At 65.5% G+C, this 51587-nt stretch carries 39 protein-coding genes; 21 read left to right on the top strand and 18 right to left on the bottom strand.

Translation table 11 applies throughout. The features are described 5' to 3' along the window. The 3 genes from FFS37_RS36065 to FFS37_RS32575 all read left to right on the top strand — a co-directional run. On the top strand, positions 1–927 hold a 927-nt coding region (locus FFS37_RS36065; RefSeq protein WP_210240505.1), incomplete at its 5' end, for a hypothetical protein. Beyond that, a complete protein-coding gene (locus tag FFS37_RS32570; RefSeq protein WP_137935033.1) occupies positions 928–3012 on the top strand; it encodes an ORC-CDC6 family AAA ATPase in 2085 nt (694 codons plus the stop codon). Further along, the gene (locus tag FFS37_RS32575) at positions 3002–4045 is read left to right on the top strand and encodes a hypothetical protein (protein WP_137935034.1); all 1044 of its coding nucleotides are present in this window, start codon (positions 3002–3004) and stop codon (positions 4043–4045) included. The genes FFS37_RS32570 and FFS37_RS32575 overlap by 11 nt, the downstream gene beginning before the upstream one ends. A 107-nt stretch (positions 4046–4152) precedes the next feature. Here the strand turns inward: FFS37_RS32575 and FFS37_RS32580 are convergent, their stop codons facing one another. After that, complete coding sequence (locus FFS37_RS32580) at positions 4153–4998, bottom strand: helix-turn-helix domain-containing protein (RefSeq protein WP_232375862.1); 846 nt, start codon at positions 4996–4998, stop codon at positions 4153–4155. A 178-nt stretch (positions 4999–5176) separates the two neighbouring features. Between FFS37_RS32580 and FFS37_RS32585 the strand changes: the two genes are divergently transcribed. From FFS37_RS32585 to FFS37_RS32615, 7 genes are all read left to right on the top strand, one after another. After that, a complete protein-coding gene (locus FFS37_RS32585; protein WP_137935036.1) occupies positions 5177–5941 on the top strand; it encodes a phytanoyl-CoA dioxygenase family protein in 765 nt (254 codons plus the stop codon). Between the two features lie 211 nt (positions 5942–6152). Next, positions 6153–7175: an ABC transporter permease gene (locus FFS37_RS32590; protein ID WP_137935037.1), complete on the top strand. Its 1023-nt coding sequence runs from the start codon at positions 6153–6155 to the stop codon at positions 7173–7175. Between the two features lie 58 nt (positions 7176–7233). Beyond that, the gene (locus FFS37_RS32595) at positions 7234–8205 is read left to right on the top strand and encodes a sugar ABC transporter substrate-binding protein (protein WP_137935038.1); all 972 of its coding nucleotides are present in this window, start codon (positions 7234–7236) and stop codon (positions 8203–8205) included. An 80-nt stretch (positions 8206–8285) separates the two neighbouring features. After that, entirely contained in the window at positions 8286–9803 is a 1518-nt protein-coding gene (locus FFS37_RS32600; RefSeq protein WP_137935039.1) for a sugar ABC transporter ATP-binding protein, read from the top strand. A 12-nt stretch (positions 9804–9815) separates the two neighbouring features. Beyond that, the gene (locus FFS37_RS32605) at positions 9816–10772 is read left to right on the top strand and encodes a ribokinase (RefSeq protein WP_232375863.1); all 957 of its coding nucleotides are present in this window, start codon (positions 9816–9818) and stop codon (positions 10770–10772) included. A gap of 15 nt (positions 10773–10787) precedes the next feature. Further along, on the top strand, positions 10788–11249 hold the full coding sequence (rbsD, locus tag FFS37_RS32610; protein ID WP_137935041.1) for a D-ribose pyranase: 462 nt from the start codon (positions 10788–10790) through the stop codon (positions 11247–11249). 1 nt (position 11250) lies between these two features. Next, complete coding sequence (locus FFS37_RS32615; protein WP_137935042.1) at positions 11251–12081, top strand: 3-methyl-2-oxobutanoate hydroxymethyltransferase; 831 nt, start codon at positions 11251–11253, stop codon at positions 12079–12081. Positions 12082–12104: 23 nt separating this feature from the next. On the opposite strand, the gene FFS37_RS32620 is transcribed toward FFS37_RS32615, so the two are convergent. The 3 genes from FFS37_RS32620 to FFS37_RS32630 form a co-directional block, all read right to left on the bottom strand. Next, positions 12105–14780: a T6SS phospholipase effector Tle1-like catalytic domain-containing protein gene (locus FFS37_RS32620; protein WP_137935043.1), complete on the bottom strand. Its 2676-nt coding sequence runs from the start codon at positions 14778–14780 to the stop codon at positions 12105–12107. A gap of 23 nt (positions 14781–14803) precedes the next feature. After that, positions 14804–17083 carry a glycosyl hydrolase 108 family protein gene (locus FFS37_RS32625; RefSeq protein ID WP_137935044.1) on the bottom strand — a complete coding sequence of 760 codons (2280 nt, stop codon included), beginning with the start codon at positions 17081–17083 and terminating at the stop codon, positions 14804–14806. A 217-nt stretch (positions 17084–17300) separates the two neighbouring features. After that, a complete protein-coding gene (locus tag FFS37_RS32630) occupies positions 17301–22670 on the bottom strand; it encodes an autotransporter domain-containing protein (RefSeq protein WP_171026512.1) in 5370 nt (1789 codons plus the stop codon). A gap of 326 nt (positions 22671–22996) precedes the next feature. Here FFS37_RS32630 and FFS37_RS32635 point away from each other — a divergent pair, with 326 nt between their 5' ends. After that, on the top strand, positions 22997–23689 hold the full coding sequence (locus FFS37_RS32635) for a DUF2270 domain-containing protein (RefSeq protein WP_137935046.1): 693 nt from the start codon (positions 22997–22999) through the stop codon (positions 23687–23689). A 251-nt stretch (positions 23690–23940) separates the two neighbouring features. After that, positions 23941–26154, top strand: coding sequence for a cation:proton antiporter domain-containing protein (locus FFS37_RS32640; protein WP_137935069.1), 2214 nt, complete (start codon positions 23941–23943; stop codon positions 26152–26154). An 11-nt stretch (positions 26155–26165) separates the two neighbouring features. Here the strand turns inward: FFS37_RS32640 and FFS37_RS32645 are convergent, their stop codons facing one another. Next, the gene (locus FFS37_RS32645) at positions 26166–26309 is read right to left on the bottom strand and encodes a hypothetical protein (protein WP_137935047.1); all 144 of its coding nucleotides are present in this window, start codon (positions 26307–26309) and stop codon (positions 26166–26168) included. A gap of 358 nt (positions 26310–26667) precedes the next feature. Between FFS37_RS32645 and FFS37_RS32650 the strand changes: the two genes are divergently transcribed. Then, complete coding sequence (locus FFS37_RS32650; RefSeq protein WP_171026513.1) at positions 26668–28560, top strand: PAS domain-containing sensor histidine kinase; 1893 nt, start codon at positions 26668–26670, stop codon at positions 28558–28560. A 16-nt stretch (positions 28561–28576) separates the two neighbouring features. After that, positions 28577–28945, top strand: a complete 369-nt coding sequence (locus FFS37_RS32655) for a response regulator (RefSeq protein WP_137935049.1) — start codon at positions 28577–28579, stop codon at positions 28943–28945. A 37-nt stretch (positions 28946–28982) separates the two neighbouring features. On the opposite strand, the gene FFS37_RS32660 is transcribed toward FFS37_RS32655, so the two are convergent. Continuing rightward, positions 28983–29966 (bottom strand): hypothetical protein, encoded by a 984-nt coding sequence (locus FFS37_RS32660; protein ID WP_137935050.1) that lies wholly within the window; start codon positions 29964–29966, stop codon positions 28983–28985. A gap of 101 nt (positions 29967–30067) precedes the next feature. On the opposite strand from FFS37_RS32660, the gene FFS37_RS32665 reads away from it, so the two are divergent. Together FFS37_RS32665 and FFS37_RS32670 are read left to right on the top strand one after the other, a co-directional pair. Next, positions 30068–30736, top strand: coding sequence for an N-acetyltransferase (locus FFS37_RS32665; protein WP_137935051.1), 669 nt, complete (start codon positions 30068–30070; stop codon positions 30734–30736). A 19-nt stretch (positions 30737–30755) separates the two neighbouring features. After that, entirely contained in the window at positions 30756–31988 is a 1233-nt protein-coding gene (locus FFS37_RS32670) for a cytochrome P450 (protein ID WP_137935052.1), read from the top strand. Here FFS37_RS32670 and FFS37_RS32675 read toward each other — a convergent pair. Genes FFS37_RS32675 through FFS37_RS32700 form a run of 6 tightly spaced genes read right to left on the bottom strand, consistent with a single transcriptional unit; the run spans position 31951 to position 38641 of the window. Next, complete coding sequence (locus FFS37_RS32675) at positions 31951–33060, bottom strand: glycosyltransferase family protein (RefSeq protein WP_137935053.1); 1110 nt, start codon at positions 33058–33060, stop codon at positions 31951–31953. The two genes, FFS37_RS32670 and FFS37_RS32675, sit on opposite strands and share 38 nt — an antisense overlap. Then, complete coding sequence (locus FFS37_RS32680) at positions 32958–33839, bottom strand: ABC transporter permease (protein ID WP_137935054.1); 882 nt, start codon at positions 33837–33839, stop codon at positions 32958–32960. The genes FFS37_RS32675 and FFS37_RS32680 overlap by 103 nt, the downstream gene beginning before the upstream one ends. Next, positions 33836–34813, bottom strand: a complete 978-nt coding sequence (locus FFS37_RS32685) for an ABC transporter permease (protein ID WP_232375864.1) — start codon at positions 34811–34813, stop codon at positions 33836–33838. Before FFS37_RS32685 ends, FFS37_RS32680 begins: the two co-directional genes overlap by 4 nt. Continuing rightward, positions 34810–36465: an ABC transporter substrate-binding protein gene (locus tag FFS37_RS32690; protein WP_137935055.1), complete on the bottom strand. Its 1656-nt coding sequence runs from the start codon at positions 36463–36465 to the stop codon at positions 34810–34812. The genes FFS37_RS32685 and FFS37_RS32690 overlap by 4 nt, the downstream gene beginning before the upstream one ends. Before the next feature lie 39 nt (positions 36466–36504). Then, positions 36505–37278, bottom strand: coding sequence for a DUF427 domain-containing protein (locus FFS37_RS32695; protein ID WP_137935056.1), 774 nt, complete (start codon positions 37276–37278; stop codon positions 36505–36507). Between the two features lie 10 nt (positions 37279–37288). Then, positions 37289–38641: an LLM class flavin-dependent oxidoreductase gene (locus FFS37_RS32700; RefSeq protein WP_171026514.1), complete on the bottom strand. Its 1353-nt coding sequence runs from the start codon at positions 38639–38641 to the stop codon at positions 37289–37291. A gap of 194 nt (positions 38642–38835) precedes the next feature. Between FFS37_RS32700 and FFS37_RS32705 the strand changes: the two genes are divergently transcribed. Beyond that, positions 38836–40665 (top strand): dipeptide ABC transporter ATP-binding protein, encoded by a 1830-nt coding sequence (locus FFS37_RS32705; protein WP_137935058.1) that lies wholly within the window; start codon positions 38836–38838, stop codon positions 40663–40665. 5 nt (positions 40666–40670) lie between these two features. Here the strand turns inward: FFS37_RS32705 and FFS37_RS32710 are convergent, their stop codons facing one another. The 6 genes from FFS37_RS32710 to FFS37_RS32735 all read right to left on the bottom strand — a co-directional run bounded on the left by FFS37_RS32710 (position 40671) and on the right by FFS37_RS32735 (position 48048). Further along, positions 40671–41363 carry an ABC transporter ATP-binding protein gene (locus FFS37_RS32710; RefSeq protein WP_137935059.1) on the bottom strand — a complete coding sequence of 231 codons (693 nt, stop codon included), beginning with the start codon at positions 41361–41363 and terminating at the stop codon, positions 40671–40673. Then, the gene (locus FFS37_RS32715) at positions 41360–43078 is read right to left on the bottom strand and encodes a branched-chain amino acid ABC transporter ATP-binding protein/permease (RefSeq protein WP_137935060.1); all 1719 of its coding nucleotides are present in this window, start codon (positions 43076–43078) and stop codon (positions 41360–41362) included. Before FFS37_RS32715 ends, FFS37_RS32710 begins: the two co-directional genes overlap by 4 nt. After that, positions 43065–43934 (bottom strand): branched-chain amino acid ABC transporter permease, encoded by an 870-nt coding sequence (locus FFS37_RS32720; protein WP_137935061.1) that lies wholly within the window; start codon positions 43932–43934, stop codon positions 43065–43067. Before FFS37_RS32720 ends, FFS37_RS32715 begins: the two co-directional genes overlap by 14 nt. Before the next feature lie 148 nt (positions 43935–44082). Beyond that, complete coding sequence (locus FFS37_RS32725; protein ID WP_137935062.1) at positions 44083–45267, bottom strand: ABC transporter substrate-binding protein; 1185 nt, start codon at positions 45265–45267, stop codon at positions 44083–44085. Between the two features lie 38 nt (positions 45268–45305). Continuing rightward, the gene (locus FFS37_RS32730; RefSeq protein WP_137935063.1) at positions 45306–46397 is read right to left on the bottom strand and encodes a CobW family GTP-binding protein; all 1092 of its coding nucleotides are present in this window, start codon (positions 46395–46397) and stop codon (positions 45306–45308) included. After that, a complete protein-coding gene (locus FFS37_RS32735) occupies positions 46384–48048 on the bottom strand; it encodes an amidohydrolase (RefSeq protein WP_137935064.1) in 1665 nt (554 codons plus the stop codon). Before FFS37_RS32735 ends, FFS37_RS32730 begins: the two co-directional genes overlap by 14 nt. A gap of 225 nt (positions 48049–48273) precedes the next feature. Between FFS37_RS32735 and FFS37_RS32740 the strand changes: the two genes are divergently transcribed. The 4 genes from FFS37_RS32740 to FFS37_RS32755 all read left to right on the top strand — a co-directional run. Next, the gene (locus FFS37_RS32740; protein ID WP_137935065.1) at positions 48274–49050 is read left to right on the top strand and encodes an IclR family transcriptional regulator; all 777 of its coding nucleotides are present in this window, start codon (positions 48274–48276) and stop codon (positions 49048–49050) included. Positions 49051–49175: 125 nt separating this feature from the next. Then, positions 49176–50129, top strand: a complete 954-nt coding sequence (locus FFS37_RS32745) for a helix-turn-helix domain-containing protein (protein ID WP_137935066.1) — start codon at positions 49176–49178, stop codon at positions 50127–50129. Positions 50130–50148: 19 nt separating this feature from the next. Beyond that, on the top strand, positions 50149–50592 hold the full coding sequence (locus FFS37_RS32750; protein WP_137935067.1) for a DOPA 4,5-dioxygenase family protein: 444 nt from the start codon (positions 50149–50151) through the stop codon (positions 50590–50592). Between the two features lie 91 nt (positions 50593–50683). Next, on the top strand, positions 50684–51587 hold a 904-nt coding region (locus tag FFS37_RS32755; protein WP_137935068.1), incomplete at its 3' end, for an ornithine cyclodeaminase family protein.

Below are 51587 nucleotides of genomic sequence, written 5' to 3' on the forward strand. Positions count from 1 at the left end.
GGGAGAAATCCATCGCTTCTGCAGAAGCCTGGATATACGTCGCCCACATTCGCCTGCTCACACGCAGGCTCGCAAGAGCTTGATATCAAACCATTCTTTTTGATTCAGGCTCTCAGAGACAAGCTGAGGACTGACGATCTCTCGAAGCCTGTCGATCTCGGCAATTCAAAGTCTGTCGAAGACGGGCCTGCAGCGCCAACCGCATCAGCGGAATCAGACACGCCCAAGGATTTGATCGACCAGTACTACGCCCAGCTCGATACGCCATATGTTTCAGCTCCCATGCTCGACAGCATGATGGAGTACATGCACGATGCCGATAAGTTCTATGGCGTGATCGTTGGCCATCATAACCTTCTCCCACAGAAGACGCCGCGTATAGCCCCTTACGCCGAAATGCTGAATGCAGGCTTCGTTCGGTCCCAAATCCTGTCCGCAGACAAGCCGGTTTTGTATCTGCACGGCCACATCCATCAAGATCCAATCGAGGTGGTCAGTGATCCCCGTAAGCCGCGAAGTCAGCTGATCTCGATTTCAGCTCCGGAGATCAGTGCGGGCTTCAACGAGATTGTCCTTTTCGTTTCGGAAGAAAACGATCTTATAGGTGTGCGGGTTATTCCGCACCGTACCCGGCAGGCCGATGGCACGATCGTAGAAGAAGAAAATTGCTTCATACCGTGTCCGTCGATTACGCGCAGTTCGCTGGACGATGATACTTGGGGGCTTCTCAAGCGTCTCGAGACGTATCGTGCTGAAAGGGGAACTGACTTGCTTTGGTGGAATCAGGTCGCAGATCTGGTGCGCTCTACCCCAGTGGCAGAGAAGCTCGAAGATGCTCTGATCATGCTGCACGCATCAGGACGTATCGACGTACAGGATCTTGCGAAGTCGAATAGGGATTGGCGTATCCAGGTGAAGGGTAAGTAGATGCAAAATCCTTTCGGACCCAACCGGATCGAATATGAGAGCCGACCTGTCCTTTGGTTCAGCCAGAAAGCAGGCAACATCGCAAAGGCTGCGAAACCTGTGTTCGTCGCTGGAACTCGAGGTAGCGGGAAGACAAGTATTCTCCGCTCGATATCCACGGTGCACATTCTCGAAGACCAGAATCTAAATGCGCAAACCGGAACCCTCGACTGGTACGGAGTCTTCTTTCAGCTCAACGAGACCTTCTCACCGCTAATCGACAACGCTGTCCTCTCTCTCGTTCCTGAGCCCATCCGACTGGACCCGATGGCCGTAAGTCAGCGGCAGTTCGTGATCTTCTCTCACTATCTCGAACTCAAGATCGTGGAGCGCCTCTTGGAGACACTGAGTTCGCTTCGTCGCGAGGGGCACCTGCGGTACTCCGCGAGTTCTGACCGAGACACTGCATTGAACATACACGTAAATGCCCTGCATTTTCTTCAGATCGAAGGAAAGCGTGAATTCTTCGGACTAGGCGAACTAAGATCGCTGGTATCGCGGCATATTGAGCGCTGCTTTAACGCTCTCTTCTCAGGCGGTGGGCTTAGCAACTCGCCGTTCTTTGCTACTGACCCAGGCACGGTACTCAGCAAGGTCGTTACAGCGGTATCACCACTAATCAAGGGGCCTGCCTTTGCAGATGATGGGCCACTTAAGTTTAAAATAATGATTGACGACTGTGAGGTGTTAACACCTTTACAGCAGCAATTTTTGAACACCCTCGTACGCAAAACTCGCGGTGAGGTGAAATGGGTCCTAGCCTACATCGGAGGGCTATACGACACGATTAGGACGGTCCTGCCCGGCCAGTCGCTATCAAGTGCTGACCGTGACGTCGAGAATCTGGATCTTACCTCTGACAACAGTTTTGCCCAGCTTTGCCAAAACGTGGCTTCGTTGCGTCTCTTCTATGCACTGCCGGACAGCGCGCGCGGTAAGCTGAAGAACGGAGATCCACTCACTGCGTTCTCCCTAAAAAAACGACTCGGCATCTTGTCTGTAAACCAGATTATCGATCGCGTTATCGAGAGTGCCAGCCCCGAAAGCAGTGAGGGCCGCCTGAAGCTGATCCACGTCGCCGAAGAGGCGCGGGAGTTTCTCTCACTTAAGCTGACTAGGTCCGAGCGTGGGCAACTGGCACTAAACTTCAAGGCGCGGCCGTATGTGGAAGGGCTCGTGCTCAATCAAATGTCCGGGAAGTATCGCGATCTTCTCGGAGACGCTGTCGATGTACGCGCAGTTCAAAGACGGATAGCTCGGAAACAAGGTTGGGCTTTTCTCGAGGCCTGCAAGATCCTGCGACTGCACGAATATCCCTACGTCGGTCACCAGATCATCATGCAGCTCAGCGACCACTGTATTCGCGATTTCCTCGACATCATGGGCGAAATCTACCTCCGCGTCATGAGCAGCGGCCCGAGCCTCAGCCGCATGATTGAGTTCATCAATACCGACACCGAAATCCCGATCGAACAACAGCGCCAAGCTGTAATTGCTGCGTCCGAGAAAAAAGTGCAGGGGCTGCGATCCCTGGCGCAGCCATTTGAGGAAGAAAGCGTCAGGATGGTGCGGGCATTCGGTCGACTAACCGCCAAGCTCCAAACAGAACTCGGAGACGACGAGCCAAATGGCACGACTGAGCGGGGACTTTTCAAAATCAATCGAGAGGAGTTGCGTGCGGTCGCAGACAAAATGAACCTCTCGGACGGCAAGATCGACGAGGTTCTGAAGCGTGCTGAAAAGGACGGCTTCATCCGCGAAGTCTCCGATCGGGGTAAGTTGGAAAGCCCTGATTACCATCCGGACGCCAAAGAGGTCACCATAAGGCTTCACCACCGATTTGCCCCCCACTTCAGGTTCTCCTACCGCGGGCCATATGAGGTGAACACCCTCCCAGCGGGGCGCGTGGTCGAACTGTTGATGACGCGGACACATACACCTGAAGACTGGGCGGACTCCGTATTCAGGGACCTCTACCCCTCTGCGGAAGAATGGAAGCATCTCCAAGGTTCGCTGTTTGACGATGGCAAGTCCAATGTTCAGTAACAGTTACAGAGTCTACGGGAATATCGCCGTTTCCGAGCACGTCACTGAGACGACCGTGCCTATCAAGGCCGACATAGCAATCGTTGCATTGGGGTGGGAAAGCAGATGCACCGCGCTCGAAAAACATTGCGAACTTGATGTCAGACAGCTGCTGGTACTCGACTTCGCACTTAAGGGCAGTGGTAGTGCCGCTGTGGAAAAGAGCCGACAGGCATTAAGCGAATTCGCATCGCGGCGGGGAGTGGAGTTCAGTGAATTGTCGCTGAATCCGTCGATCGACTATCAGAGAAACATGCACACTCTTCAGGTCTCCCTCACGGAAATCGGACGAAAATTGGGAACCTACCATGGTACTTTGCGTCGCGTGTTCGTCGATTGCTCCACAATGCCTCGCATCTACATGCAATGGCTGATCGCCTACGGCTTGGGTGGCGGATCGATACATGCCATCGATTTCGGATACGCTGAAGGCACTTACAAGTCGGATGGCGATGCCACCGCATTTTCCAGTCAGGTCGATAGGTACGAAACGGTTCCACTGCTGGAAGGAAGTGGTGGCATGGGAGACGAGAAACTGCTGCTAGTCGGGCTGGGTGGCGATGCCGACATGTTTTACGGCCTTGTGCACGAGTTCAGCCCTGAAAGGGTTGCGGTACTCGTTCCGCGGAGCGAACTGCATAGCGAAGTGGACAGCCTGCTCGATCTGCAAATTGCCAAGGTCAAAGAAATGTACCGCTTGGAAGATGACGAGATCTCTGACATTCCTGCGTTCGGGCTCGCATCATGTCTTGATGCGATGAAGGCACATGTCGCGGGGACGGGTAAACGTGCGGTGATCAGCGTTTTCGTTGGCGGCCCGAAGGTTCAGGCCATTGCGACGGCCATCTTTGCCTGCTCAGACAAACGAGTGCAAGTGAAGGCCAGAATTCCGAAAAGTTACCCTCATCGGGAGGTCGGTGCCAATGGACGTTATCACATCTATCGGCTCATCGACCTGACATCTCCCGCTTGCAGTCTGACCGACACTTGGTGACGCACACGCCCTAGCTAGAACTACGCAAGTTGCAACGTTCGCTTTTGGGTAAAGCAAACTCTGCCCGAACGTCCACGAAGAGGCGCAAACCGGCCCCCACGCCCCCCTCACCCCGGCGCGCTCAACTCACTTCGCCGCCAAGCGGCCGGCGAAATCCCCACCGAGCGTTTGAATTCCCGCCCAAAGTGATAGACGTCGCAGAAGCCGCAGGCTTCCGCCACTTCGGCCAGAGGCTGGTCGCCTTGCACCAGCATCGACTGCGCCTGCATCAGCCGTTCGCGCATCAGCCATTGGTGCGGGCTGGTGCGCAGATGTTTCTGGAACAGCCGGCGCACCTGTGAGGCGCCGAGGCCGGTGGCTTCTGCCAGGTCGGCCGCGGTCCAGGCGAAGCCCGGGTCGGCGCGCATGGCTTCCAGCGCCGAGGCCAGCGGCCCCGGCAGATCGTCGTGGCCGGCACCATTCACCGCGCGGTCGACCATCAGCAGGAATTCGGCGACCAGCTGGTTGAGGCGCAGGTCGATGCCGGCGTCGCGCCGGCGCAAGGCGGCGAACAGGCGCTCGAACCAGGGCGCGGGGCTGGCGGCCTCGGCGAAGATGGTGCGCGGCATGCCCTCGCCGAACAGCTTGCGCCGCAGGATCGCCGGGTCCGGTCCGTCGAGCCGGAACCACAGCAGCGTCCAGGGGTCGTCCGGATCGGCGCAATGCACATGCGGCGCCTCGTTGGCCATCCACGCCAGCTGGTTGGCCCGCACCTCCAGCCGCTGCCCCAGCGTCTCCACATGCCCCCTGCCCGAAACGCAGTAGAGGATGTCCTGGCCGGGGTGGAAAGCCCGTTCTATGCGGTAGTCGCGCGCCGCCGCCACCTTGCCGGCGCGCAGCACGCTGAACGCCGTGCGCGTCCATCCGGCGGCCGGCACATAGTGGAAACTTTCGAGAACGGAAGACTTTTCCATGATGCGCGTTTTATACAAAACACAGGCCCGCCTGTCCATTTTGTTCGCCGTCAGCCACCGCTATGGTCGCCTTCAATGAGGCCGGGGTTTCGGCGCGGAGTCGCTGGAAACCTCGGGGTTTAGGGGCTTTCACGGCGCAGGCGCCGCCGGCGGCCCGACAGTCCAGGGAGGCAAGACGATGCTGGCGATGACGAGGAAAGAAGCGGAAGACTACGCCCGTGACGGCTATATCATCCGCAGGGGGCTGCTTGATCTGGCGGAGGTCGAGAACTTCCGCGATCACGCCCGCGCGCAGCTGGAGGCGGAAAACAAGAGCGGCGCCGTGATGGCCAAGGGCGACAAGGAGGGCAAGACCACCCTTCTGAAGATGTGGACCAAGGCCGAGGACGACAAATACGGCCTGCTCGCCCGCGACGAGCGCATGGTCGACCTCGCCGAGGACGCCGTCGGCAAGCCGATCTACCTCTACAGCCACAAGATGACGATGAAGCAGCCCAATGAGGGCGGCGCCTGGGAATGGCACCAGGATTTCGGCTACTGGTACAATTACGGCTGCCTGGCGCCGGAAATGATGAGCATCTATGTCGCGCTCGACAAGGCGACGCGCGAGAATGGTTGCCTGCAGGTGCTGAAGGGCACCCACAAGCTCGGCCGTCTCAACCACATCAGGGAGAACGACCAGACCAATGTCGAGCAGGAGCATCTCGAGGCCGCGCTGAAGCGCTACGAGCACATCTATGTCGAGATGGAAGCCGGCGACGCGCTGATCTTCGACGGCAACTTGCTGCACCGTTCCGACGCCAACCGGTCCGACACCTATCGCTGGGGCTATATCTGCTCCTACAACGCCGTCGAGAACGCGCCCTTCAAGAAGGTGCGCGAATACGGAAACTTCGACGAACTGCGCAAGGTGCCGGCCGGCTCGTTCCGCAAGGCGTCCTGACGCCGCCATGACCGGTGCGGGCGGCAACGCCCGCGCCACGGCCGCATCCTGGAAAGATCGTGGCCGGACAGGGAGATAGACACCGATCCTGAATCATTTCGGGAACGGTTTTTGAGACATCGGCCCGCGCCTGAGCTCGGCCAGGACGATGAAACGGAAGAAGTGGTCGCGCCGGTGAGGACCGGTCGATCACGCGCAGGGAGGATACTGCATGACCCAGGCGGTCAGGACCGGCGCGCGCGCGCCAGCCACGGACCGATTCACGCTGGCACGGCTGTTGCGGGCGCGGGAAGCAGGCGTGTTCATCGCCCTTCTCGTCATGTGCCTGTTCCTGTCCTTCGCCACCGATGGATTCCTGACATCGCTGAACCTGCTCAATGTCGGACGCCAGGTCTCCCTGCTCGGGATCATGGCTGTCGGCATGACGTTCGTTTTGATCGCGGGCGAGGTCGACCTTTCGGTCGGCTCGACCTACGCGTTCTCGGGCCTTGCCACCGGCATGCTGATCATCGCCGGCTGGGCGCTGCTGCCGGCCATCTGCGTCGGCCTCCTGACCGGCGTCGTCATCGGCCTGGTCAACGGCGTGCTCTCCACCTATGGCCGCCTGCCCTCGCTCATCGCCACGCTCGGCATGCTGTCCATCGTGCGCGGCGCGGCCCTCATCCTCACCAATGGCCAGCCGGTCACGGTCAATGCCCGCAACGGCGCCCTGCCCGACGTGCTGCAAAGCTTCGGCTTCATGGGCCAGGGCTACCTGTTCAGCGTCATTCCCATGCAGCTGGTGTTCTTCGTCCTGGTGGCGGGCCTTGCATGGCTGGTGCTGTCCTTCTCCAATTTCGGCTTCCGCGTCTATGCCGTCGGCGGCAGCGCCAAGGCGGCGCGCGTTTCCGGCATTTCCGTCAACAAGGTCAAGATATCGGCCTTCGTGCTGATGGGCGTGCTTGCCGCCTTCGCCGGCATCCTCGGCCTCGCCTTCCTGCCGTCCAGCCAGGCCGGCCGCACCGGCCTCGGCCTCGAGCTCGACGTCATCGCCGCCACCATCGTCGGCGGCGCCTCGCTGTCGGGCGGCGAAGGCACCATCCTCGGCACCATCCTTGGCGTGCTCATCATCGGCGTCATGCGCAACGGCCTGGTGCTGATGGGCGTCTCGCCCTTCGTGCAGGAACTCATGATCGGCCTCGTCATCATCGTCGCCGTCGGCATCGACAAATGGAGCACGCGCCGCACGGGCTGAGCCAACCGGCAGAATTCACAAAACCGAAGCAACCAGAACCAAAAAGGGAGGACTATCCATGAACTTCAGACACGCCATCCTGGCGGCGGCCATCGGCCTGTTTCCGCTTTCGGCGCATGCCGCATCCAAGCTCGCCGATTTCCAGCTCGCGCCGCGCATCAAGGCCAAGATCGATGCCGGCCAGCCGCTCGACCTCTATGTCTCCTACCATGACGTCTCCAACGAATTCGCGCCGTTCATGAAGGCCGGCGTCGAGCGCGCCGCCAAGGAAGACAAGGTCGGCGCGCAGTTCATCGGCCCGGTCGGCGCCGATGCCGACGGCCAGATCTCGGAAATCGAGACACTGATGGGCAAGATGGACGGCCTGGCGATCTCGTCGGTCTCGACCGACGCGCTGGCGCCCGTCATCGACCGCGTCATCGCCGCCGGCATTCCGGTCGTCACCTTCAACACCGACAATCCCGAGAGCAAGCGCCTTGCCTTCGCCGGCCAGGACCTCGTGCAGTCCGGCCGCGAGGCCGGCAAGCTGATGTCGAAGGTGCTGGGCGGCAAGGGCAAGGTGATGATCACCACCATCGACGCCGCCGCGCAGTGGTCGCTCGACCGCGAAAAAGGCGCGCGCGAGGCGCTGAAGGCCGAGCCCGGCATCGAGGTGGTCAACACGCTCAACACCGGCACCGACCCGCAGAAGATCTATTCCGCGATCGAAAACGCCATGCTGGCCAACCCCTCGATCACGGGCGTGCTGTCGCTCGAATGCTGCTCGACGCCGGCCGCCGGCACCTGGGTCGAGCGCAACAAGGCCGCCGACAAGGTCAAGGTGGTCGGCTTCGACCTGCTCGACCAGACGGTCCAGCTCGTCCAGGACGGCAATGTCGACGCCACCATCGACCAGGCGCCGGAAAAGCAGGGCTTCGCCGCCGTCGACCTGCTGGTGAAGTTCCTCAAGGGTGAGACGATCGACAATGTCGACACCGGCGTCGGCATCTACACCAAGGAAAACATCGCCGAAGTCGTCAAGAAGAAGTAATCGACACGCAAGCGGCCGCCGGTCCGCATGGGCCCAGCGGCCGCTTGCACACATTCAGCCAGCTCCCAAGCCAGCAGGTCATGACAGACACCCAGCCCCCTGCCCCGATCGTCGATATCTCCGGACTGACCAAGCGGTTCCCCGGCGTGCTGGCGCTCGACCGCATTTCCGTCGCCTTCCGGCCCGGCGAGGTCCATGCCGTGATCGGCGAGAACGGCGCCGGCAAATCGACGCTGATGAACATTCTCGCCGGCGATCTGCAGCCCGATGGCGGCGAGATCCGCATCGACGGCAGGCTGGCGACCATCGCCTCGCCGCTCGCCAGCCGCGCCGCCGGCATCACCGTCGTCTACCAGGAACTGGCGCTCTGCCCGACGCTGAGCATCGCCGAAAACATCATGATGTCGGACATGGCGGCGCGCTCCGTGGTGTCGCTGGTGCCGCGCGACGAGATGCGGCGCGAGGCGCGCGCAGCACTCACCCGCCTCGGCATGGGCACGCTCGATCCCGACACCAAGGTCTCCCGCCTCTCGGTCGCCGAGATGCAGCTGGTCGAGATCGCCGGCGCCATCCGCCAGCGAGCCCGCGTGCTGGTGCTGGACGAACCCAATTCCGCGCTCTCCAAGCGCGAGAGCGACCGCCTGTTCGAGATCGTCAAGCAGTTGCGCGCCGACGGCGTCACCGTCATCTACGTCTCGCACCATCTGAAGGAAGTGCTCGACCTCGCCGACCGCATCACCGTCATGCGCGACGGCCGCACCATCGAGACCATGGACAATTCAGGCCTGTCGGAAGACCGGCTGATCCGCGCCATGGTCGGCCGCGAGCTCGACACGGCGGCGCAATGGTCGCTGCAGCCGCAGGCCCGCTCGCATGAGGCGCCGGTCGTGCTCTCGGTCGAGAAGCTTGCCGCCCCCGGCCTCGACGCGGTCAGCTTCCACGCGCGGGCCGGCGAAATCCTCGGCATTGGCGGGTTGCCGGATTCCGGCAAGGACATGCTGGGCGAAGCGCTGTTCGGCCTGTGCGGCCGGCAGGGCCGTGTCACAATCGACGGCAAGGAGCTTCGCGGCGGCGACCCGCAGGCCTCGATCCGCAACGGCATGGCACTGGTGCCCGCCGACCGGCGCGGCGCCGGCGCGCTGTTGACCATGAGCGTCGCCAACAATGTCGTGTCGGCCTCGCTGCCGCGCTTCTCCATGGCCGGCTTCATGCGCCGCGCCGCGGTGCGCCGCGAGGCGCGCGCGCAGGTCGCCCGGCTCGATGCGCGCATTTCACATCTCGGCCAGAAGCTCGGCACGCTTTCGGGCGGCAACCAGCAGAAGATCATCCTCGGCCGCAGCCTGGTCACCAACCCGCGCGTGCTTGTGCTGCACGAGCCGACGCGCGGCGTCGATGTCGGCGCCAAGGCCGAGATCTACGCCATTTTGCGCGGCATCGCCGGCGAAGGCGTGGCGGTGGTGATGATCTCGTCGGAGATTCCCGAATTGATCATGAACGCCGAACGCGTTCTGGTGCTGCGCAACGGCCGCATTTCGGGCGAACTGACCGGAGCCGGCATCAACGAGGAAGCGATCCTGGCGCGCGCCATGGCGTCCTGAACGAGGCGATTGATGACTAAACCCGAGACCGCACCAAAGATCACGATCGTCGGCAGCTTCGCCGTCGGCCTGACGATCCGCGCACCGAAGCTGCCGATCTTCGGCGAGACGATGCTTGGCACCGATTTCGACATGGGCGCCGGCGGCAAGGGCTCGAACCAGGCTGTGGCCACATCGCGCCTCGGCGCCAGTTCCTCGCTGGTCGCCATCATCGGCACCGACAAGCTGGCCGGCATCGCCACCGACCTCTACGCGGCGGAAGGCGTCGACGCGAGCTTCGTGACGACAAGGACGGAGCGCGCCACCGGCGTCGGCTTCATCATCCTCAACGACAAGGGCGAGAACTTCATCGTCCTCGACATGGGCGCCAACGAGCTGATGGACGCGGCAGTCGTCGACAGCGCCGAGCAACGCATCGCCCAAAGCGATGTGGTGATGACCGTGCTGGAAGTGCCGACCGCCGCCGCCGCGCGCGCCATGGAGCTTGGCCGCAGGCATGGCGCCCGCACCATCCTCAACCCGGCGCCGGCGCGCCAGCTTCCCGACGCGATCTTCACTGATGTCGACTATCTCACGCCCAACGAGAGCGAATTGCGCATCCTGCTCGGCCTGCCCGCCGACGATCCCCGCTCCTCGCGCGAACTGGCCGGCGAGCTTCGCCGTCGCGGCGTGCGCAACGTCGTGGTGACGCTCGGCCGCAGCGGCGCGCTGATCCTCACCGACGAGCTCGACATCATGGTGCCGGCCGTGCCCGTCGATGTGGTCGACACCACGGGCGCCGGCGACGCGTTCAACTCCGGTTTCGCGGTGGCGCTGGCCGAGGGCCGCGACATCGTCGACGCCGTGCGCTTCGGCGTCGTCTGCGGCTCCATCGCCTGCACGCGGCTCGGCGTCATCCCCGGCCTGCCCGAACGGGCGCAGGCCGATGCGCTGTTCGCGCAGGCCCTCGAGACTACCTGGTCCAGATAAACGGAAGGAAACGCCATGAACCGGAACCGGCTGCTCAACGCAGAACTGTCACACGCCATCGCCTCGATGGGCCATGGCGACCTGATGATTGTCTGCGACGCGGGCTTTCCGATCCCGTCCAGCGCCTGGCGCATCGACCTCGCCATCTCGCCTGATGTGCCGGACCTGGAAACGGTGCTGGCGCCGATCGCCCAGAACCTGATCGCCGAGCGCGTCGGCTATGCCGACACGCTTCCGGTGCACAACGCACCGTTGCTGGCGAAGCTGAAGCGACTGTTCCCCGACGCCGATTTCGAAACGACCACGCACGAGACGATCCTCGGCGAGATGGCCAAGAAGGCCAAGGTCATCGTGCGCACCGGCGCCTTCGACCCCTGGGGCAACATCCTCCTCTATTCCGGCGTCGACGTGCCGCAATGGTTCTCCAAGCCCGGCGTCGTCGCGCCCGACTATTACGCCAAGAAGCTGAAGGGCTGACATGCCCCGCATCTTCGACTTCGGTGGCCGCGAGGTCGACCGCACGGTGACCGTCGCCGGCCTGCGCGCGCTGAAAGGCAGCGGCCGGCATGTGGCGCAGGTGACGGCGGAGACGGCGGACGAAGCCGCCGCCGCCGAAGCCGCCGGCATCGAGATGGTCGTCTGCCGCGCCGTCAACGTGGCGCGTGTGCGCGAAGGCTCGCGCCGCGTCTTCGTCACCGCCGCCCTCGGCTTCGCCGACGCCGTAACCTCGGACGAAGTCCTGCGCACCGCCTTCTCGGCCATCACCACCGGCGCCGACGCCGTCATCACCGGACGCGGCCACGACACGGTGCGCATGCTCGCAAACGAGCAGATCCCGGTCATGGGCCATCTCGGCTTCGTGCCGCGCAAGTCGACCTGGGTCGGCGCGATCAGGGCGGTCGGCAAGACTTCTGCCGAAGCGCTGGAGCTGTTCGACCGGTTCCGGCGGCTGGAAGATGCCGGCGCCTTCGCCGTCGAATGCGAGATCGTGCCGGCCGATGTCATGGAAGAGATCAACCGCCGCACCGGGCTGGTCACCGTCTCGCTAGGCTCCGGGCCGTCGGCGGACGTGATATTCCTGTTCACCTCCGACATCACGGGCGAAAGCGCCCGCCTGCCCCGCCACGCCCGCGCCTGGGGCGACCTCGCCGCCCTCCACAAGGCCGTCCGCGACGCCCGCGTCGAGGCGCTGTCGGGCTTCCGTCAGGAAGTCGCCGGCGGCAGCTATCCGGCGCAGGCGGAAGTGGCCGGCATAGCCGATGCCGAGCTCGAGGAATTTCGGAAGCGGCTGGCGGCCGAACGCGATTAGCGAGTCCCACAATACCCGCCCGCTCAAGGAAACACGTTCACCTTCTTGACGCTGACCTCGGCCGTTCCCTGGTTGTTGTGGGTGTAGAAGAAGTCGTAGACGCCGGGCAGGCCGAGCACGGCATCGTTGACGTAGACATAGAGCTCGCCCGAGGCCTTGGGCTTGATCTCGGCGGTGAGCTTTGCGTTCGTGCAGTCTCCGGGAATGACCGGCTCGACGGCATCGAGGACATATTCGTCATTGCCGAACCGGCCGACGCGGGCGATCGGCTTGAAGTAGGGCTGCGCCCACCAGCGCTTCATCAGCGTCGCCAGATAATGCGCGACGCTGCTTTGCGGCACGCCGCGCGTATCGGCGCACAGCCTGTCGCCATCCTTCCAGGGCTGAGTGATGGAGATCGTCACCTGGTACCGGACGCCCTCCTGCAGCCAGTTGCCGGTGTCGCCGCAAATGTCGGCGGTCTTCATGGTATAGGGCGTTCCCGTCAGCCTTTCGGCGCCGGTCGTGTCCGCCAGCGCGGGATCGGCGCAGAAAGCACCCATCGAATCCGCGACCTCGAACGTGACCTTGTTGGCCGCGAACAAGAGCAGGCCCGCCGAAAGCGCCAGGAACACCGCCGGCAGCACATATTCCCGCAGATTTTCGTAGACCCGCTGGGCGAAGCGGTTGGTGCGGATGACGCGGGCGAAGCGCAGCGAAACAGGTGTTGGCGGCACGCCCGTGCGCGGCCCGCGCCGGCTGAGCACGACATAGGTGGCAAGACAGCCGATGCAGCCGATGGCGAAGAAGCCGGCGCCGTAGTTTCCGGCAAAGCCGAGCGCCAACGCGCCGAAGCCAAGCACGATTGTCCCGATCAGCGATGTGCGCCGGTGCGCATCAGTCCGGTTTGACCGCAGCACGTCATCGCTGCGGTCGGCCGCGACATTCCAGGCCGATCGCGCCCGGTCGTTGATGCGCGTGCGCAACAACGCGTTCACCCACAACAGGGCACCCAGGGCAAGGCCGAGCCCCGCCGCCAGGATCGAATGCTTGGCCATGGCATCCACCCAGGGCGCGGCGATGCCGGGCAGGAAGCCGCTGACCAGGCCGATAACGGGCCCGACCAGGCCACCCGCCTGCTGATCGAGCCGACCGGTGACGCCGAGCGTGACATAGCCGGCGAGCAGCGGAAACGCCAGGAACAGCATGGCGATCGCCAGCAGCGCATAGTAGACGCCCCGCCGCCACCACACGGTGTCGCGCATCAGGCGCATGCGTTCCAGGCGGCTGGCGGCATGGTCATTCTGGCTCTGCGGCCTCGGACTGCCCCTGCCGCTCTCATTGCCGGCGGCCAGCACCTCCCTGGCCTTCCGCGGCCGGCGCGCCCTGTCCTCCTGAAGCTGGGCGAGCGCTTCGCGGAACTTCCTGTCCATGCTGGCGAGGTTGCGCTTGCGACCGGCCGGAAGCGGCAGCTTGTCGATGGCCGCAACCTTGCGCATCGATTTCAGCTCTTCATCGGGCAGCCCCGTGAACGGCACTTTCGCACCCAGCGGCGACAGCACCTCGATATGCTCGGGCAGCGCTATCGGCGCATAATCGTCCGCGCCTTTCGCCATGCGCATGATGACGCTGGCGTCGACCAGCGGCTTCACGCCTGGCCCCATCAACTGCTTGGCGTCGCGCGGATGGTAGCGGTAGAAAACGCTGACACCGGAACGGGAATCGTAGATGCGGCCGGCTTCCGAGGCGTAATCCCAATAGTCGGCCACGACCTCTTTCTTGAAAACCAGGCCCTGTTCGGCCGCCTCGCCGATCATCCAGCACAGCGGTATGTGGGCCAGCCTGTCGTCGGGGTAGCCGCCGCCGACATTGGCATGGCAGCCGGCAAACCAGACCTGCAGCAGGCGTGGATCGGCGGGTTGTGTCCCTTCGTGCGCGGCAGCTTTCAGCGCCGGCGCGGGTTCATTCCACGGGATGGGAAAGAAGGTGCGCCGCTCGTCGTCGATGCTGAAAGCCTGCCGGGCGCAATCGACCGCGTCGAGAAGACCCCGCTTCTCGAATGTCATCGGCCACACCCATTTGTTCACGGCCTTGGTCAACTCGTCGACAGGCAGCCCATAGGCCGCGACCGTGTCCCACACGCCGACGAAGGCGATGCGGATCTCGCTGGCCGAACGGAAGGCGGGGGCCTGCTGCTGAGCCTGCTTGTAGCTTCGGCTGCCGGTGATTTCGTTCCACAGATCGACCGCCCGGTCGCGTATGTAGCGGGCGAACACGACCCAGGGCAGCTTCGACCCGAACGCCTTCGGCCGGTATGCCCGATAGGCGGCGAGCGCGTTGCGGTCCAGCTCCTCTTCCGACTTGAAGTCGACCAGCCCTTCCCTGGCGATCATGCCGACCAGCACCCGGATGGTGAAGGCGCCGCGGCTGAAGCCGAAGGCGAAGATCCTGTCGCCCTCGCGATAGTTCAGGCACAGGAACTTGTAGAGCGCCAGCACCCGACGCTTGACGCCGAAGCCGAGCGCCAGCCCGATGATCTCGAAGGGTTTGAACTGCGACGTGCCGACGCCGTCGCTGAACACGGCGATCTGGTCGCCGCCGGCCAGGTCGAGCGCCTGGTAGAGCCGCCACACATTGGTCTTGAAGGCCTTGGCGGCGCTATTGCCGGTGCCGTCGGCGAAGACGACGATGTTCCGGGATTGGTCTGGAGCATCCGCCATCTCCGCTCCTCCGGGCGTCGACCCTACTGCTTGGCCGCGCGCACGTATTTGTCGATCTTGCCGAGCAGCCCCCACGCGGTCAGGGCCAGAGAGACCGGCATCAGGATCGGAGCCAGACCGGGGATCGAGCCGATGATCGGGATCAGTTCGCCCAGGGGCGAGGTTGTCGCCGCGGCCCCTGCCGTTCCAGGCGTCAGCAGGGCGCTCGCCAACACCCCCAAGATGCCGAGCGCGCTCTTGCGCCCATCGAGCAACTTTCCCAGCCATTGGCCGAGTGCTCCATTAACCGGCGTCAGCACATTTGTGGCCGCGGAATCCGGCGGCAGGACGACCGGATTGCCGTCGAGCCCCTGCGCCAGTTGCCGCAGCAGAAGCGCCAGGCTGGCCGCGGCCGCCACGCCCGTCTCGGCACCGGCTGCCGGCGTGGTCGTCGTTGTGGTGGCTCCAGGTGTCGTCGTCGTTGTCGCCGACTGCAGCGCCGTCAGCAGCGCCTGGATGATATCGCTCACTTTGTCCGTCACGACAGGATCCCCTTCTTCGCTTAGGTTCGGCGTGGGTATCGGAAGCGTCTGTTCGCCGTCTTCCTCGAGCCAGCGCTCCGTTTCGAGTCGCAGCTTGTTGACGCGCCGGTTGAAGCCGTTCTTGAAATGCTGGTAGTTGGGATGCGCGCGCAGCTTGGCATCGTAGAGATCGATCACGTCGCTGATCAGGTCCGAAAGCGGCGCCTTCGGGATCGCGCCCAGCGTCTCGCCGCCGATGCCGCCATCGACCGCCACCGAGGCGCCGTTCTGGTTGAGCGCCTTCTGCAGGTAGATCGCCGCCGTGCCGAGGCCTGCATGCACCGCGACATTGTAGACGGCGAGCGCGAGCGGGCCAGGCATCATGCCGCAGGAGGATTTCGACCAGTATTGCGAGAAATAGATGTCCTTGGCTTCCTGGTACGACATGTTGGCGACATCGGCCTTGGTGACCGGCTTGCCGCGCCACGCGGCGAGCGTGTTGCGGGTGATGCCGAAATTGGTGGCGCCGCCCGGGTCCTTCGGATCGTCCGAATAGCCGCCCTCGAACTCGCGCACGATCTCCTGGGCCCGTTCGAAATTGGCCTTGCCGCCATCGGCGGGCGGTGGCGGCGGCTGGCCGCCGGTTCCCGCCGCCTGGGGTCCGCCAGTGCCCTGCGTGGTGGCGCCGTTTGCCTGCGGCGTGCCGGCGCCCGACGGCCCGGGCGCGCCCGTCGGCGGCTGGAGACCCAGCGCCACCAGCAGCATCGTCAGCAGATCCGGCGGCATGTCGGTTTCATCGGGCAGGTCGGGATTGCCTGTTGTCGCCTCCTGGGCCGGGCCGGAGGGCGTGGGTGCGTTGCCGGCATTGGCAACGGTCGGCAGCGGCACACCCAGCGCCGCCGCCGTTATCTCGCCGCAGACGCCGTCGGCCGCGCCGGCGCCGAACTGGCGCCTTTGGAAGGCCACCAGCGCCATCAGCGAAAGCCGCCCGAAATTACCGTCCGGCGTGTCCTTCAGGTCGCCCTGGTTGACCAGCGCCTGCTGGACTTTCTTGGCGAGCGCTCCCGATGAGCCGAAGCGCACGACCTGCTTCAGCGCCGTATCGTCGACCTTGTCGACGGACGACAGCTCCTCGGCCGTAAACAGGAGATAGACGAAACGGGTCTGCTTGGTACCGTAGGCGCTGTCGATGAACGCGCGCCACGGGCCGGTCTCCGGCGCCATATTGCGCGACGGCGACTGCGGCAGTCCGCAGATCACCTGGCAGCCGGCGCTGGAATAGCCCGTCTCCGGATTGTCGTAGTAGGCGCAGTGGATGTTGTCCCAGACGAAGTCACCCGGACCCGAGCCGAAATCCAGCCTGTCCTTGAGGTCGTAGTCGAGATTGTCGGCGGTGCGCCACACCGGCTGGAAGGATGCCTGGCGGAAGGCGCGATGGCCGCTCGACTTGCCGGGCTTGTGCATGCCGCGCTCATGCTCGAACCGGCCTGGCATCAGCAGGTTGGTGCCCGAGCCGCCATTGGCCTTGGCGTTGGTGATGTTGGGCAATGACGGCACCGTCGAACCCGGGAACACCGCCACCTCGTCGGTCTCCACCTTCCACTGCCCAAGCGTGCAGCGCATTCGGCGAAAATCATAGGCGCTGAAATGCGCCGGCTGACTCTGCGCGAAAGTATTCTCGAACGGATGATCAGGTGACAGGCCACGAACACCAAAGAAAATCATGCCCTTGGCAGGAATGGCGTAGCCGTTCCTTTTGGCAGCGCGGGCGAGCAAGCTCGCACTTATAGAAATGTCCGCCATTGGAGCCCCCCAATTCGGCAACTCCAAATCGTATTCTTATATTTGCCAATATGTCAAGCGAGTCAGATTCGCCAATAAAATAAGATGAATCAATATCGTCGGGGATGCATTTTAATAAACTGTCTAAAGTTTGCCTTGAACCGAAAAACAATGGCCGATGAATTTGACGATGCAACCCGGCCGCCCCGCGAGGGGACGCCGGGATTGTCAACCGCGTTCAGAAGCGCGTCGAGAAGCTTGCCTTGAAGGCGTTTTCCATCGCGCCCGAGGCGAACTGTCCATCATAGGTAAAGCCGAGTCGGCTTGCCTGGCCGATCGCGAGATCGATGCCCGCCTGCAGCGCCAGGGCATCCCTGGCGATCGGCACGCCGGTCACCGTGAAGCTGTTACCGCCGGCGAACGACAGCTCGGCGGCGGGCAGGTCGGCGAAGGCGTGCCGCCAGCCAAGCGAGGCGCGCGCTTCCAGCGCCGAGCCGCCGAGCGTGAACGCGCGCGACACCCGGGCGCCGAGCGTGGTGAACGTGGCATCGTTGCGGAAGCCGCCGGAGGACAACGCCGCCGCCCCGCCATCCTCGCCGAAGCCGCGGGTCGAGAGATGGACATAGGCGAGGCCGGCGAAGGGTTCGATCTTCATCGCACCGGCATCGAAGGCGCGAGACGCCTCGCCGAACACCTGCACCGTGCTGGCGCCGTAGCTCGCCTTCAACTGCTCGCTGAAGCCCGCAAAGGCGGGGGCGCGCGTGGTGTCGATGTCGTGATGGCTGTAGCCGGCACCGAACTTCAGTTGCACCGTGTCGATCATGCCGCCGCCATAGGCCGCAAGATGCACGCTCGTCACCTTCGCCGAGGAGGCGCGGTCATCGACATCCAGCGAGCTTATGCTGATGCCGCCAAGGAAGCCGAGCGTCCAGCCATCCGCAATGGTCGCATCCGCGCCGGCGAAGAAGGCGCCGGTGCTGGCATCGACATCCCCGGCATTGCCGTCGCTCGCCAGCGAACGGGCAACGCCGGCGCCCTGCATCCAGAAGCCCCTCGCCCCGGGATAGGCGATCGCGGCGCCGGTCCGGCTCAGCGCCGCGTCGCGCAGCAGGCGGCTTTCGTCGACAAGCAGGCCCGCGGTCGCCGCGTGCACCTCGCCCGAAAGCTGGTCGAAGGCAAAGCGCGCGCCATCGGCCGAAAGCGGCGCGATGGCATTGTAGACCGGATTGCCGGCGCCAAGTCCCTCGATGCCGCCGGCCGCCGCCCTCTGGTTCGGCGTTTCCGCGACGGATGAGAAGTCCACGGCATTCCGTGTCAGGGTCAGCACGACATTGTTGCCGTCATCGCCCGTATAGCTCACGTCAGGCGTCAGGAAGGCATAGACGTGGGTAATGTTGGCGAACTGGCCCGTCACGGCGCCGGCGCCCTGGTTGTCGATGATGGTGTAGGTCTGGCTCGGCTGCCAGCCGGTGCCGGTCAGTTCATGCAGGGCAAGCGTGCCGCCGCTGACATCGACCGTGCCCGTCACAACCACCTTGTCGGCGCTGGTCGGATTGATCTCGACATCGAGCGTGCCGGCCAGCCGGTAATTGCCGTTGATGGTCTGCGTGCCGATCGAGGCACCGGGCGCATGGTGGCCGCCGGCCTGGATCGTCACCGTGCCGCCGGCCAGCGTGCCGATCGTTCCGGTGCCGCCGAGGGTGGCGCCGCTCGCCACTGTCACGTCGGCTGAACCTAGTGAACCGTCGACCTGCAGCAGGCCGGCATTGACCGTGGTGGTGCCGAGATAGGTGTTGGCGCCCGACAGGATCAGCTTGCCGGTGCCCTCCTTGGTGAAGCCGCCCTTGGCCAGCGCCCCGCCGTCGGAGATGATCCCCGAGATCGTCTCGTCGAGATTGAGCGCGCCGGTCTTGAGCGTATGCGCGCCGAGCGTGATCGCGCCGTCGCCGGAGACGGAGCCGAGCGCCACGCAGTTGCACAGGCCCGCCGCATCGAAGGTCGAGATATCGAGCGTGCCGCCGCTCTGGTTGATGACCTTGGCGGAAGTCGAGGCATTGTCAGCCCGGAACGCGGTGGTGCCGCCGCTCTCGTTGGTGATCACCGCGCTGCCGGCGCTGCTGCCGGCCAGGAACACGGTTCTGCCGTTGCCCTGGTTGGTGATGCCGGCTGTGCCGGCGCTCGACTGGTTGTCGAAGACGACCGAACCGTTCTGGGCCGAGATCGTCAGGCTGCCGGCGCTGACCGGGCCGGCAAAGCGCAGGCTGGGCTTCAGCGTTGCCGCCGGCGCGCCCGTCACCGAAACCCCGCCGGTGCCGAGCGCGCCGTTGGCCGCCGCAACGAGCTCGCCCTCCTTGATCGTCGTGCCGCCCTGGTAGGCGTTGGCCGCACCCAGTGTCAGCGTGCCGTCGCCGAGCTTGACGATGCTTCCCGTTCCCGAGATGCCGACATTGATGACGGCATTGTTGACCGCGGCGCCCGGATCGGCCGCGACGATGATTTCGGTTGCCGCCGAATTGGTGACCAGCGCGCCGCCGGCGCCGGCCGACAGCGTGTAGGTCCAGTTGGCCGGATGCGAGACGAAACGCAGGCCGGTGAAGGTCTGCGATCCGACCACGCTGACCGTGCCCGGCGTTCCGGCGAACACCGCCTTCTGGCCGGCCCAGGCGGCGTTGATGTTGCCGGCGGCATTCGTCCAGTTGGTGTTGGCGCCATTCCAGGTGCCGTTGCCGCCGCTCCCATCGGCAATGCCGCTGGGGCTCATATTGGCGCCGTCCCAGTATTGTTCGCCGGCGCCCGTCGCGACCAGCAGGTTGACCACGCCGCTTCCCGCCTGGATCGACCAGTCGCCGGGATTGAAGCCTGCCGGCACGGTACCGATCACCAGCCCGTTGTTGGTCAGCGTGCCGCCATAATTGGCGATGCGATAGGTGCCGTTGCCGAAGCCGCCGGCGTCACTCACCGAAAGCTTGCCGTCCAGCGTCAGCGCGCCGGTGACGTCGAACAGCGGCGTCGTGCTGGCCGCGCCCAGGGAGACGTTGATGTTCGAGCTGTCGTTCAGCGTCAAGGAACTGAGCGTCAGGGTCTGGCCGGCGACGCCAATGAGCGTGCCGCCATTGGCGACGGTGGTGGCGCCGACCGAGCCCGTACCGCCGAGCGCGCCGCCCGAACTGACCTGGAAGGCGCTCGACGCCATCGAGCTGTTGACCATCATCGTGCCGGCATTGACGTTGGTGGTGCCGGAGAAATTCTTGGCGCCGCCGAAAATCGTCAGCGTGCCCGAACCCTGCTTGGTGAAGGTCCCGGTGCCGTTTATCTGGCCTTGGTAGCTCGTGTCGGCCGAAGTGCCCGCCGTCAAAGTGCCGGTCCGGATCTCGAGCCGGCCATAGCCGGAGAGATCGCCCACCGTCTGGTTGAAACCATTGAGGTCCAGCACACCGCCGCTGCCGATGATGGCGCCCGTCGTCACCAGCCGGTCGTTGCCGCCCAGGATCAGGCTGCCGAAGGTCAGCTTCGTGCCGCCGGTATAGGTTTGCACACTGTTCAGCGTCAGCGTGCCGTTGCCCGACTTCTCGAAACTCCCCTCGCCCGAGATCACGCCGGAATAAGAGGGTGTGAGGTTGGAATAGAACAGCAGCCTGCTGTGGTTGACATAATCGCCGGTCAGCGAGCCGTTGCCGAAGATGCCGCCCACGTTCAGCTGTCCGCTGTTGATCGTCGTGCCGCCGCCATAGCTGTTGGCGCCGGTCAGAGTCGACGTGCCGGTGCCGTTCTTGATCAGTTGGCCGCTACCGGAGATGACGCCGGCATAGCCGAGGCCGAAATCGGTCGAACGGTCGATGATCAGCGTGCCGTTGTTGGTGACATTGCCGGTGATGCTGCCCGTCGTGCCGCCATTTCCGAGCTGCAGCACGGCGCCCGCATAGATGGTGGTGACCGGCGTGTAGGTGTTGTCAGCGGTGAAGATGGTCGTGCCGGCGATGATGTTGACGGCACCGGGTCCGTTACCGTCCAGCTTCGGCGCAAACACGTAATTGCCCGACGTGTGGTTGAAATTGACCGCTTGCGGCGCCACGGCGCTGCTGACGAAAATGGCTGTCGAAGCCTCGAGCGTGCCAGGTGCTGCCGCCGCGCTGGCGGCATCCGCGCCGATGTTGATCGTGCCCGAGGAGCCGGCCACACCGCCGATGCCGACGCCGCCCGTGCCGCCATTGACCCTGACCACGCCGCCGTTGGCGATGGTCAGCACGCCCTTGCCGGTCCCGCCCACGACCAGTCCCTGCGAGGCGTTGGCCGGAGAGCCGAGCGTGTCGCTGATCGTCCAGAGCGAACCGGTTCCCGTCACGGTGACAGTATCCGACGTGGCGGCCGTTGCATCGCTGGCGCTGGAGATAATGGTGTAGCCGGTGTTGAGCTTGCCGCCGCCCGACACGGTCACCGTCGCCGTCGAATTGTTGGCGTTGCCAAGATAGAGCCGATAGGGGGTGGTGAAGCTGGAACCCGAGCCGTCGATGGTGATCGCCGCCTTGGAATTGGCCGTGTTGGCGATACGGGCGTCGCCCGCGAGATAGCTGCTGGCGGTGGAATCGATCAGTACCGTGCCGCCGGCCAGCACATTGAGTTCCGAGGTCTGGCTGATCGACCCCATCGCCAGCGGCACGTTGTTGTAGACGCCGGTGATCTTCCACTGTGAACCGGCGCCGGTGACCGTGACCTTGCCGTTCACGATGTTGCCGACAGGCGTGCTCAGGATCGAGTTGGCCGTGCTGGTCACCTGCCCGCCCCCGGAGACGAGCAATGTGCCGGTGCCGACGCCGCCGACCGAGAGGTTTTCGGTCGTCCACTTGGCGTTGCCCGAAACCGTCGCCGTGCCGACGCCCGTGGCGTTGCCGCCGACATAGCTGAGCTTTGTCGAGGCGGTGGCGTTGTCGAGCAGCTGGAAATCGCCCTTGCCGTCGGCGCCGATGATGAAGGTGGCGATGCCGGCATTGCTCAAGGTGAGGTCGGAGCCGGTGCCGGTGACCACCAGTTGCCCGTCGGCATTGACTGAGCTCTCGCCGATGGTGATGTTGCCGCTGGATACGAGCTTGCCGCCATCCTCGACACGGACGCGGCCGACGGCGCCGGCATCGGCCGATATCGACAGGAACGTGTTCGTCCATTGCGACCCGGCCCCGGTGATGGTGACCGTGCCCGAGGATGACGGGTTGTTGGCCACGACGGCGCGGTTGGAGGTAACCTTGCCACCGGCCGAAATGGTCAAGGTGCCAGAGCCATAGTCACCGACGGTGAGGTAGCTGGCGCTGACCGCCAGCGTGCCGGCGCCGGTGACGACAAGCGCTCCGTTCGTGCCGGCCAGGCTGCCGATGGTGATGGTGTTGGCGAGCGCCCCGGCCGTGCTGATGGTGGCGGTGTTAACGCCCGCGGTGTTGATGGTGAGCTGGTCGGCGGATGTCGGCACCGATGACGGTGTCCAGTTGCTGGCGCTGAACCAGTTGTTCGAGGACCCGTTCCACGTCAGCGAGGCGCCAAGCGCCAGGGTCGAACTCGATACCAGCAACGCCGCGCCGGCCAGCGCAAGCGAGGCACGACGGCCCGCGATCGGACGCATTTGACTGCCCATTCGAACTCTGCCCCCAACGACCTGCGGATCGCTTTTCGACCCACGCAACATCCCCTTGGGCACACCGGCCGGCGGCCCGACTGAGAGGCTAGAGATGCACCTGTCGGGTCGATACCGGCAGATAGGGACAGATGCGGACAATTCAGGACATGGATTGGCCGGGAGGTACCCCGAGCCATGATGGGGAGCGCCCGACCAGTGCTGTCGGCCGGCGGATTGGTTCGGGCTGCGAATCAGCGAGCCGTGGTCGGCGCGCCGTGACGGCGGTGGAACAAGACCGCCCTCAGCGCGTTCTATCTGGTTGGGAGGACGCCATGAACGATACGCCGGCAACCCCCGTCGGCAGAGCGCTTTCGTCAAGCGAGCTGGTTACCGTCATGTCGCATTTCCTTCGCGCCGAGATTGCCCGCATGGCCGGCTGGCGCGATCGCATCGACCGCACCAGCAACTGGGCCATCACCGTCGTCGCCGCAATGCTGTCGGTTTCGCTGTCGACGGCCAGCGCCCACCACGGCGTGCTCCTGTTCGCCATGCTGCTGGTCCTGCTGCTGCTGTGGATCGAGGCGCGGCGCTATCGCTTCTTCGACGTCTACCGCGCACGCGTGCGCCAGTTCGAGCGCCACTATTTCGCGCAGATCTTTTCCCCGCAGCCGGACTTCGCGTCGGACTGGCTGTTGGTCGTCGGCGAGAGCCTGCGCGCGCCAAAATTCTTGGTCTCCCAACGCGTCGCGCTGGCCCGCCGCTTGCGCCGCAACTACATCCATCTGATGCTGATCCTGCTGCTCGCGTGGATCCTGAAGCTGTCGACGCCGAGCCTGCTTGATCAACATGCGCCGGTCGGCTTCGTCGGCACGCTGCGCGAGGCCGTCGGCGCCGCCGCCCTGGGTCCGGTTCCCGGCGGGGTGATCGTCGCGCTGGTCTCGGTCCTCTATGCCGGCCTGCTCGCGGCCGCCTTCCTGATGTCCGGCGACGATGGCGAACTGTCCTTCGGCGACGTCCATGTCTAAGTGAAGTCGATGTCTGAGTGAAGTCGATGCCTGAGTTCGGCGTCCGGCATCGACATCAGGCACCAGCCTGCAACGCAAACGCCAGCCGCGCGTTGTGATGGTCAGTCCGCCGCTGCACTTTGAGGGAACCCATGAACCGGCAACGGGCAACGAGGTCATACAGCGTTGCAGCAATCCTGATTCTGTCTGTTCTCCTGCTCGCGCCGGCCGGCCTCGCCCTCGCCGCGCAACCGGCCGCGCCCGCCTCGGGCATGGGCGGCTCGGCCGAAGGGCTGTTCGTGGCCGAGATCGTGCTTCTGCTCGTGGTCGGACGCGGACTGGGCGAGATTTTCCAGCGCTATGGCCAGCCGGCGATCATGGGCCAGCTGATCGGCGGCATCCTGCTCGGCCCCTCGCTGTTCGGCTTGCTATGGCCTGAAGCCCAGCACCTGATCTTCTCCACCGACCCGGCGCAGAAAAGCATGATCGACGCCGTCTCGCAGCTCGGCATCCTGCTGCTCCTGCTGTTGACCGGCATGGAGACGGACCTGCGTCTCGTGCGCCGTGTCGGAGCCGCCTGCTTCTCGATTTCGATCACCGGCGTCGTCGTCCCCTTCATCCTCGGCTTCGCGCTGGCGCAGGTCCTGCCCGCTTCGCTGCTGCCCGACCCGACCCAGCGCATCGTCGCCGGGCTGTTCCTCGGCACGGCGCTGTCGATCTCGTCGGTCAAGATCGTCGCCATGGTCGTGCGGGAGATGAACTTCATGCGCCGCAATCTCGGCCAGATCATCATCTCCTCGGCCATCATCGAGGACACGATCGGCTGGCTCGTCATCGCCGTCACCTTCGGCATCGCCACCAATGGCAGCCTCCAGGTGCTGCCGCTCGTCCTGACCGTGGCCGAAGTGGCGCTGTTCATGGTGTTTTCCTTCACCATCGGCCGCCGGCTCGTCTTCACGCTGATCCGCTGGAGCAATGATTCCTTCCGCAGCGAATATGCCGTCATCACGGTCATCCTCGTCATCATGGGCGTGATGGCGCTGATCACCAACCTGATCGGCGTGCACACCGTGCTCGGCGCCTTCGTCGCCGGCATACTGGTGGGGGAATCGCCGATCCTGTCGGACCATATCGAGAGCCAGTTGCGTGGCGTCATCACCGCATTGTTCATGCCCGTGTTCTTCGGCATGGCGGGCCTCTCCGCCGACCTTACCGTGCTGGCCGACCCGAAGCTGGCGCTGCTGACGCTGGCGCTGGTGGCGATCGCCAGCATGGGCAAGTTCGGCGGCGCTTTCCTCGGCGGCCGGTTCGCCGGCATGTCGATGAAGGAAGCGACCGCCGTCGGCAGCGCCATGAACGCGCGCGGCTCGACCGAGGTCATCGTCGCCTCGATCGGCCTGTCGATGAACATCCTTTCCCACAACCTCTTCACCATGATCGTCACCATGGCCGTCATCACCACGCTTGCCATGCCGCCGATGCTGCGCTGGGCGCTTGGACGCCTGCCGGTCGACAACACCGAGAAGCAGCGCGTCGACCGCGAACTGCTCGACGAGCATGGCTTCGTCTCCAAGCTGGAACGCCTGCTGCTGGTCGTCGACGACAGCCCGGCCGGCAAGTTCACGGCCTATCTCGCCGGGCTGGTCGGCGGCGGCGGCGGCATGCCGACCACCCTGCTGCATCTGAGGGACGGCAAGCTCGCCGGGTCTGGCGGCGGCAAGGGCTCGGAACAGGCGTCACAGCAGGTCAAGAAGGGTGCCGCCAGAAGCGCCAGGGCCGTCAGCAAGGCGGAGGACACGCTTGTCGACAAGGTCCACCTCACCGCCCGCACCGAACTTGAAGCAAGCGCCGAGACCATCGCCGCCGAGGCGCGCAAGGGCTATGGCCTTCTGCTGGCCGGGCTGGAGAACGCGCTGACCGGCAAGGGCACGTTCAGCGCCACGCTGAACGACATCAGCAGCGGCTTCGACGGCCCGCTGTGCCTTGTGCTGAACGGCGCCAGATCCACGGGAAGGATGCCCGTGCTGCGCGCCGGCGCCACCATTCTTATTCCCGTCAATGGCACCGAGGTCGCCCGCCGCGCCGCCGACTTCGCACTGGCGCTGGCACGGCCACACCGGGCTCGCGTCAAGGTTCTCTACGTCTCGCAGGCCAGGCAAGGCAGCCGGCCGGGCTCGGTCTCGCACCGCCGCGAGGAAGCCGTGCTGAAGGACGTCGCCGATCTCGCGGACCGGTACGGCGTCGCCGTCGACACGGCCATCCGCACCCGTGCCACGCCGGACAAGGCGATTGCCAGGGAAGTGGCCAAGGGCGCGGCCATGGTGGTGATGGGCGTCACCCAGCGGCCCGGCGAAGAGCTGTTCTTCGGCGATACGGCGACCGCCGTGCTGGCGGCCGCCGCCTGCCCGGTCGTGCTGCTCGCCAGCGAGCGCGTCAGGCGCGCCGGAGCCGACACCGATGAGACGGCAACAGAGATCGGTGCCTGAGCCGACGCCGGCTATATGCCGAAGAACTGCCGCCCGATCATGTAGCCCAACGCCACCACGACGAGCGGAAAGAGCGCCGGCGCAACCTTGCCCAGCATGGAGCCTTGTTGTTCTTTTGTCGGCGTATAGCGCGCATTGCCGAGATTCTTGGTCATGCCTACCCCTGGCCTACCCCTGGTCGATCATTTAATTAGTTATCGCTTATTTACAGCACGGCCGAATTAACGGTTTGCAAAGAAATTCGATCGAATAGGCGACCATCGCACAGCCCGTGGTCAACCGGCCGGCAGAAAATCAGCGCGGGCTAAGGAACCGAATGACCTGTCCCGGGGTTGTGGCGGTCGGGATGCGGTTCTTGTCCACCGAAGCCGGGAAAATACGGCAGCTCGCGCGGTCAAGGGTCACGCGGCCATCGAAGACAAGACGCGCCGATCGCCTGCCGCCGCGAGGACCGGCATGCCGGCGAAAGGCGACCGAAAAACTCGAACCAACGGCTCCTACTCGCGAGACGCAATGCCGCAAACCAGCACCGACATCTTGGCCGACCGCGATCTCGCTTTCCTCTCGGGCGGCGGCGAACTCGGCTGCCTGATCGCCACCTTCGACTGGTCCTCCACCTCGATCGGGCCGATCAGCGGCTGGCCGCAGAGCCTGAAGACGGCGACCTCGCTGATCCTGCGCTCCAAGGTGCCGATCGTCATGCTGTGGGGCGAGGACGGCGTCATGATCTACAATGACGGCTATTCGGAATTCGCCGGCGGCCGGCATCCAAAGCTGCTCGGCTCCAAGGTTCGCGAAGGCTGGCCCGAAGTCGCCGACTTCAACGACAACATCATGAAGGTCTGTCTGGGCAAGGGCGAGACACTGGCCTATCGCGAGCAGGTGCTGACCCTCAACCGCACCGGCAAGCCCGAACAGGTCTGGCTCGACCTCGACTACTCGCCTGTGCTCGATGAAAACGGCCGGCCGGCGGGCGTCGTCGCCATCGTCATCGAGACGACCGACAAGGTCGCCGCCGAGCGCTGGCGCGCAAGCGAACGCGACCGCCAGCGCCAGATGTTCGAACAGGCGCCCGGCTTCATGGCCATGCTGTCGGGGCCAAAGCATGTCTTCGAGCTGACCAACGCCGCCTACATGCAGTTGGTCGGGCACCGCGACGTGATCGGCCTGCCGGTCCGGCAGGCGCTTCCGGAGATCGAGGGCCAGGGCTATTTCGAACTGCTCGACCGGGTGTTCACGACCGGAGAAGCCTTTGTCGGCCATGCGCTGAAGGCCGAATTGCAGCGCACGCCGGGCGCTCCTGCCGAGGAGCATTACATCGACATCATCTATCAGCCGGTGCGCAATCCTGGCGGCGAGGTCATCGGCATCTTCGTCCAGGGCGTCGACGTCACCGACCGGCTGGTCGCCGAACAGGCGCTGCGCCAGAGCGAGCGCCGCCTGCAGCTGTCGCAGAACGCCGCCGGCATCGCGGCGCTGGAGCTCGATATCGCCAGCGGAACAGTGGTCGGCTCCGAGGGCTTCTGGGACCTGTGGGGCCTGTCGCCGCGCGACAGCGTCCACATCAGCGTCCTGGAGGACATCGTCGTGGCGGAGGACAAGGACGTCCGCTCGAACAGCGAGACCCGCAAGCAAGGCACCGCCGTGCCCGCCGTCGAGTATCGTATACGGCGCGCTGACACCGGCGAGTTGCGCTGGCTGTCGCGGCACATCGACTTCGTCCATGACGAGACGGGCAAGCCGGTGCAGATGTTCGGCGTCATGCAGGACGTCACCGACCGCCGCGAGGCGCAGGCCAGGCAGGAACTGCTGACCCACGAGCTCGAGCACCGCATCAAGAACATACTGGCGATGGTCTCCGCCATTGCCTCGCAGACATTGCGCAACAGCACCGACATCGCCGCCGCGAGCGCCACCTTCACCGAACGGTTGCGGGCACTGGCCAATGCGCATGACATCTTGAACAAGACACGCTGGACAAGCGCCTCGATCCGGGAAGTGGTCGAAAACACGATCGCGACCTTTCCGGCCGAGCGCATCGCTGTCTCGGGGCCGGCGCTGCCGATCAATCCAAAGATGGCGTTGACACTGGCGCTTGCCGTCAACGAACTCGCCACCAACGCGCTCAAATACGGCGCGCTGTCGACACCGGACGGCAAAGTCACCATCGTCTGGTCGCTGCGCCCCTCGGTCGAGCGGCCGGGCGAGACGCGCCTCATCTGGACCTGGCGCGAACGCGGCGGCCCGCCGGTGACGCCGCCCAGCCGGCGCGGTTTCGGCCGGTTCCTGATCGAGCGGGTGCTGGGCACCGATTTCGGCGGGTCGGTCGAGATCGACTACAACCCCGATGGCGTCGAATGCGTGTTGAACGCACCGGCACCCCAGTTGCCGACAGCCTCTTACTGACTACATAGAGCGTGCCATGAGTATTCAGCCCCCCGCCACCGTCCTCGTCGTCGAAGACGAGGCATTCCTGTTGTTTGCCATCGCCGACGACCTGCGCGAGGCGGGATTCGGCGTACTGGAGGCCAGCAATGCCGACCAGGCCATCCGCCTGCTGGAGACCCACGAGGATATCGGCATCCTGTTCACCGATATCGACATGCCCGGCTCGATGGACGGGCTGCGCCTGTCCGCCGCCGTGCGCGACCGCTGGCCGCCGGTCAAGATCATCATCACCTCGGGCAAACAGCAGCCGGCCCGGGACGCGATGCCGAATGGCGGGGTCTTCCTGCCCAAGCCCTACGCGCCGGCGGCCGTGGCCGCGACCATCCACGGCCTGCTCGGCTAGCGCGACAGACCGCTTGAGCAAGTCCGGCCGGGCTCGATTATCTTGCCTTGCCGCGCTTGAGGAGTTTTCGACACACGATCTTCAGCCGCTTGAATTCATAGCGGCGCCGCAGTCTGGCCAGGGCCGCCCGGTGCGCGGCATCTATCGCCGGTGGCGATTCCGGCACGCTCGCTTGCGGCAATGCAAGCAGCGCGTTGGCGTGGCGGTCGGCGAAGGGCCGCGGGTCATAGCTGGCGAACCGCGTCGGCGGATCGCTGAGCACCGTCGGATTGCTGTTGATCTCGAACACCAGCAGCCTGCCATCCGCCAGCGTGTAATCGATGCGCCCATATTGCATGCGGGCTTTTTCGAAGACCTGCATGACCTGGACGGCATGCGGGTTGGCGGCGATATAGGCGCGGATCTCATCGAGGTGCGCGCGGAGCGGTCGCTCGGCCGAATTCTTGACGAACCACGACGTCGCCATGGCGCAATGTTGGGCATAGATGGTATCGCCGACCCGGAACGCGGCGTATTTCCGGAAGTAGCCATCCGGCCCGGGCGTCCCCACCATCTCGACCACCATCGGCCGCACCAGCCTGCCGTCCAGCATGGCGAGCGCTGCGTCCAGCGCCGGCCGATCATGCAGCAGTGGCGGCTCCTCGTAGAGCGCCCCCACTTCATCGCGGATGAAGACGGGGTAGCGTATCGTGTCATCCAGTTCATGCGGTCTGAACACGCGGAAACCGTTGCTGCCCTGATCGTGCAGCATGCGCAGCAGCTCGAAGCGTTGCAGGCTGGCGGCCGGATGGTTCAGCTGGGTCAGGCCCGCTTGTTGCGCCAGTTCGGCGCTGAGGCGGGCTGCCTGCTGCATCTCGTCAGCAGTAAGCCGGTCCATGTCCGACCAGATCACAACGCCCGCGCGGACAGCGCGGAGCAGTCCTGCATCCTCATAGCGAACCAGCCGGAAGGATTTTTGCAGGTCCGTCCGGTGATAGAGCAGCACAACCGCCTGAGTGTAGGCGTGCTTTCTGTGTGTCACATAGAATATCATTAGCCACCGCTTTCACATACAATTGCAAAGCGGGTCCGGAATGGCTAGCCAGAAAGCCGGGGTAATTGTTAGCGGGCGTTTGGAGGGAGATGACTTTCGAGAGTGCGGCGTTTCCCATCCGTCCTTTGACAGGGGACGACCTGCCGTTGTTGATGGAGCTGGAGGCCGCCGCCTGGGCGCCGCCGCTTCGTGCCAGTGAGGCGACCATCAGCCACCGGTTGATGCTCGGACACACCATGTTCGGGGCCATCGACGAAGACGTCCTCGCGGGCACACTCTGCTTCACCGAAACCAGCCAGGATCCGTTGGTCCGCTCCGACTTCCCCCAGGATTTCGAGGCCTATTCCTCGCTGCCGCGCAGCGAGCCGGTAAACGCCCTTTATGCCTACAATCTCTGCGTCCGGCCCAGCCACCGCGGCACCAATACGGCCATCCGGTTGCTGAGGGAGATGGAACATCATGGCCGCCGCCTCGGCGCCCGCTGGCTGATCGGCGATGGCCGCTGCTCGTCTTATGCCGGCTCATCCGCCGCCGACGACGACAAGGTAAGGGCCGATCCGCGGTTTCGCGCGACCATCGATCGCTGGAACGAGACTGGCATGAGGCCGCCCTTGCGCGAGATCATCCGCGATCCGCTGCTGCGCCTGCACTACCGTGTCTACGAATGCGAATTCCTGTACGTCATGCCCGATTTCTTCCCCCAGGACGCTTCATCGGGCGGCTTCCGGGTCATTTCGGCGAAGGACCTGAAGACATGATCCACAGACCTGCCGCCACATGACGGTTCCGTTCTTCGATCCATTCGTCCTTGGCAGTGATCCCTTCCCGCACTTTGCCCATATGCGCGCTGCCGGCGGCATTGCGCGCGGCGCGGCGCCCTATCCGGAAATCGACGAGGCCTATTACGTCTTCAGCCACGACCTGGTGTCGCGGGCACTGAAACATCCCGACCTGCTGCAGGCTCCGCCAGGCAGATACGAGGAAGTTCGCCGCAAGCTTGTCGATCAGGCTCCGATGGCGTTGCTCAGCCGGTCGGTCCTGCTTGCCGATCCGCCGCAGCATGGCGGGCTGCGGCGGCCGGTCGCCGGCTACCTGTCGCGCCCTGCCGTCGAAGCGCTATCGCAAGGCATGCGCTCGCTCAGCCGCGACCTCGTCGACAAGGCTCTGGCGGATGGCGGCATCGAAGCCGTCGCCGGCCTTGCCGTGCCGGTCTCCTTCTGGCTGCTGCAGGAAATCCTCGGCATCGAGATCGAGGACCCGTGGATGCTGAAATCGATCACACGTCGCATGGCCGGGGCTTTCGACTTGCGCAGGGAAAACCCGGCAGCCTCGAGTGCCGAGGCCTATGCCGAATGCCAGGCCTTTGTCGAGGACCGGCTGACGCGTCACGCCTATCGCCCTGACGGCATGGTTGCGGGCATGACGCGGGAAGTGGCGGAAGGCCGCTGGTCGCGCGAGGACATGGTGGCCAACATCGTGTTCATGCTGTTTGCCGGCCAGGAGACCGTGGTCGACGCTTTCGGCAATGCCGTCGTCGCGCTGGATCGCTTCCCGGCCCAGCGCGCCCTCCTCGACAGCCGCGCCGTCGACTGGAACACCGCGGCCGCCGAACTGTTGCGGTACGGCGCCTCCGTCCAATACGCGGTCGCGCGCATTGCTGCGCAAGACATCGACCTCGGTGGCGTCAGGATAGCATCGGGCCAGGCGGTGGTGCCGGTGCTTGGCAGCGGCAATCGCGACGATGCCGTTTTCGCTGATGGCGACAGCCTGGACCTTACACGCGCTCCGGCCGTGTCGATGACCTTCGGCACGGGTCTGCATGTCTGTCTCGGCCAGCACGTTGCCCGCATCGAGATCGCCGCGATGATGGAGGCGCTGTTCACCCGTGCCCCGGACTGGCGCCTCGATGCCGCCAATGCCGAGCGCCGCCCTTCGATGTCGTTTCACGGCATGAGCACCGCCCCGCTGATCTTCAGCCGCGCTGCAGGAACAGTGGCCGGGTCAGCTTGACGACCGCGGGGTCCAACGATCTGGTGATTTCCGCCATCTTTGCCCGCAACGCGCCGACTTTCGCTTCGTCAAGCGGGTCGGGAATATCGTTCTGGTCGCGCGTCGCCGCATAGTCTTCCGCTCCCTGCGCCTCGCTTGCTGGTGTGAAGGCCGCACCGCGCCCGATCTTGTCGCGCAACTCTTGCCTCGACTTCACGGCGTAGTGGCGGATCCAGCCGACCTTCCATTCAAGCGGCATGGCCGCGGGATGCTTGTCCAGCGTCATGCCATCGACCAAAGTCTTGTGCAGTCCGATCGGAAAGCCATGGCCATGCGCCATGAAAAGCTTCGGGTTCCGCAAGGCCTTCGGCAGGACGGATGCCACGCGCGCAAATGACTTTTTCCAGCGCGCCGTCGAAGCGTCATGCCGGCCGCGCCTCTGAAACCGGACGGTTACCAGCTCGTCGTCATAGACCTCCTGACCGTCGCTGCCGAAATTAACCCACCGGAAGGCGGCGCTGCGAACGCTAGGCCGTCGCAGCAGCGAGCGAACCAGCTGGGCTCCTCCCCAAGGGGGTCCCTCGAGCGGCTCGAAGAACTCGTCGGCATCGATGAAGCCGAGGTATCGATAGCCGTGAAGCAGAGCCTGCCAATAAAGATAGGAATAGGCCCGGCGTTGCGGCTGGTGCGGATCGTGGCGCCAGTCGACCAGTCGGATCCAGCCGACGTCGCGCAGCGCCGAGAGCACCGCCGTCTGCGGTCCGGCGGTGCAATTGTCGGCGATCATGATGTCGAAGCCGTGCAGTTTGTGCCACGCGATCCATTCGATCACATAAGGCTGCTCCTGCTTCATGATCGCGCAGATCACGGGCCTGTCGACAGAAAGCGGAAATCTCATCGCAACCCCTTCGTTGCGATACCATTGCCATGGCGCAAGCGCGCAGAAAAGGCCGCGGCAATCCAAGACTGGCCGCCCGGCCTCTTGATGATCTACTTGTCGCTGTTTTCGAAGGCGCCGATGCCTTGCGCGATCAGGTTGGTGGCCATGACCAGCGAAATGATGGCGGCGGAATTGAACACCACCACCCACCATTTGCCGCCGGTCAGGAAACCATAGCCGTCGGCGATCGCCAGGCCCCAGTCGGCCGAGGGCGGCTGGATGCCAAGGCCGAGGAAACTCAAGGTCGCGATCGAGAAGAAGGCGTAGCCGAGCCTGGTGATCAGCTCGATCAGGATCGTCTCGCGCACATTGGGCAGGATCTCCAGGAACATGATCGCCAACCGCCCCTCGCCCGCCAGCCGCGCGGCGCTGACATAGTCGCGCTCGCGCTGCTCGCGCACCGCCGTGCGCACGGTGCGCGCCACCAGCGGCGCGTAGGCAAGGGCGATCACCGCGATGACCGTGAGGTTGGACGGACCGACCGCCACCAGCGCCATCGTCACCAGCACGATGAAGGGCAGCGACATGACGGCGTCGAGCAGCCGCGCCCCGACCGCGTCGACCATGCCCCCGAAGGTGCCCAACACCAGGCCGATGACGCTGCCGGCGCCCACGCCGGCCAGCGTCGCCAGCGGCGCCACCAGCAGGATGTCGCGAGACCCCACCACGATGCGCGAAAGCACGTCGCGGCCGAGCTGGTCGGTGCCGAACCAGTGCACCGCGTCGGGCGGCGTCATCATCGACAGGAAGTCCTCCGCATAGGGGTCGAACGGCACGAATTGCGAACCGCACACCGCGCAGGCGACCCAGAACAATAAAACTGCCGAGCCGATCACGGTCGACGGCGCCATGTCAGGTAAAAAGCCGCGCAATCTGCCGATCCGGGAGAGCCTGATGTCGCTGCGCATCGGCGACTGGGCGAGATCGGTCATGGTGCGCTCCGGCGGCGCTGGCGCGGATCAAGCAGCGCCTGCAGGAGATCGCCGATCGCGGCGGTCGAGACGAAGATCGCGGCCATCACCAGCACGCCTGCTTCCAGCATCGGGAAGTCGCGCGCCTTGGCCGCGCTCAGCACGAGGTTGCCGAGACCCTGTATGCCGAACAGCGCCTCGATCACCACCAGCCCGCCGAGCAGGAAGCCGCTCTGCGTGGCGATGACGGCGACCGTCGGCACCAGCGCGTTGCGCAGCACATGCTTGAACAGCACCTGCGCCGGGCTCAGCCCCTTCAGGATCGCGGTGCGCGTATAGTCGGCCGCGCGCGCCTCGATAACCCCGGCCCGCGTCATGCGCGCGACATAGCCGATGAGGTTCAGCACCAGCGGCAGCGCCGGCAAGATGAGGTAGTAGCTGGTCGTCCAGAACCCGGCCGCCTGCGGCGCGGCGCCCGTGATCGGAAACCAGGCCAGCCAGAGGCCGAAAACCATCAGCAGCAACAGGCCGGAGACGAAGTCCGGCACGATCGAGAGCGACACGCCGGTCAACACGATCAGCCGGTCGACAAAGCTGCCGGCGCGCAGTCCCGCGACGACGCCCGCGCCGATGCCGATCGGCACCAGGAACACCAGGACGACGCCGGCAAGGGCGGCGGAATTCCTGATGCTCTCCAGCACGAAGGGCGCCACCGGCGCCCGCATGGACAGCGACTCGCCGAAGTCGCCCGTGATCGCCCGGCTGAACCAGTGCCAGTACTGGGTCAGGACCGGCTGGTCGGTGCCGAGCTTGTGGTTGAGCTCGGCCACCGCCTGCGCGTCGGCGAAAGGCCCGAGCATGACACGGCCAACATCGCCGGGCAGCACCTGCCCGGCGAGGAAGACCAGCGCGCTGACCAGCCAAAGCGTCAGCAGCAGCGAGCCCGCCCGGGCCGCCAGAGGCCGCACGATCGTCAAGATGGCGATGCCGCTCACACGAACGACACGCGGTCGAGCAGCAGATGCGAGATCGCGGTGAAGCGCACGCCCTCGACCTTGGAGGAGACGATGCGGCTGTACTGCGAGAAATATCCGATGATCAGCGGCGTCTCGTCGAGCAACAGCGTCTGGATCTTGCCGGCCGCCAGGCGCTGGGCCTGCAGGTCGCGCGCCTTGCCGTAGTCGATCAGCAGCGCGTCATAGTCGGGATTGTTGAAATGCGCCGCGTTCCAGGCGCCCGAGCTCTTCAGCGTGGCGTTGAGGAAGATGTCAGGGGTGCCCCGGTGCCCGAAATCGGTGATGCCGAGATTGGAATCGAGCCAGGGCGAGGAACCGAACGTCGCCGAACCGTAATAGGCGTCCTGCGGCAGCACGTTGAGCTTGATGTCGATGCCGGCCTTCCTGGCGAAGTTCTGGATCAGCACCGCGTAGTCGGGAATGTCGTAAGCCCGTTCCGTGGTCAGCGTCACCTGGAAACCGTTCGGCACGCCGGCCTCGCCGAGCAGGCGCTTGGCCTCCTCGATATCCTGCTTGCGCTGCGGCACGGACGGATCGGCCGACGGGAAGATCGGCGCGAACGGCGTGTCGTTGCCGACGATGGCGCGGCCCTTGAGCAGGCCCTTCACCACCGCCTCGCGATCGATGGTCAGCGCCAGCGCCCGGCGGATGCGCTTGTCGGTGAACGGCGCCTGGTCGGTCCGCAGATGCACCTGGTCGTGCGAGCTTGCCTGCACGCTGAGCAGCTTGAAGTTCGGATTGCCCTCGATCGCCAGCTCCAGGCGCGTGGTGCTGGGGATGACGTCGAGCTGGCCCGCCTGCAGGGCAAGCACCTGCGCCTGTTCGTCGTCGAAGAACTTGATCTCGACGCGGTCGGGCAGCGCCTTGTCGCCCCAGTAGTCGGCGTTGCGCACGAAGCTCGCGCCCTGCTTGGGCCGGAAGGATTCGAACTTGAACGGACCGGTGCCGATGAAGTTCTTCTCGAAGTCGCCGGCATAGTCGGCCGGCAGGATGACGGCGTTGAACACGTCGGACGAGACATAGAACGGGAAATTGCTGTTGGGCTGGTCGAGATCGAAGGCGACCGTCTCGTCGTCGACCAGCTTGGCGCCGCCCTTCGACAGGATGCCCTTGTAGGCCGACAGCGCCCCCGAGCCGGTGCTCGGATCGACGAGCCGCTCGAAGGTCGTGACCACGTCCTTGGCGGTGACGGCGCGGCCGTCATGGAACTTCACGCCGGGACGCAGCTTGAAGGTCCAGCGCTTGGCCGTCTCGTCGGCCTCCCACGACAAAGCAAGCTTCGGCTGCAACCCGTCCTTCGGGTCGTCGAGGATGAGATATTCACCGACCTGGCTGATGACGCCGATGCTGGCCGGATCGGTGACCGTCACCGGGTCGATGGCCTTGGTCGGCTGGCCGAGCCCGACGCGCACCGTGCCGCCGGCGGCGCCCGCCGCGCGAGCCGGGCCTGGCGTGAACAACCCTTGCGAGGCGGCAAAACCGGTGAGACCGAGCAGTGCGGCGTATTTCAAGAGGTCGCGGCGCTTGAGGAAGCCCTGCGCATATTCGTCGACGGCGACATTCCATATGTCGCTGGACGGATTGCGCGAGGACTGGCCGCGCAGGAGGTCGATGTCGGAACGTTTTGTCATTTTTTCTCTCTCATGAATAGAAGGGGAAAGTGGCCGCCGTCAGGTCGGCTGGCCGTCGAGATCGATGCGGTCGACCGCTTGCGGATAGAAGGCGATGAGGCCCTTGATCTTGGCCACTTCGTCGATCGGCTCGCGGTAGCTCCAGGCGATGTCGGGGCGGATCGAACCGTCCTTCAGGACACCGGACCAGTAGGAGGCAATGCCCTTGTAGGGACATCGCGTCGTGGAATTCGACGCCGCCAGCCGATCGAGCCGGATGTCCTCCGCGGGCAGGTAGAAGCGCGTCGGCAAATGGGTCTCGAACAGCAGCACCGGGCGATGACTGTCGGCGACGATCTCGCCGTCGAACCAGACCTGCACATGGCTGGTGCTGTGCAGGACATCGATGCGCGCATAGGGGTCGCGGGCGTGGACGAAGACTTCCTCTTCCTCCTCGAACCATTGGTCGACCGCCTTCCAGGTGAAGGCGATGCGGCCGGCGAGCGGCGCGAGGTTTTCGTCCGGCGGCGCCGTGAACGACCAGGCCGCGTTGGCGGCGCGCTTGCCGCCGCTGTCGATATCCCAATAGGCGGTCTCGCCGCCCACCGGATGCGGCTCGCGATGCGCGGACGGCTTCAGCGCCGAGGGGTCGACCGCCGATGGCGGGAAGAAATAGATCGGCAGGAAATGGTTGGAGCGCAGCACCAGCACGTTGCGGCTGTCGGCGATGGTGCGGCCGCCGAATTTGACGCGGATGCGCTTGGGGCTGTGGAGCACATTGACGAGGCGCGGAGCGGAGGCTTCGCGGGGCTGGAGGTTCGGCGCGGCGGTCATGATCGGGTCCTCAGGATACGGCGCGCGCATTGGCGCGCTGCTCGGCGAAGCGGTTGGCGGGGCGGGCAAGGCCGAAGCGGTCGCGCAATGTGCCCGGCGCATATTCGGTCGGGACCAGGCCTCGGCGCTGCAATTCCGGCACCACTTGCTCGGCGAAATTCACCCAGTCTTCTGGCAGCAGCGGGAACATCAAATTGAAGCCGTCGCAGGCGCCGGAGACGAACCAGTCCTCGAGCTGGTCGGCGATCTGCTTCGGCGTGCCGGCGACCGTCGGCACCGAGCCGCTGTTGGCGAGCTTGCGGGCGATCTCGCGCAAGGTGAGGTTCTCCCGCGACCATTGCTTGACGCGGTTGAGCGAAGTGCGCCCGCCATTGAACGTGCTCTCGTCCGGCAGCGGCGGCAGCGGCCCGTCCGGCGGATAGGCGGAAAGATCGATGCCGCTCCAGCTCGACAGCAGGTCGATGCCGACCTGGTCGGGCAGCAGCGTCTGCAGATAGTCCTGCCGCTCACGGCCCTCGGCTTCCGAAGCGGCAACGATCGGCAGGATGCCGGGCAGGATCTTGAAGCTTTCCGGCCGCCTGCCGTGGCGCGCCAGCCGCTCGTTGATGTCCTGCCGGTACTTGATGCCGTCTTCCCTGGTGCTGAAGATGGCGAAATGCACGTCGGCCTGCGCGGCGGCGAAGTTCTTGCCGTCCTCCGACGAGCCGGCCTGCACGATCAGCGGATGGCCCTGCGGCGGCCGCGACACGTTGAGCGGTCCGCGCACCTTGAAATGCTTGCCCTTGTGGTCGATCGGATGGACCTTGTCGGGATCGGCGAAAAAGCCCGTGTCCTTGTCGATGAGGAGCGCCTCGTCCTCCCAGCTGTCCCACAGCGCCTTGACGATATCGAGGAACTCGCCGGCCCGCTCGTAGCGGAAGGCGTGCTCGATATTGCCGTCGCGGCCGAAATTGCGCGCCTCCTCGTCCATCGCCGAGGTGACGACGTTCCACGACGCCCTGCCCTTGCTGATATGGTCGAGCGAGGCGAAGAGGCGGGCCACATTGTAGGGCTCGCTGTAGGAACTCGACGCCGTGGTGATCAGGCCGATATGCCTGGTGACGCCGGCCAGAGCCGACAGCAGCGTCAGCGGCTCGAGGCGGGCATTGGCGTAGTGCGCGACGCCGCTCTTCACGGAATCCCAGATCGACACGTGATCGGCAACAAAGATGGTGTCGATGCGCGCCCGCTCCGCCGCTTGGACCAGCTCGCGGTAATAGTCGAAATCGAGCACCTCGCGGCCCGGCGCACGGGGGTGCCGCCAGGCCATGCGATGGTCGCCCTGCGGATTGAAGAAGAACGCGCTCAGGATCAGGTGCGACATCTCGATCTCCCTTTTTCGGTGCGGAAAACCGCCGGCGCGACGGCGTGTGGCCGGCGCCTGAAAATCTTCCTGTCCTTGAAAGTTAGATTGCGCTCAGACTTAATTCGAGTAATTTTATAGAGATTGTTCTAATTGAAAGCGGAAGCGATTTCCCAAGATCGCGCCGCACGCAGAAAGTGGTTTCCGGTCCTTCCATGTCCTCCTCTTCGCCCATCTCTTCCCCGGTCCTGAACGTTGAGAACCTCACGGTTTCCTACAGGGGCGCCGGGCGCATCCATCGCGCGGTCGATGACATTTCGCTCCGCATCGGCCAGGGCGAAGCCCTTGGACTGGTTGGCGAATCCGGCTCCGGCAAGAGCTCCGTGGCGCTGGCGGTGCTGCGCTATCTGCCCAGGCACGCCCGTGTCGAAGCCTCGCAGCTCGCCTTCGAGAACCGCGAGATCCGCGACCTCTCCGCCGACCAGTTGCGCCGGCTGCGCGGCGACCGCATCGCCGCCGTCTACCAGCATCCGGGCTCGGCGCTGAACCCGAGCATGACCATCGGCGGCCAGATCACCGAGACGCTGCTGCGCCATCGCCCCATGCATCATGACGATGCCCATGCGCGCGCGGCACAACTGCTCGCGCGCGTACGCGTCGCCAATCCAGAACGCGTGCTGCGGCTTTATCCGCACGAATTGTCGGGGGGCATGCAGCAGCGCGCCAACATCGCCATCGCCATCGCGCTCGACCCGGCGCTGCTGGTGATGGACGAGCCGACGACGGCGCTCGATGCCAGCGTCCAGTCCGAGATCATCGCCATCCTGGATGATCTGCGCCGCGAACACCGAACCTCGATCCTTCTGATCAGCCACGACATCAACCTGATCCGGCGCTCCTGCGACCGGGTGTCGGTGATGCAGTCCGGCGCGATCGTCGAAACCGGCGTGGCGGCGCAAGTGTTCGACAATCCGCGTCACGCCTATACGAGGGCGCTGGTCGCCGCGGTCCCGACGCTCGACCGCACCAAGCGCGCCGGCAGGCTGGCCGAGGATGCCAGCCCCGTCGAGACCGCTGCCGAAGCGCCCGCCATCCACGGCGCGGACGGCGCCTCGACCCGACCGCGCGACATCGCCGTCTGCTGCCGTGGGATAAAACAATCCTTTGGCGGTCAGCCGGTGCTGCATGGCATCGACCTCGACATCGCCGCCGGCGAGACCTTCGGCCTGATCGGCGAGTCCGGTTCGGGCAAGTCGACGCTGGCCCGCATCGTCACCGGCCTGCAGCCGCCGACGGCGGGCCGTGTCGAGCTGTTCGGCAAGACCGTGGCGCCGCTGGTGGAGCGGCGCCTGGCGAGCGAGCGGCGCGATGTGCAGATGGTGTTCCAGTCCCCCGACCGCACGCTGAACCCGCGCCAGCGGATCGGCCGCATTCTCGGCCGTCCGCTGCGGCGGCTGGCCGGCCTGCCGCGCCGTGCGGTGCCGCAGCGCGTCGGCGATCTGCTGGCTTCCGTGCGCCTCGCCCGCAGCACGTCGGAGCAGAAGCCCGGCACGCTGTCGGGCGGCCAGCGCCAGCGCACGGCGATTGCGCGTGCCTTCGCCGGCCTGCCGAGGCTGGTGGTGCTGGACGAGCCGACATCAGCGCTCGACGTTTCCGTGCAGGCGACCGTGCTCAACCTGCTCAACGATCTGCAGAAGAGCAAGGACACCGCCTATCTCTTCATCAGCCATGATCTCAGGGTCGTGCGCTACATGGCCGACCGCATCGGCGTGCTCTATCGCGGCCGGCTGGTCGAAACCGGCTCATCGGACCAGATTTTCGCCGGTCCCAACCACCCCTACACGCAAATGCTGCTGGAGGCCTCCTCGCATGACGGTCCGGCCGCGACGGTCGCGGAGGCGTCGCCAGCCATCGAGGTTGGCGCGGACGGCTGCGCCTTCGCCGGCCGCTGCCCGCTGGCTGACGAGGCCTGCCGCGCCGCCGAGCCCATGACCCGCGAAGTCGCGCCGGGTCATTTCATCGCCTGCTGGAAACGCGCCGGCTAAGCCCCCTACCCGCCGAGATAAAGCCGGTGCAATTCACCAGGCGACTTCAGCAGCTTCAGGCAGTCGCCGTCATGGACGACACGGCCGCGCCGCATGACGTAGGCGCGGTTGCCGATCGACAGCGCGAGTGCCGCGAACTGCTCGACCAGCAGCACGGCCAAGCCGTTGTCGGCGAGCTTGCGGACAGCGCTCATCAATCGCGTGACGATGACCGGCGCCAGGCCCGCCGACATCTCGTCGATCAGAAGCACCTTGGGCCGCGTCAGCAGGGCACGCGCGATGACCAGCATCTGCTGCTCGCCGCCCGACAGCAGGCTTGCCTTGACCGAGCGCCGCTGCACCAATTCGGGAAACAGCGCATAGGCCTCCGCGATATCAGCCCCCGCATGCAGGCTCACCCGAAGGTTCTCCTCGGTGGTGAGCTGGCGGAACACGGTGCGGCCCTGCTCGACATGGGCAAGGCCTTCGCGCGAACGCACCCCCGGCCGCGCCTTCTGGATCTCGCGGCCGTCGATTTCGATGGTGCCGCCGGCGACCGGGATGATGCCGGACAGGCCCTCGAGCAATGTCGTCTTGCCGGCGCCATTGGCGCCGAGCAAGACGCTGATGGCGCCGCTCTCGACCGCGATGTCGAGCGAGGACACGACAGGCAGCTCGCTGCGGTTGATCGACAGGTTGGAAACGACGAGCTTGCTCATGCCGCCACGCTCTCTTCCTCGATGCCGAGATAGGCCTTCTTCACCGAGCCCTGCTCCAGCACCCTGGCCGGCGGGCCAGACGCGATGACACGGCCGAAATCGAGCACCGTCACCTCCGAGCAGACCGCCCGCACCAGGTCCATGTCGTGCTCGACCAGCAGCACCGCCGAGCCGAACAATTTCGGGATCTCGGCGATGCGCTGCCCCAGCCGCACGCTCTCCTCGTGCGACTGGCCGGCCGCCGGCTCGTCCAGCAGCACAACCGCCGGCCGGGCTGCCACGACGCCCGCGACATCGAGCAGGCGCCTCGTTCCTGCATCGACCGAGACAACCAGCGTGTCGGGATCAGGGCAGTCGAGCCAGCTCAGGATCGCCTTCGTCTCGCGCGCCGACAGGCCCTGGGCGGCCAGCGCCAGATAGCCGCCGACGGTGAGTTCCGGCGCGATGCGGTTGGTCTGCCAGCTGCGACGCACGCCGGCACGGGCGCGCAGATGCGCGGGCATGCCTTCGAGCGGCTTGCCGGCCAGCCTGATGCTGCCCTCATAGCTGGAAAGGAAGCCGGCGACGGCGTCGATGAAGGTCGACTTGCCCGCGCCGTTCGGCCCGATCAGTCCGGCCACCGTGCCGGCGGCAACGGTGAGGCTCACATTGTCGAGCGCCACGACGCTGCCATAGCGCACGGTGAGTTTGTCGATGGCCAGCGCCGGTCCGGCCGGACGCTCGATCGACGCCGGCAGGTCGCTTGCCGGCGCCGAGGCGCCAGCTCTCACGCGCGCCGGCAGCAGCTTGCGCAGTTGCCGGCGGAAGGTTTCGCTCATCGTCTCGCCAGTCGACAACGCCTGCGTGGCGCCGATGGCGAACAGCACATTGCCGATGTCCTGCGGCAGGTCGAGCCGGCGCAGGATTTCCGGGAACATTACCACCAAGAGCCCGCCGATGATGGCGCCCTCGGCGAAATGCGCGCCGGTCATGACCGCAACTGCGTAGAGCGACAGCGACTGCATCATGCTGAAATTCTCCGACACCAGCGTGCCGAGATAGCCGGCCAGCAACCCGCCGGAAACGCCGGCGACGAAGGCCGAGATGGCGAAGGCCGAGAGCTTGGCGGTGGCGATGCTGACGCCATGCGCCGCCGCCGCGCGTTCGGAGTGCCGCACCGCCAGCCACGAGGCGCCGAGCCGTGAACGGCTGAGGATTTCGAGTGCCACCGCGATGGCTGCGTAGAACAAAAGCACGAAGACGAAATAGCCTTCGTCGCTGTCGAACAGTTCCGGCCGCGGCACCTGCAGGAAGTCTGTCTGGCCGGGATAGGTCATGGTGGCCAGGATGGTGTCGAAGGCGGTGGCGAAGGACAGTGTGACGATGGCAAGGTTGATGCCGCGCAGTCTCAGCGCCGGCAGGCCGATGGCGACACCGAGCGGCACCGCCGCCAGACCGCCAATGAGGATCCAGACGGGCAGCCCGCCCGGCGCCTCGGCAAGGTTGAGGTAGCCGACGGTCCAGGCGCCGACGCCTGCGAACGACATCTGGCAGAGCGCGATCATGCCGGTACGCCCGGCAACGAGGCCGAGGCTTTGCAGCGCCACGCCGGTGATCAGCACCGAGGTGGCCAGGAACACCCAGTAGGATGGCAGCAGGCCGAGCCAGGCGACGCCGCCGGCGACAAGCGCCACGGCAATGATGGTGAGCGAGGCTCTCAGATTAGCGCGCTTCATCCCAACGGGCCTCCCGCTGCGACCACAGGAGTACGGCAAGCACGACCAGGAACGGAATGGCGCTGCGGTACTGGCTGACGCTGTCGATGGAACTCGCCATGCCCTCGACCAGACCAAGCACGATGCCGCCGGCAAGCGTGCGCCAGAAGCTGCGGAACAGGCCGACAAGCGCGGCAGCCAGCGCCGGCACGACCAGCAGGCTGAGCGTCATGAAGTTCGGCGAGCGCTGCGGCGCGATGATCATCAGCGCGAAGGTGGTGAAAGCGCCGGTCATGCCCCAGACCAGCAGCGACAGAAGCTGGACCCGGATGCCGAGCAGTTCGGCCGCCATCGGCCGGTCGGCGAGCGCGCGCAGGTTGAGCCCGACCTTGGTTCTGTTGAGGAACAGGTCGGCGAGAACCGTGAACAGCGCTGCCAGCCCGATGGTCAGCACCGAGGCGATCGTCACTTCGACGCCGGCCATGCGGAAGGCGGAACCCGGAAACAGCTCCGGCATGTTGTGCGGATGCTGGCCGCCGGTGAGCCGCAGCCCGATGGCAATGATGCCGACCAGCAGCGCCACGGTGACCGCCGCCTTGGTCGAGGCGCTGGCCTCGCCGAACCAGCGCGTCATGATATAGCCGATGGCAACGCCCACCAAAGTGCCGGCCGCGATGCCGGCCGCGACCGAAGGCCAGATCGGATATCCGGCCTCGTAGAGCGCGATCAGCACGAAGGTGCCGGCCGTGCCGATCGCCGCCCCGGTGAAATTGACCACGGCGACCAGCCGGTAAGTGAAGACGGCGCAGACACCGAGCAAGGCATAGGTGCCTCCCGCGGTCAGCCCCGCCACGGCTGAAGTAAGCAATGCGTTCATATGGGTTCCAGTTGGGACAAATGGCAGTCTTCGAGCCGGCTGTTGCCGAGGTCGGCGCCGCCCCTCATTGTCCTGCCGGACATTTCTCCCCGTGAACGGGGAGAAAGCGGCTGGATGTCCAGAGGCGGCGCCGACGCCCGGGAGGACCTCACTTGGCCTGCGGCAGCACCACCCAGTCCGGCGTCTCGACGGTCCAGGCGCCCTTCTCCAGCTTCATCACCTTGGTCGCCTGCATCGGCGAATGCGTCTTGGCCTTGCCGAAGACATAAGCACTGCCGGCGAGCGGATTGGTGATCGGCTGCATGTCATGCAGCGCCTTGGTCACGCTCTCGCGCGTCACGTCGCCATCGATCGAGGCCACCACTTTCAGGAACAGCTGGGCGGCGAGATAGCCCCCTTGCGAGAAGGCGGTCAGCGGCCGGCCGGCCTTCTGCATGTCCGCCACCCACTGCGCGTTGGCGGCCGAGCTCTTTTCGGTGAAGGGCTCCCATTCGGTGCCGACATAGATCGGCTGCTTGGTGTCGGCCAGCGCCGAGGCGACCTGCTCGGTGTAGCCCGGCGCCAGGAACAGCCAGTTGATGCCCGTGATCTTCTGCGCATCGACCGTCTTGATCAGCTGCACCACCTGCGGCTCGACCTGGTTGGTCAGCACCGCGTCGCAGCCGGCGTCGCGCGCCTTGATGACATAGGGCGTCAGGTCACCCTGGAAGGGTAGCGTCAGGTCGATGAGGTGGATCTTCTTGCCCGAGATCTTCTCCCAGTTCTCGATCGCCTTCTTGTAGGCCTCCTGCGTGCCGCCGATGATGATGAAGAAGGCGCACAGTTTTTCGCTCTTCAGCTGGTTGGTGGCGTAGTAGGCCATCGCGGTGGAGAGCGTGTACGGCCCGACATTGACCGGCGCCACATTGGGCGAGGAGAAGCAGGCGGCATCGACGCCGAGCCCCTGAACCGACAGGATCTTCTTGCGGCTGTAGGTGGCGGAATTGACCGCGCAGTCGAGCAGGCTGCCCGAGCCGACCAGCGCCACCGCTTCCTTGTTGTCGATCAGGTCGCGCGCGGCCTGCGCGGCGACCGCCGGGTCCGCCTTGTCGTCGGCGATCGTGTAGTCGATCTTGCAGCCATTGATGCCGCCGGCGGCGTTGACGGCGTCGAAGGCCGCCTTGGTCGCCTTCGGCACTTCGCTGAAATCGGCCGGACCGGTGATGGTCGACACCGCGCCGACCTTGATCGTTCCGTCCTTGCAGGTCGGGCCGGCGGCGGAGGCGGCGCCGGCCATCGCGGCAAGGCCGATGCCGGCTAAGGCTGCTTTAAGCAGGCTGGATTTCCATTGCATATCAGTCACTCCCCTGTTTTTCCTGATTCATTTCCTGATCATGCGGCAGCGCGCGATGGCGCGCCGATGCTGGCGGGATCGATGGAAGCGAACTTCACCAGCGTGCGTGCGATGGTCTCCCTGTCGATATCGCGCACGATGAACACCAGCCTGGTGCGCCGGTCGGCGGAGGGCCAGGCATCGAGCCGCACCGGCGGATGAAAGACGTGCTGAACGCCATGCAGCACCAGCGGCCGCCCGGGCTGGTCGGTGACATGCACCAGGCCTTTCAGCCGCAGCAGATCCTCGCCCTTCAGCACTGCCACATAGTCGAGCCAGCGCGCGAAGGCGGACCACTCCACCGGTTCGTCGATGACGAAGCTGTAGGACTGAATGCCGTGATGCGCGTGGACGTGATGCTCGCCGGGGCCATGGTGATGGCCGGGATGATCGTGCGCGCAATCTGGCCCGCATTCGTAAGCCGAGATATCGAGCCACGCCGCCACCTCCCGCGCATCGCTCGCCATGGCGGAATGCGTGATATCCATGAGGTCGAAATCTGTCTCGCCATTCCTCGCCAGGCTTTGCCGCGCCGCCGGCGCGAGCGCCGCCAGCCGGTGCCGCAAGGCGCTCAGGGCCTCATCCGCGACCAGATCGGCCTTGGTCACCAGCAGGCGGTCGGCGACGGCCACCTGCTTGGCCGCTTCCGCGTGACGGTCGAGCGTGGCGGGACCGTTGACCGCATCGACCGTGGTGACGATGCCGGCCACGACGTAGCGCCCGGCGAGATCCGGCTCGGCCATCAGCGTGTGCAGGATCGGTGCTGGGTCAGCCAGTCCCGTCGTCTCGATCAGGACATGGGTCAGCCCGGGCAACCCGCCGTCGCGGCTGCGCCGATCGAGCGCTTTCAGCGTCGCCACCAGGTCGCCGCGCACCGTGCAGCAGACGCAGCCATTGTCGAGCAGCGTGAACTGTTCCTCGCTCGCCTCGATCAGCAGGTGGTCGAGCCCGATGGCGCCGAACTCGTTGATGATGACGGCGGCGCCCGCCAGCGAGGGCCGCTTCAGCAGCCGGTTGAGCAGCGTGGTCTTGCCCGAGCCGAGGAAGCCGGTGAGGATGGTGACCGGGATCGGACGATCAGCCGCGCTCATACACCACCCTCCCCTCGAACCAGGTGGTCAGCACCTTGGTGTCGGCGATCTCGTCGGCGGGGGTTTCCAGCACGTTGCGGTCGAGCCTGATGAAATCGGCCGACTTGCCGATCTCGATCGAGCCGACCGTATCGGCGAGCCCGATGGCGCGGGCGGAATTGATGGTGAAGATTTCGAGCGCGGTGGCGACGTCGATCGCCTGCTCCGGCCACAGCGCGACGCCGGCGAACTCGCCGCTCGGATTGCGCCGCGTCACCAGCCCCTCGATGCCGTTCCACGGATCGGGATTGGGCATGACGGGCCAGTCGGAACCGCCGGCCAGCAGCGCACCGGCGGCAAGCAGATCCTTGTTCGGCCAGAAACGCTGGGCGCGCGCGTCGCCCATCGTCTGCTTGTGGCCTTCGAGGAAACTGGTCGGGTACCACAGGAAGGGCGACAGGTCAGCGGCGACGCCAAGCGCGGCGAAGCGGGCGATATCGTCGGGCGCGATGTAGCTGGCATGCGCGATGTGGTGGATCAGCCTGGTCGGCCCGTTGAAGGAGCGCACGACGTCGATGGCGTCGAGCGCCTGGCTGACGGCGGCGTCGCCCGCGCAGTGGATCTTCACGCCGAGCCCAAGCTTCTCGCATTTGCCCACCCAGCGGATCAGCTCCGGCACGGTGACGATGGTCGAGCCGCGAAAACAGCAGCCGAGGATCGCGTCGTCGACATAGGGCTCGTGGAAGGCGGCGGTGCGCGCGCCCGGTACACCGTCGAGGAAGATCTTCACGAAATCCGGCCGCGCATGGGCGCCGCGATAGTTTTCGCGCAGCGCGATGAGCTCGTCACCGGCAATGCCGAACATGAAGGACGGCTCGACCGCCGGCATCGCCGACACCGACCAGGCGGTGAGTTCGCCGCGATCGTCCAGTCCCTTGAGCGCCGCCAGGATCGGCTGCATCGCGGCGGCGTCGAGGAAGGCGGTGACGCCATAGGAGTTGAGCGTGGCGATGGAACGCGCCATCGCCGCCCGGTCCATTGCCTCGCTATAATGGCCCGACCTGGCAATCGTGCTTTCGACGATGCCGGCGGCGGATTCGATCATCATGCCGGTCGGCGCGCCGGAAGCCGGGTCGCGGCCGATCGAGCCCTTTTGCGGATCGGGGGTGGCGGCCGAGACGCCGGCCAGGCGCAGCGCCTCGGAATTGATCCACCTGTTGTGGTAGGTGTCGTCGCGCAACATGACCGGCCGGCCCTGGCTTGCCTTGTCGAGTGCCGCCAGCGCGTCCAGCGTGTTTAGCCTGGGCAGGAGATCGCTGCCCCACTGGCCACCGATGATCCACGCCCCCTGCGGCGCCCCGGCCGCCGCCTCGGCCACCCGCGCGATCAGCGTCTCGAAGCTCGAGGTTGGCGAAAAGCGCAGCTCGAACAACTCGGCCTGCCCGCCCATCATCAGATGCGCGTGCACGTCGACAATGCCTGGCATCAGCATCGCGCCCTGGAGGTCGACGACTTGCGTCGCGGCCCCCGTCAGCCCGGCGACCGCGTCCGCCTCGCCCACCGCCACGATGCGCCCGCCCTTGACGGCCACCGACGAGGCCCATGGCCGCGTGCGATCCAGCGTGTAGATCAGGCCATTGGTCAGAACCAGGTCGGCACTTCTGTCGGGCATTGTCTCGCTCTCCTCGGCGCCGGCGCCATGCGGGCGGCCCGGCCATTTCGGGCATGGCACGCCGCACCGCGCGTGGCGCTGCCGCGAACCTTCGTGCCCCTGTTTTTTTTGTTCCCATTGCGGTTCAGCATATGAACCGATGTTTTGTATGTTATAGCCAGACTGCAAGCCGCGAAGGCCGCTGTCAAGTTAATTCACACGCTAAGTACTTTTGGAGATGTCTCGATGAGCACGGTCGGCAAGGCGATTTCGCTGCTGGAGCTTTTCACGCTGAAGGAGCCGGAAATCGGCCTCTCCGACATCGCCCGCAAGTCCGGCCTCGACAAGGCGACCGCACGGCGCCTGCTGGTGGCGCTGTCCGAGCACCGGCTGATCGAGCAGGAACCGCTGAGCCGCCGCTACCGGCTTGGCGCCGGCCTTTCGCGGCTCGCCCGCATGCGCGACGCGCATCTGCCCTTCGTGCGGCTGGCCGCCCCCATCGCGCGCGAGCTGGCGCAGGAGACCGGCGAGACCGTGCACCTGTCGGAGTTCAGCGCCGGCGCGCTGCTGACCGTCCATGTCGAGCTTTCGGCCAGGGCCAACCGCGTCAGCGTCGATGTCGGCCAGATCCTGCCGCTGCACGGCACGGCGTCGGGCATCGCCTTCCTCGCCTTCTCGCGCCCGCAAAGCGTGGAGGCGCATTTCGGCAAGCCGCTGACCGCCTTCACCGCCCACACCATGACCAGCCGCGAGACGGTGATGCAGGCCGTGCGCCTGGCGGCCTCGCGCGGCTATTCGCGCAGCGCCCAGGGCTATGAGGAAGGCGTGCACTCGGTCGCTGCCCCCATCCTCGGCTCGGACGGTTTTCCCGTCGGCACGCTGGCCGTCGCCTCGCCGCTGTCGCGCATCGACGACGAGACCGCCGAACGACAGGGGCTCGCCGCGCGCGAGGCGGGGCGGCGCATTTCGGCCGAGCTGACCGGCGAGCAATGGCACGCATCCGTGCCGTTGCAGCCGAGATAATTATCATGTTAAGTTCTTATCCGTTGCATCGGAGCGCCGCCACGCGCCACAATGCCGGGACTGGACGGACACAAGCCACAATTCCCGCTTCAAGACGGGGAAGGCCGTTTTGAGGAGGAAACGAGATGCACGCTGCCGCCCACCATGTCAGCATCGCCGACGGCGAGGCTTTCCTGTCGACCTCGCGCCTGCTGTTCGGCCCGATCACCCAGCGCTTTTCGCGCGGCGCGGTGCCGTCCATACCGCAGCTGGTCTCCGTCAATCTCGGCGCCTGCCGGCTCTCCGAGATCAAGGCCAATTCGCATCTGGTGGTGAACGACCGCCTGTTCTGGCGCAGCTTCGACCCCGATGCGATCAAGATCCTGATGCAGCTCTCCGGCCGCAGCCGCTTCGAGCAGCAGCAGATCGCCGTCGACCTCGGCCCGCAATCGGCCGTCATCTACGATCCCGTGCGCAGCTACTCCCTGCAGAACCTGAGCGATGTCGACCAGCTGATCCTGCAGGTGCCGCGCTCGACTTTCGGCGACGACACGCTCGCCCGCCTCTGCGCCCCGCTGCCGCTGCCCGGCAAGGACGACAGCCTGACCCATATCGTGTCGGGCCTGATGCAGATGGCGATCGGCGAGGCGCACAGGCTGGACGAGGCCGGCAGCCGGCGCGTCGGCGAAAGCCTGATCCAGCTCGTCAACGGCCTGATCCAGGCCAAGCCGGTGGCGCCCGAATTCCGCCGTTCGCCGCTGGAGGCGCTGCGCGAGCGCATCGTCGCCTATATCGACGCCAACCTCGCCCGCAGCAGCCTGTCGGCCGAAGACATCGCCCGCCATATGGGCTGCTCGCGCCGCTACCTGCACCGCGCCTTCGAGGGCGAAGGCGCCACGCTGGAACGCTTCGTCTGGGACCGCCGGCTGGAGCGCAGCAAGGAGGAATTGCTGTCGCCAGCCCGCGCCTCGGCCTCGATCTCCGAAATCGCCTTCGCCTGCGGCTTCAATTCCAGCGCCCATTTCTCCCGCGCCTTCAAGAGCCGCTACGACGTGGCGCCAAGGGAATTGCGCGACCGGCTGCGGGCGGTGGTGCATTGAGCGCGCGAGGGAGCGACAGATGAGCGAAGATGCAGCAGGCGCCGGCCCGGCCATGCAGCAGCATACGAGGCCGCTGGCCGAGATCGCCAGCTACCATGCCCATGTCTATTTCGGTGGGCAGCCCGAGCGCCGGCACGCCGAATGGCTGCGCCAGCGCATCGGCGAGCGTTTTCGCGTGCGGCTGGGCAACTGGCACGACAGGCCGGTCGGCCCGCACGAACAGGCCATGTACCAGATCTCCTTCGCCACCGAAATCTTCGCCACGCTGGTGCCCTGGCTGATGCTGAACCATGGCGGCCTCAGCATCCTCGTCCACCCCAACACCACCAACCCCAGGCGCGACCACCTGATCGACCCGGTCTGGATCGGCCGCGCGCTCAACGTGCATGGCGAGGTGCTGGGCGAGGAGGACGAGGCCGAGGAAGCACTGGAGGTGAACACGCAGCCGACATTGCCGGCATGATGTCGGCTAAGGCGGCTTGCCTGCGCGTGCCCCGCGCATTCGGCAACGGCCAGATGACGAATTAAGAGATGACGGATCGAGAGACGACAGCATGAACGACCGCCCCTTTGTTGCCGGAAGATTGGCCGCCGGGACCTTGCCCTATCTGACGGCGGCCCTGCTCGACCGCCTGGAGATCTCGACGAAGGACATGGTCGACGAGGTCGAGCGCCACATATCGGGCCAGCGGCAGGGCGAAGTGTGGTGTGCGCCCAAGGCGGTGGTGCTGCCGGGCGACGACCGCTACATCATGGCCACGCTGGGCGTCGCCTCCACGCCGCCGGTGTTGGCCACCAAGTCGCTGGTGGTGAACCCGCGCAACGCCGGGCGCGGCCTGCCGACGCTGAATTCGCTGATCACGCTGCTCGACGCCGAAACCGGCCTGCCGCTCGCTTTGGTCGACGGCAACTGGGTGACGGAGAAGCGCACCGCGGCGCTGAGCGCCGTCGCCGCCAGGCGCATGGCCAGAAGCGACGCCTCGTCGCTGGCCTTCATCGGCTGCGGCGTGCAGGCGCGCGGCCACCTGGAAGCCTTCGCCGACCTCTTCCCCTTGCGCGAAATCCGCGCCTTCGGCCGAGGCGCCGCCAACCGCGACGCGCTGTGCGACATGGCGCGGGCGCGCGGCCTGGAAGCCATCCCCTGCGACACGCCGAGGCAAGCGCTGGAAGACGCCGACATGGTGGTGACGTCGGTGACCCTGGTGCCAAAGCCGACGCCCTTCCTCGACGCCACCTGGCTGAAATCAGGCAGCTTCGCCGTGATGACCGACCAGGCCCTGCCCTGGCTGCCCGAAACCATGCCCCGCTTCGACCGCATCATCGTCGACGACCTGGAACAGGAGAAGACCATGGCCAAGCCGATGATCGACCCCGCCACCGCCGCCGGTGATTTGACCGGGCTGGTGTGCGGGGATTTTGCGGGGCGGAAGGGTGCGGACGAGACGACGGCGTTCGTGT

It is taken from the genome of Mesorhizobium comanense (assembly GCF_005503535.1).
Taxonomy (GTDB): Bacteria; Pseudomonadota; Alphaproteobacteria; order Rhizobiales; family Rhizobiaceae; genus Mesorhizobium; species Mesorhizobium comanense.

What these genes read in the sequence shown, in the direction of transcription:
- rbsD (WP_137935041.1), top strand. Translation starts at nt 10,788, where the DNA reads ATGAACCGGAACCGGCTGCTCAACGCAGAACTGTCACACGCCATCGCC.
- FFS37_RS32705 (WP_137935058.1), top strand. Translation starts at nt 38,836, where the DNA reads ATGTCCTCCTCTTCGCCCATCTCTTCCCCGGTCCTGAACGTTGAGAAC.
- FFS37_RS32700 (WP_171026514.1), bottom strand. Translation starts at nt 38,641, where the DNA reads ATGTCGCACCTGATCCTGAGCGCGTTCTTCTTCAATCCGCAGGGCGAC.
- FFS37_RS32695 (WP_137935056.1), bottom strand. Translation starts at nt 37,278, where the DNA reads ATGACCGCCGCGCCGAACCTCCAGCCCCGCGAAGCCTCCGCTCCGCGC.
- FFS37_RS32575 (WP_137935034.1), top strand. Translation starts at nt 3,002, where the DNA reads ATGTTCAGTAACAGTTACAGAGTCTACGGGAATATCGCCGTTTCCGAG.
- FFS37_RS32595 (WP_137935038.1), top strand. Translation starts at nt 7,234, where the DNA reads ATGAACTTCAGACACGCCATCCTGGCGGCGGCCATCGGCCTGTTTCCG.
- FFS37_RS32620 (WP_137935043.1), bottom strand. Translation starts at nt 14,780, where the DNA reads ATGGCGGATGCTCCAGACCAATCCCGGAACATCGTCGTCTTCGCCGAC.
- FFS37_RS32745 (WP_137935066.1), top strand. Translation starts at nt 49,176, where the DNA reads ATGCACGCTGCCGCCCACCATGTCAGCATCGCCGACGGCGAGGCTTTC.
- FFS37_RS32710 (WP_137935059.1), bottom strand. Translation starts at nt 41,363, where the DNA reads ATGAGCAAGCTCGTCGTTTCCAACCTGTCGATCAACCGCAGCGAGCTG.
- FFS37_RS32640 (WP_137935069.1), top strand. Translation starts at nt 23,941, where the DNA reads ATGGGCGGCTCGGCCGAAGGGCTGTTCGTGGCCGAGATCGTGCTTCTG.
- FFS37_RS32585 (WP_137935036.1), top strand. Translation starts at nt 5,177, where the DNA reads ATGCTGGCGATGACGAGGAAAGAAGCGGAAGACTACGCCCGTGACGGC.
- FFS37_RS32645 (WP_137935047.1), bottom strand. Translation starts at nt 26,309, where the DNA reads ATGACCAAGAATCTCGGCAATGCGCGCTATACGCCGACAAAAGAACAA.
- FFS37_RS32715 (WP_137935060.1), bottom strand. Translation starts at nt 43,078, where the DNA reads ATGAAGCGCGCTAATCTGAGAGCCTCGCTCACCATCATTGCCGTGGCG.
- FFS37_RS32740 (WP_137935065.1), top strand. Translation starts at nt 48,274, where the DNA reads ATGAGCACGGTCGGCAAGGCGATTTCGCTGCTGGAGCTTTTCACGCTG.
- FFS37_RS32730 (WP_137935063.1), bottom strand. Translation starts at nt 46,397, where the DNA reads ATGAGCGCGGCTGATCGTCCGATCCCGGTCACCATCCTCACCGGCTTC.
- FFS37_RS32570 (WP_137935033.1), top strand. Translation starts at nt 928, where the DNA reads ATGCAAAATCCTTTCGGACCCAACCGGATCGAATATGAGAGCCGACCT.
- FFS37_RS32725 (WP_137935062.1), bottom strand. Translation starts at nt 45,267, where the DNA reads ATGCAATGGAAATCCAGCCTGCTTAAAGCAGCCTTAGCCGGCATCGGC.
- FFS37_RS32580 (WP_232375862.1), bottom strand. Translation starts at nt 4,998, where the DNA reads ATGGAAAAGTCTTCCGTTCTCGAAAGTTTCCACTATGTGCCGGCCGCC.
- FFS37_RS32625 (WP_137935044.1), bottom strand. Translation starts at nt 17,083, where the DNA reads ATGGCGGACATTTCTATAAGTGCGAGCTTGCTCGCCCGCGCTGCCAAA.
- FFS37_RS32720 (WP_137935061.1), bottom strand. Translation starts at nt 43,934, where the DNA reads ATGAACGCATTGCTTACTTCAGCCGTGGCGGGGCTGACCGCGGGAGGC.
- FFS37_RS32680 (WP_137935054.1), bottom strand. Translation starts at nt 33,839, where the DNA reads ATGACCGATCTCGCCCAGTCGCCGATGCGCAGCGACATCAGGCTCTCC.
- FFS37_RS32605 (WP_232375863.1), top strand. Translation starts at nt 9,816, where the DNA reads ATGACTAAACCCGAGACCGCACCAAAGATCACGATCGTCGGCAGCTTC.
- FFS37_RS32670 (WP_137935052.1), top strand. Translation starts at nt 30,756, where the DNA reads ATGACGGTTCCGTTCTTCGATCCATTCGTCCTTGGCAGTGATCCCTTC.
- FFS37_RS32675 (WP_137935053.1), bottom strand. Translation starts at nt 33,060, where the DNA reads ATGGTGGGTGGTGGTGTTCAATTCCGCCGCCATCATTTCGCTGGTCAT.
- FFS37_RS32600 (WP_137935039.1), top strand. Translation starts at nt 8,286, where the DNA reads ATGACAGACACCCAGCCCCCTGCCCCGATCGTCGATATCTCCGGACTG.
- FFS37_RS32750 (WP_137935067.1), top strand. Translation starts at nt 50,149, where the DNA reads ATGAGCGAAGATGCAGCAGGCGCCGGCCCGGCCATGCAGCAGCATACG.
- FFS37_RS32690 (WP_137935055.1), bottom strand. Translation starts at nt 36,465, where the DNA reads ATGACAAAACGTTCCGACATCGACCTCCTGCGCGGCCAGTCCTCGCGC.
- FFS37_RS32655 (WP_137935049.1), top strand. Translation starts at nt 28,577, where the DNA reads ATGAGTATTCAGCCCCCCGCCACCGTCCTCGTCGTCGAAGACGAGGCA.
- FFS37_RS32735 (WP_137935064.1), bottom strand. Translation starts at nt 48,048, where the DNA reads ATGCCCGACAGAAGTGCCGACCTGGTTCTGACCAATGGCCTGATCTAC.
- FFS37_RS32615 (WP_137935042.1), top strand. Translation starts at nt 11,251, where the DNA reads ATGCCCCGCATCTTCGACTTCGGTGGCCGCGAGGTCGACCGCACGGTG.
- FFS37_RS32630 (WP_171026512.1), bottom strand. Translation starts at nt 22,670, where the DNA reads ATGCGTCCGATCGCGGGCCGTCGTGCCTCGCTTGCGCTGGCCGGCGCG.
- FFS37_RS32650 (WP_171026513.1), top strand. Translation starts at nt 26,668, where the DNA reads ATGCCGCAAACCAGCACCGACATCTTGGCCGACCGCGATCTCGCTTTC.
- FFS37_RS32590 (WP_137935037.1), top strand. Translation starts at nt 6,153, where the DNA reads ATGACCCAGGCGGTCAGGACCGGCGCGCGCGCGCCAGCCACGGACCGA.
- FFS37_RS32635 (WP_137935046.1), top strand. Translation starts at nt 22,997, where the DNA reads ATGAACGATACGCCGGCAACCCCCGTCGGCAGAGCGCTTTCGTCAAGC.
- FFS37_RS32665 (WP_137935051.1), top strand. Translation starts at nt 30,068, where the DNA reads ATGACTTTCGAGAGTGCGGCGTTTCCCATCCGTCCTTTGACAGGGGAC.